Annotated in this window: 42 protein-coding genes; 24 read left to right on the plus strand and 18 right to left on the minus strand. The window is 73.3% G+C overall.

Annotation, left to right across the window (positions count from 1 at the left end):
• Positions 1 to 151 precede the first annotated feature (151 nt).
• Genes nirD through D1825_RS13830 form a run of 5 tightly spaced genes read left to right on the plus strand, consistent with a single transcriptional unit; the run spans position 152 to position 4424 of the window.
• Positions 152 to 541: a nitrite reductase small subunit NirD gene (nirD, locus tag D1825_RS13810; RefSeq protein ID WP_118767991.1), complete on the plus strand. Its 390-nt coding sequence runs from the start codon at positions 152 to 154 to the stop codon at positions 539 to 541.
• Positions 538 to 1803, plus strand: a complete 1266-nt coding sequence (cobA, locus tag D1825_RS13815) for a uroporphyrinogen-III C-methyltransferase (protein ID WP_118767992.1) — start codon at positions 538 to 540, stop codon at positions 1801 to 1803. The genes nirD and cobA overlap by 4 nt, the downstream gene beginning before the upstream one ends.
• Positions 1800 to 2918, plus strand: a complete 1119-nt coding sequence (locus D1825_RS13820; RefSeq protein ID WP_118767993.1) for a uroporphyrinogen-III synthase — start codon at positions 1800 to 1802, stop codon at positions 2916 to 2918. Before cobA ends, D1825_RS13820 begins: the two co-directional genes overlap by 4 nt.
• Complete coding sequence (locus D1825_RS13825; protein WP_118767994.1) at positions 2915 to 3592, plus strand: sirohydrochlorin chelatase; 678 nt, start codon at positions 2915 to 2917, stop codon at positions 3590 to 3592. The genes D1825_RS13820 and D1825_RS13825 overlap by 4 nt, the downstream gene beginning before the upstream one ends.
• A gap of 58 nt (positions 3593 to 3650) precedes the next feature.
• Positions 3651 to 4424, plus strand: coding sequence for an alpha/beta hydrolase (locus tag D1825_RS13830; protein ID WP_118767995.1), 774 nt, complete (start codon positions 3651 to 3653; stop codon positions 4422 to 4424).
• Between the two features lie 119 nt (positions 4425 to 4543).
• On the opposite strand, the gene D1825_RS13835 is transcribed toward D1825_RS13830, so the two are convergent.
• The 3 genes from D1825_RS13835 to D1825_RS13845 form a co-directional block, all read right to left on the minus strand.
• A complete protein-coding gene (locus tag D1825_RS13835) occupies positions 4544 to 7711 on the minus strand; it encodes a hypothetical protein (protein ID WP_118767996.1) in 3168 nt (1055 codons plus the stop codon).
• A gap of 1 nt (position 7712) precedes the next feature.
• Positions 7713 to 8399, minus strand: coding sequence for a hypothetical protein (locus D1825_RS13840; protein ID WP_118767997.1), 687 nt, complete (start codon positions 8397 to 8399; stop codon positions 7713 to 7715).
• A gap of 232 nt (positions 8400 to 8631) precedes the next feature.
• A complete protein-coding gene (locus tag D1825_RS13845; RefSeq protein WP_118767998.1) occupies positions 8632 to 9207 on the minus strand; it encodes an NYN domain-containing protein in 576 nt (191 codons plus the stop codon).
• An 82-nt stretch (positions 9208 to 9289) separates the two neighbouring features.
• On the opposite strand from D1825_RS13845, the gene D1825_RS13850 reads away from it, so the two are divergent.
• Positions 9290 to 9763, plus strand: coding sequence for a MarR family winged helix-turn-helix transcriptional regulator (locus D1825_RS13850; protein WP_118767999.1), 474 nt, complete (start codon positions 9290 to 9292; stop codon positions 9761 to 9763).
• A 42-nt stretch (positions 9764 to 9805) separates the two neighbouring features.
• Positions 9806 to 10342, plus strand: coding sequence for a flavodoxin domain-containing protein (locus D1825_RS13855; protein ID WP_118768000.1), 537 nt, complete (start codon positions 9806 to 9808; stop codon positions 10340 to 10342).
• Between the two features lie 36 nt (positions 10343 to 10378).
• Here D1825_RS13855 and D1825_RS13860 read toward each other — a convergent pair whose 3' ends face one another.
• Positions 10379 to 11191, minus strand: coding sequence for a serine/threonine-protein kinase (locus D1825_RS13860; protein ID WP_118768001.1), 813 nt, complete (start codon positions 11189 to 11191; stop codon positions 10379 to 10381).
• Between the two features lie 260 nt (positions 11192 to 11451).
• Between D1825_RS13860 and D1825_RS13865 the strand changes: the two genes are divergently transcribed.
• The 9 genes from D1825_RS13865 to D1825_RS13905 all read left to right on the plus strand — a co-directional run bounded on the left by D1825_RS13865 (position 11452) and on the right by D1825_RS13905 (position 23845).
• On the plus strand, positions 11452 to 12480 hold the full coding sequence (locus tag D1825_RS13865) for a LacI family DNA-binding transcriptional regulator (RefSeq protein ID WP_118768025.1): 1029 nt from the start codon (positions 11452 to 11454) through the stop codon (positions 12478 to 12480).
• Between the two features lie 448 nt (positions 12481 to 12928).
• Positions 12929 to 14569 carry a glycoside hydrolase family 13 protein gene (locus D1825_RS13870; protein ID WP_199721601.1) on the plus strand — a complete coding sequence of 547 codons (1641 nt, stop codon included), beginning with the start codon at positions 12929 to 12931 and terminating at the stop codon, positions 14567 to 14569.
• Between the two features lie 151 nt (positions 14570 to 14720).
• Entirely contained in the window at positions 14721 to 16136 is a 1416-nt protein-coding gene (locus D1825_RS13875; protein WP_118768026.1) for an ABC transporter substrate-binding protein, read from the plus strand.
• A gap of 85 nt (positions 16137 to 16221) precedes the next feature.
• A complete protein-coding gene (locus D1825_RS13880) occupies positions 16222 to 17181 on the plus strand; it encodes a carbohydrate ABC transporter permease (protein ID WP_199721602.1) in 960 nt (319 codons plus the stop codon).
• Positions 17182 to 17225: 44 nt separating this feature from the next.
• Positions 17226 to 18179, plus strand: a complete 954-nt coding sequence (locus tag D1825_RS13885) for a carbohydrate ABC transporter permease (protein WP_118768028.1) — start codon at positions 17226 to 17228, stop codon at positions 18177 to 18179.
• A gap of 97 nt (positions 18180 to 18276) precedes the next feature.
• Positions 18277 to 19446 carry a ferrochelatase gene (locus D1825_RS13890; RefSeq protein WP_118768029.1) on the plus strand — a complete coding sequence of 390 codons (1170 nt, stop codon included), beginning with the start codon at positions 18277 to 18279 and terminating at the stop codon, positions 19444 to 19446.
• Positions 19447 to 19459: 13 nt separating this feature from the next.
• Positions 19460 to 20155 (plus strand): hydrogen peroxide-dependent heme synthase, encoded by a 696-nt coding sequence (gene hemQ / locus D1825_RS13895; RefSeq protein WP_118768003.1) that lies wholly within the window; start codon positions 19460 to 19462, stop codon positions 20153 to 20155.
• A gap of 65 nt (positions 20156 to 20220) precedes the next feature.
• A complete protein-coding gene (locus D1825_RS13900; protein ID WP_233549908.1) occupies positions 20221 to 20628 on the plus strand; it encodes an META domain-containing protein in 408 nt (135 codons plus the stop codon).
• Between the two features lie 199 nt (positions 20629 to 20827).
• A complete protein-coding gene (locus tag D1825_RS13905; protein WP_118768005.1) occupies positions 20828 to 23845 on the plus strand; it encodes a glycosyl hydrolase in 3018 nt (1005 codons plus the stop codon).
• 66 nt (positions 23846 to 23911) lie between these two features.
• Here the strand turns inward: D1825_RS13905 and D1825_RS13910 are convergent, their stop codons facing one another.
• Entirely contained in the window at positions 23912 to 25198 is a 1287-nt protein-coding gene (locus D1825_RS13910) for a Glu/Leu/Phe/Val family dehydrogenase (RefSeq protein WP_118768006.1), read from the minus strand.
• A 243-nt stretch (positions 25199 to 25441) separates the two neighbouring features.
• Here D1825_RS13910 and D1825_RS13915 point away from each other — a divergent pair, with 243 nt between their 5' ends.
• Positions 25442 to 28726 carry a bifunctional proline dehydrogenase/L-glutamate gamma-semialdehyde dehydrogenase gene (locus D1825_RS13915; protein WP_118768007.1) on the plus strand — a complete coding sequence of 1095 codons (3285 nt, stop codon included), beginning with the start codon at positions 25442 to 25444 and terminating at the stop codon, positions 28724 to 28726.
• Between the two features lie 9 nt (positions 28727 to 28735).
• On the opposite strand, the gene D1825_RS13920 is transcribed toward D1825_RS13915, so the two are convergent.
• The 5 genes from D1825_RS13920 to D1825_RS13940 form a co-directional block, all read right to left on the minus strand.
• Positions 28736 to 29773 (minus strand): LacI family DNA-binding transcriptional regulator, encoded by a 1038-nt coding sequence (locus tag D1825_RS13920; protein WP_118768008.1) that lies wholly within the window; start codon positions 29771 to 29773, stop codon positions 28736 to 28738.
• A 176-nt stretch (positions 29774 to 29949) separates the two neighbouring features.
• On the minus strand, positions 29950 to 30876 hold the full coding sequence (locus D1825_RS13925; protein WP_118768009.1) for a carbohydrate ABC transporter permease: 927 nt from the start codon (positions 30874 to 30876) through the stop codon (positions 29950 to 29952).
• Entirely contained in the window at positions 30873 to 31883 is a 1011-nt protein-coding gene (locus tag D1825_RS13930) for a carbohydrate ABC transporter permease (RefSeq protein ID WP_118768010.1), read from the minus strand. The genes D1825_RS13925 and D1825_RS13930 overlap by 4 nt, the downstream gene beginning before the upstream one ends.
• Positions 31884 to 31982: 99 nt before the next feature.
• On the minus strand, positions 31983 to 33299 hold the full coding sequence (locus D1825_RS13935) for an ABC transporter substrate-binding protein (RefSeq protein WP_118768011.1): 1317 nt from the start codon (positions 33297 to 33299) through the stop codon (positions 31983 to 31985).
• 277 nt (positions 33300 to 33576) lie between these two features.
• Positions 33577 to 34110, minus strand: coding sequence for a DUF2505 domain-containing protein (locus tag D1825_RS13940; protein ID WP_118768012.1), 534 nt, complete (start codon positions 34108 to 34110; stop codon positions 33577 to 33579).
• A 186-nt stretch (positions 34111 to 34296) separates the two neighbouring features.
• Between D1825_RS13940 and D1825_RS13945 the strand changes: the two genes are divergently transcribed.
• Positions 34297 to 35778, plus strand: a complete 1482-nt coding sequence (locus D1825_RS13945; protein ID WP_118768013.1) for a sensor histidine kinase — start codon at positions 34297 to 34299, stop codon at positions 35776 to 35778.
• Between the two features lie 114 nt (positions 35779 to 35892).
• Here the strand turns inward: D1825_RS13945 and D1825_RS13950 are convergent, their stop codons facing one another.
• Positions 35893 to 36141 (minus strand): WhiB family transcriptional regulator, encoded by a 249-nt coding sequence (locus D1825_RS13950; RefSeq protein ID WP_118768014.1) that lies wholly within the window; start codon positions 36139 to 36141, stop codon positions 35893 to 35895.
• Between the two features lie 247 nt (positions 36142 to 36388).
• Between D1825_RS13950 and D1825_RS13955 the strand changes: the two genes are divergently transcribed.
• Positions 36389 to 36796 (plus strand): hypothetical protein, encoded by a 408-nt coding sequence (locus D1825_RS13955; RefSeq protein WP_118768015.1) that lies wholly within the window; start codon positions 36389 to 36391, stop codon positions 36794 to 36796.
• A 42-nt stretch (positions 36797 to 36838) separates the two neighbouring features.
• Here D1825_RS13955 and D1825_RS13960 read toward each other — a convergent pair whose 3' ends face one another.
• The 5 genes from D1825_RS13960 to D1825_RS13980 all read right to left on the minus strand — a co-directional run bounded on the left by D1825_RS13960 (position 36839) and on the right by D1825_RS13980 (position 45915).
• Positions 36839 to 40366 (minus strand): FtsK/SpoIIIE domain-containing protein, encoded by a 3528-nt coding sequence (locus tag D1825_RS13960; RefSeq protein WP_158580739.1) that lies wholly within the window; start codon positions 40364 to 40366, stop codon positions 36839 to 36841.
• Between the two features lie 171 nt (positions 40367 to 40537).
• Complete coding sequence (locus D1825_RS13965) at positions 40538 to 43045, minus strand: ABC transporter permease (RefSeq protein ID WP_118768017.1); 2508 nt, start codon at positions 43043 to 43045, stop codon at positions 40538 to 40540.
• Positions 43045 to 43833 carry an ABC transporter ATP-binding protein gene (locus tag D1825_RS13970; protein ID WP_118768018.1) on the minus strand — a complete coding sequence of 263 codons (789 nt, stop codon included), beginning with the start codon at positions 43831 to 43833 and terminating at the stop codon, positions 43045 to 43047. Before D1825_RS13970 ends, D1825_RS13965 begins: the two co-directional genes overlap by 1 nt.
• 127 nt (positions 43834 to 43960) lie before the next feature.
• A complete protein-coding gene (locus D1825_RS13975; protein ID WP_118768019.1) occupies positions 43961 to 44674 on the minus strand; it encodes a response regulator in 714 nt (237 codons plus the stop codon).
• A complete protein-coding gene (locus tag D1825_RS13980; protein ID WP_118768020.1) occupies positions 44671 to 45915 on the minus strand; it encodes a sensor histidine kinase in 1245 nt (414 codons plus the stop codon). The genes D1825_RS13975 and D1825_RS13980 overlap by 4 nt, the downstream gene beginning before the upstream one ends.
• A gap of 131 nt (positions 45916 to 46046) precedes the next feature.
• Between D1825_RS13980 and D1825_RS13985 the strand changes: the two genes are divergently transcribed.
• The 3 genes from D1825_RS13985 (at position 46047) to manA (ending at position 49398) form a co-directional block, all read left to right on the plus strand.
• The gene (locus D1825_RS13985) at positions 46047 to 46748 is read left to right on the plus strand and encodes a response regulator transcription factor (protein WP_118768021.1); all 702 of its coding nucleotides are present in this window, start codon (positions 46047 to 46049) and stop codon (positions 46746 to 46748) included.
• Positions 46749 to 46751: 3 nt separating this feature from the next.
• Entirely contained in the window at positions 46752 to 48077 is a 1326-nt protein-coding gene (locus D1825_RS13990; protein WP_118768022.1) for an ATP-binding protein, read from the plus strand.
• A 133-nt stretch (positions 48078 to 48210) separates the two neighbouring features.
• Complete coding sequence (gene manA / locus D1825_RS13995; RefSeq protein ID WP_118768030.1) at positions 48211 to 49398, plus strand: mannose-6-phosphate isomerase, class I; 1188 nt, start codon at positions 48211 to 48213, stop codon at positions 49396 to 49398.
• 68 nt (positions 49399 to 49466) lie between these two features.
• Here the strand turns inward: manA and D1825_RS14000 are convergent, their stop codons facing one another.
• On the minus strand, positions 49467 to 49964 hold the full coding sequence (locus D1825_RS14000) for a GtrA family protein (protein ID WP_233549907.1): 498 nt from the start codon (positions 49962 to 49964) through the stop codon (positions 49467 to 49469).
• Positions 49965 to 50080: 116 nt separating this feature from the next.
• Between D1825_RS14000 and D1825_RS14005 the strand changes: the two genes are divergently transcribed.
• Positions 50081 to 51223 (plus strand): 5-(carboxyamino)imidazole ribonucleotide synthase, encoded by a 1143-nt coding sequence (locus D1825_RS14005; protein WP_118768023.1) that lies wholly within the window; start codon positions 50081 to 50083, stop codon positions 51221 to 51223.
• Between the two features lie 85 nt (positions 51224 to 51308).
• The gene (purE, locus tag D1825_RS14010; protein ID WP_118768024.1) at positions 51309 to 51851 is read left to right on the plus strand and encodes a 5-(carboxyamino)imidazole ribonucleotide mutase; all 543 of its coding nucleotides are present in this window, start codon (positions 51309 to 51311) and stop codon (positions 51849 to 51851) included.
• Positions 51852 to 51858: 7 nt separating this feature from the next.
• On the opposite strand, the gene D1825_RS14015 is transcribed toward purE, so the two are convergent.
• A partial coding sequence (locus D1825_RS14015; RefSeq protein ID WP_325051492.1) for an LCP family protein occupies positions 51859 to 52942 on the minus strand: 1084 nt, incomplete at its 5' end.

A 52942-nucleotide genomic window follows, 5' to 3' on the forward strand; every position in this document is an offset into this window, starting at 1 on the left:
CGTCGTTCGTCAACGCTCCCGACGTCGCCGACCCGTCCCTCGCCTACGTCCCCGAGCGCGGCCAGGCCCGGCCCGCGACGGCCGACGAGCGCGACGCAGCCCTGCGCGGCGAGCCCGTGCTCGTCGCCGGAACCACCTTGGAGGTGCGGTCATGACGATCCTCGACGACACGACGACTGCCGTGTGGACGGCCGTGTGCCGCCTCGAGGACCTCGCGCGCGAGCGCGGCGCCGCGGCGCTGCTGGACGGCGAGCAGGTCGCGGTGTTCCGGCTGGCCGACGACACCGTGCTGGCGATCCAGCAGCACGACCCGTTCAGCGACGCGTACGTGCTGGCCCGGGGCATCGTCGGTTCCCGCTCGGTGGACGGCGAGGAGGTGCCGACGGTCGCCTCGCCCATGCACAAGCAGGTGTTCGACCTGCGCACGGGCCGCTGCCTCGAGCAGGTCGGCAAGACTCCCGCCCGCGGGCTGCCCGCCGACCTGCGCACCTGGCCCGTCCGGGTCGTCGACGGGGTCGTGGAGATCGGGGTGCCGGCATGACGACGATGCTCGGGGTGGACCTGGCGGGGCGACGCGTGGTCGTCGTCGGCGGGGGACCGGTCGCCGCGCGACGCGTGCAGGGCCTGCTGGCCGACGCGGCCGCGGTCGTCGTCGTCGCGCCCGCGGTGTGCGAGCCCCTGCGTGACCTGCACCGCTGGGGCGCGGTGGAGTGGCTGGCCCACGAGGTCACGGACGCCGACCTCGAGGGCGCCTGGCTCGTGCAGACCGCCACGGGGGACCGCGCGACCGATGCAGCGGTGGTGGGCTGGGCGCACGAGCGCCGGATCTTCTGCGTCGACGCCGGTTACGCGGCCGCCGGGTCGGCCCGCACGCCCGCGACGACGCGCAGCGGCGACGTGCTCGTCGGCGTCGTGTCCGCCGGCGCGCCCGACCCGCGCCGCACCACCGTAGTGCGCGACGCCATCGCCGCGCACCTGCGCGAGGGCCACGTCGACCTGCGCTCGCACCGGCCGCGCAGCGCGGCCGACGGCCACGTCGTGCTCGTCGGCGGCGGCCCCGGCGACCTCGGCCTGCTCACGCTCGCGGGACGCCGCGCGCTCGCCTCGGCCGACGTGGTGGTCGTCGACCGCCTCGGACCGGTCGATGTGCTCGACGAGCTCGCCCCGGACGTGGAGATCATCGACGTGGGCAAGACCCCCGGCAACCACCCGGTCCCGCAGCACGAGATCGGCCGCATCCTGGTCGAGCAGGCACAGCGCGGGCGTGCCGTGGTGCGGCTCAAGGGCGGCGACCCGTTCGTCTACGGCCGCGGCGGCGAGGAGGTGCTCGCGTGTCGCGAGGCCGGTGTGCGCGTCGAGGTCATCCCGGGCGTGAGCAGCGCGTTCGCCGCGCCCGCCGCCGCGGGGATCCCGCTCACGCACCGCGGGGTGGTCGGGGCCGTGCACGTGATGAACGGGCACGACGGCTGGTCGTCGGCGGGGCTTGTCGGGCTGCGGGACGCGAGCTGCACGGTCGTGGTGCTCATGGGCGTCGCCGTGCTCGGCGCGCTGGCCGAGGGTGCGCTCGCGTTCGGGGCGGACCCCGCGACGCCCGTCGCGATCGTCGAGAGCGGCACGTTGGAGACGCAGCGGGTGACGCGTGCGACGCTCGCGTCGGTCGTCGGGGTGGCCGCCGCCGCGGGCGTGCGTGCGCCGGCGGTCATCGTCTTGGGAGCGGTCGCCGCGCCCGGGCTGTTGGGGGACGAGGCCGTGATCGCCCAGGTCGCCCCGGGTGCTCACAAGCACGACACAATGACCACGTGAACGAGCCCATCGACCAGACCCTCGCCGGGTGCGTCGTGCTCGTGACCGCCGACAGGCGATCCGCGGAGCTGTCCGCCGCGCTCACCCGTCGCGGCGCGACCGTCCGGCACGCCCCCGCGCTCGGCATGGTCCCGCACATCGACGACGCGACCCTGCTCGCCGGCACGCGCTCGCTGCTCGCCGACCCGCCGGACACGGTCGTGGTCACCACCGGGATCGGCTTCCGCGGCTGGATCGAGGCCGCCGACGCCGCGGGCCTCGCCGAGCCGCTCATCGACATGCTGCGCGGCACCCGCATCGTCGCGCGCGGGCCAAAGGCGCGTGGCGCGATCCAGGCGGCGGGCCTGACGGCCGACTGGGTCGCCGAGTCCGAGACGAGCGCCGAGATCGCGGAGGTGCTGCTCGACGAGGGCGTCGCCGGGGTCGACATCGCCGTGCAGCACCACGGCGCGGGGGCCGACGGACTCGACGAGGCGTTCCATGCCGCCGGCGCGCGGGTGCGCAGCCTCGTCGTCTACCGCTGGGGCCCACCGCCGGACCCGGCCGTCGTCGCCGCCTCCGTGCGCGCTGTGGCCGCGGGCGAGGTCGACGCGGTCGCCTTCACGTCCGCGCCCGGAGCGGCGGCGTGGCTCGCTGCGGCCGACGACGAGGGCGTGACCGAGGCGATCGTGCGCCGGTGCTCGGCCGGCGGCGTGATCATGGCCGCGGTCGGCCCGGTTACGGCCAAGCCGCTCGTCGAGCGCGGGATCGAGCCCCTCGTGCCGGACCGCGGCCGCCTCGGCGCGCTCGTGCGGCTGATCATCGGCCACTACGGCGAGCTGCAGGCGCTCGACACGATCGCCGGCCCGCTGCAGGTCCACCGCGGTGCCGCGGTCCTCGACGGTCACGTGCTCGCGCTGAGCCCGAGCGGTCTCGAGGTGCTGCGCGTCCTCGCGGCCGCGCGCGGCTCGGTCGTCCTGCGCGACCGTGTGCTCGACGTCCTGCCGGGCGACTCGCGCGACCCGCACGCGGCCGAGGTGGCGATCGCGCGGCTGCGCGAGGCGACCGGCAGCCGAGCGCTGATCCGCACCGTGGTCAAGCGCGGGTACCGGCTCGAGCTGGCGGCGCAGTCGTGACCGTCCTCGTCGGCTGCTCGCACGGCACCGACAACACGGACGGCCGCGCGGCGATCCGCACGATCCTGGCCGACGTGCGCCGGCTGCGCCCCGAGCTCGACGTGCGCGAGGCGTTCGTCGACGTGCAGATCCCGGAGGTCGCTGCGGTCGTCGCGGACGCCGTCGCGGGCGGCGGGACCGCCGTCGTCGTGCCGCTCCTGCTGTCCGTGGGCTTCCACGTGCGGGTCGACATCGCCGAGGCCGTCGACCGCGAGGGCGCGTCCGCCGCGCCCCCGCTCGGTCCCGACCCGCGGCTCGTCGCGATGCTCGTCGACCGTCTCGAGGCCGTCGGGCTCCAGCCCGACGACGCCGTCGTGCTCGCCGCCGCCGGGTCCACCGACCCCGCCGCGGCGATCGCGGTCGAGGCGGTCGCCGCAGGCCTGGCCGACGCGATCGAGAACCCGGTGACGATCGGCTACGGAGCGGGCGCCTCGCCCACCGTGCCCGCCGCGGTGACCGATGCCCGTGCTGCGCTCAGCCCGGGCGGCCGGGTCGTCGTCGCCGCCTACCTCCTGGCGCCCGGCTACTTCCACGACCGCGTGCTCGAGGCGGGCGCGGACGTGGTCACCGACGCGCTCGCGCCGGACCTGCGCCTCGCCGCGATCGTGCTCGACCGGTTCGACGACGCCCGTTAGCGGCCAGATGCCGGACACGATCTGGCGGAAAGCGCTTTCCCGCGGGTAGGAAGTCCGGATGCACACCGCCACGATTCGTCTCCCGCTCCTCGCCCTCGCTCTCGTCGGGGCACTCGCGGGCTGCACGTCTTCGCCGGATGTCGACGCGTCGGCCGCCTCGCCGTCCGCGAGCTCGTCGACGACCGCGTCCGAGGCCGCGATGCGCAGCGTGAAGGCGCCGGCCTGCCTCCCCTCGGGGACGCAGGCCGTGGCGGTGGCGTCGGGTGAGGTCACGACCGCCGTCGCCGTATCGGGAGGGGGCGAGCACGGGGTCGTCCTCGCGCCTCAGAACGGCGGGGACTGGTGTCAGTGGGCGCGCGAGGCCGAGCACCTGGTCGACGAGGGCTACCGCGTGGCGACCTTCTCCTGGCCCGACACCGGCCGAGAGGCCGGAGAGGCCGCGATGCGGTCCGCGGTCGATGCGCTGCACCAGGCGGGCGCGCCCACGGTCGCGCTCGTCGGTGCCTCCAAGGGCGGGACGTACGTCGCCGCGATGGCCGAGGAGCTCGGCGCCGTCGGCGTCGTCGCCCTGAGCCCGCCGTCGCTGTTCGAGGGCGTCGACGCGCGCTCGGTCAACTCGACGTACACCGGGCCGCTCCTGGTGATCGCAGCCCGCGACGACCGCGGCGTGGCGAGCGCCGACTCCCGGCGGGTCTCGCGCCCGGAGGAGGGGCCCTCGTTCCTGGAGATCCCCCTCGCGGCGCACGGCGTGGCGATGCTCGCCGACACCGACCACGCGGAGCACGTGACCTTCGCGATCGACGACGAGCTCACCCGCGCCTTCGCGGGCTGACGCGCGCTGGTCGCTGCTGTTCAGCGTTGCTCGCGCAGAGCGGCACCAACGTTGAACTTAAGCGATCGGACGACGAAGGGGGCGCGACCCGTAGGTCGCGCCCCCCTCGTCCAGACCGGTCAGACCCAGCGGCGCCGGACGACCGTCGCGATGCCCGCGCCGCCCACGAACAGGACGATCGCGAGGATCAGGCGGCCGAGCGAGCTGGCCCCCTCGCCGTCCGCGCCGGCGATCTCGATCGAGTACGCCGTGGCGCCGACCGCGCCCTCAGGAGCGCCCTCGGCCATGCCCTCGGTCGCGGCGCGCTCGGCGCCGGCCGTCAGCACGGCGTACTGCGCGCCGTAGGACTGCGCCGTCTTCTCGCCCGAGGCGACCACCTGGCTGGTGCCCTCGTCGGACAGCTGCTGCGAGCCGTCGACAAGCTGCGGTGCGCCGTCCGCGGCCTTGGCCGCGCCGTCGGAGAGCTTCGACGAGCCGTCCGCCGCCTTGGCGATGCCGTCGGCCAGCTGGGAGGAGCCGGACGCGGCGGTGTCGAGTCCGTCGGAGAGCTGGGTCGCTCCGGTCGACAACTTCTCGACGCCCACGGCGACCTTGCGGGAACCGGTCGTGGCCTGGAGCATCCCGTCGTACAGGCGACCTGAGCCCTCGGCGGCACCGATCGCGCCGTCGGCCAGCAGACCCGCTCCGTCAGCAGCGTCAGCGGCGCCGTCGGCGAGGTCCGCCGAGCCGTCCGCCGCGTCGTTGATGCCGGAAGACAACGTGGTCGACCCCGCGGCGGCGGTGATCAGGCCGTCCTTGAGGTCGTTGGACCCCTTGGCTGCATCCGAGATGCCGGTCGACAGCGTCGTCGACCCGACAGCTGCGGCGTCGATGCCGCCCTTGAGGTCAGACGAACCCGCGGCGAGCTTCTTCGCACCGTCGGAGAGGGCAGTCGCGCCAGTGGCGGCGGTCGCCAGCCCCCCGGACAGCGTGGCCGACCCCGTTGCGGCGTCGGACACACCGCTCGAGAGCGCGTCGGCGCCGGTGTGGAGGGACTTGGCCCCCGTCGCGAGGGCCGAGAGCCCGGCGGCGAGCGAGTTGCCGCCGGTCGTCAGCTGACCCGACCCCGCCTGCAGGCCGTGGACGCCGCCGCGCAGCGTCTTGTCGGTGGGCGTGTCGCTGGCGCCACCGACCGCGCCCTGGACGCTGGTGACGACGGTGGTCAGGAGCGTCGCGAGACCTTCGTCGGCGCTCTTCAGGCCGCCGGCGACGGACGTGAGCCCAGCCGCGAGAGATCCGAAGCTGCCGTCCGCGTCGGTGAGCCCCATGGCGACGCTGGACACACCGGCGCCGTAGGTGGCCAGCGAGTCGGCGTCCTTCTGGAGGTCGGCGATCGAGGCGCGCAGGGTGGCTGCGTCGTCGGTGTCCAGCGTCTTCGCGAGCGCCTCGAGCGACGCCAGCTCGGCCGAGATGCTGGCGGCCTTGGCGCTCGTGCCCTGTCCCAGGCCCGTCGAGCTCGTCGCCGCACCCGCCACGCCTGCCCGGAGCTTGGCGAGGCCATCGCGCAGCGTGCCCGTCTGGCCCTCCGCGCCGAGCGCCGTCCGGAGCGAGCCGAGGCCGTCGGTCAGCGACTTCGCGCTGGCCGGCACGCCGCCGATCGTCGAGCTGAGCTTGGCGAGCCCGGCGTCGAGCTGGTCGAGCCCGTCGGACACCTGCTCGAGCCCGGCCAGCAGCGCCGGGGCGCCTGCGGTCGCGGAGTTGAGCCCGTCGTCGAGCGACTTGGCACCGGCCGCCAGTGCAGCGGCGCCCGGCTTGACCTTGGTGGTCAGCGCGTCGCTCAGCTGGGCGGCACCGGGAGCGAGCTGAGTGTTGAGGCCGCCGGCCAAGTTCGCAGCGCCCGGCGCGAGCTGGGCGTTGAGGCCGTCGCTCAGCTGGGCCGCACCGGGAGCGAGCTTCTCGTTCAGGCCGGCCGCGAGGGCGGCCGCACCTGGCTTGGCCTTGGCGTTGAGCCCGGCCGCGAGCAGCGCAGCTCCGGGGGACAGCTTGTCGTTGAGGCCGTCGGCGAGGGCGGCCGCGCCGGGCTTGGCCTTGGCGTTGAGACCGGCCGCGAGCAGCGCCGCTCCGGGCGAGAGCTTGTCGTTGAGGCCATCGGCGAGGGTAGCGAGCCCGGGGGCGAGCTTCTCGTTCAGACCCGAGGCGAGGCTGCCGACGCCGGGGGTCAGCTTGTCGTCGAGCGCGTCGGCGAGGGCACCGGCGCCCGGAGCCGCCTGGGCCAGGCCGTCGGCGATCTTGTCCGCTCCGGGCGCGAGCTTGTCGTTGAGACCCGCGGCGAGCTGGGCGGAGCCCGGCTTGGCGTCGTCGTTGAGCCCGTCGGACAGCTGGTCGGCGCCGTCGCTGAGCTGCAGGAGGCCGCCGAGGAGCTGCGCGGCGCCGTCGTGCAGCTTGAGCAGGTTCTCGTCGATCGTGCCGGCGCCCGAGGTGAGCGTGATGCCGCTGTCGGCGCCGGCCTTGTAGGCGGCTGAGCCCTTCTTGAACGACGGGTAGTCGAGCGGCGAGACCGGCATCGACGTGAGCGAGGCCGACGGCACGACGCCGTGGCTGATCTGCGCCGAGTAGCCGAACTCGGCCGTCGCGGTGCCGATCGGCGGGAACAGGGTCATCTGGAACGTCATGCGCGTGCCGCCGCGGCCGTCGCCCGCCATGCCGGCCTCGTCGGAGTGCACGGCGGTGAACGACGAGGGCAGCACGGTGACGAGCTGGCCGATCATCGGGATGACGGTGGTCTCCGTCGAGGTCTTCATGACGCCGTGGCCGTCGTCGTACGTGACCGACTGCTGCTTGGCCGTCTCGTTGGTGACCGTGAAGTGGACCTCGAGCAGGCCGGACTCGCCGACGACCGCGCCCGGCTTCACGGGCTTGCCGTCCAGCGTGTAGGTGATCTTCACCGACAGCGGCAGGGCCTTGCCGTAGTCGCTGACCGAGCGCAGGCGTCGCTCGCCGTCGACGCTGACCTGCGCGACGACGTTGCCGTCGACGACGCGGTAGCCGCCGAAGCCGTCGAGGTTGCGCAGGCCGCTCGTCGAGACGGGGTTGTTGATCGTCGTCGTGCCGTGCCCGCTGAGCGCGAGCTGCTCGTAGATGCGGGCGTCCTTGAGGGAGCCGGTCGCGTCGAGGTGGGCCTGGACGGTCTCGGTGTTGGTCACCGAGACGTCGCCGCTGTCCGCCGCGAGGGCGGGCGCGGCGGAGGTCCCGACGAGCAGGGGGACCGCGGCGAGGGCGGCGGCGGTGGTGAGAGTGGTGCGGCGCACGTCAGGCCTCCGGGCGGGGCTGCAGGGGAAGGTACGGGGCGATGCCGGGCCGACGAGACTCGGCGGGCCGCTCGACGCGCGGCGTCCCGGTCGCGGGCGTCTCGGCGGACATCGCGTTCGCGGTCTCGCGCTCGGCCTGCGGCTCGGCCGCGGGGGCCGTCTCGACGTGACGCGCCTGGGCGCGCTCGAGCTCACGCTCGCGCTCGACCTGCGGGCCGAGCAGCGACGTGGCGACGAAGCCCGCACCGGCGGCGACGAGGATCGAGGTGGCCGTGGCGGCCGACGAGGAGATGAAGGCGGTCGGGTCGGCGGCGTACGTGGTCTCGTACGCACCGGCCATCGCGGCGGCACCGAGCAGCGTCGCCCACAGCGGCAGCTTGCCGCGGGTCGCGGCGCCGACGGCGAGGCACACGAGCAGCACGATCAGGACCGCGATCGCGCGGCCAGCCGTCGCGTCGGGGAACACGGCGGCGCGCAGGGCGTAGCCCAGCCACGCGGCCAGGAAGCCGATGACGAACGCGCCGGCACGCTGCGCGGGGGAGCGGTCCGGCACGAGGCCGAGGGCCCCGCCGAGCGCGCCACCGAGCAGCGCGACGCCCTCGGTGTCGAGCCCGAGGGCGTCGGAGAGAACGACGAGCAACGTCGTCAGGACGGCAAGGACGAGCCCCGCCACGATGTAACGCCTCATGACCACCTCGATGTGGTGAACCTCTGGAACGACCGGTTGACAGGTCCGTCCAGGGCAGGGGTTCGCGCACGCTTCGTCGCCGTTGACGACCGCGCGCGGACCCTGCCCGGGACGAGACCGCGGTCTGTCTACCAGGCGCCCAAACACCTGGGCCATGAGGTACTAGGTAAAACCGGGCGGGTACTAGGTAACTGTTACGCGCCTGTGACCTGCGCCACTCGGGCGCAAGGCGTCAGAGGTAGCGCAGCGGGTCGAACTCCTCGAGCGGGATGATCCGCAGGCGCGGCAGCTGCACGTTGAACGCCTTGACGTCGTACTCGAGGTCGAACGTCTGCAGGCCGCGCGCGGTGAGCGAGGCGAGGGCGCCGCTGGTGAACTCGCGGAACGCGAGGAGCCCCACCCGACGGTCCTCGTCGTCGACGAGCGCCTCGACCTCGGGCGCGAAGTCGCCGTCGTGGCTCGCGAGCAGCACGTCGCCCTCGCGCAGCGCGATCGCCGCGAGCGTGCGCTTGATGCCGATGTCGACGACCTTCTCGTACGACTCGCCGGACAGCGGGATGACCTGGTACTCCATGGCGGTCAGCGCCTGGATGAACTGCATCGGCAGCGAGCCGTTGGAGGCGTTGAGGAAGAACAGCGCCTTGACGGGCTGCGCCCACTCCTGCCGAGCGAACGTCATGATCCGGTCCCAGCGGGGACGCTGGTCCGGCGTCGGCCGGCCGCCGAAGATGCTCGACCCGAGGGTGGCGTCGATGTTCTCGCCGTCGACGATCACGTAGGTGGTGCGGACCGCGTCCTCGGTGCTCATGCCGTCAATGTAGTGGGGCGAGCGGGGAACATCACCGGATGTCGCCCTGTTGGTCCATGCGTACGCATGGAACGGAGGACGGATGACCGACGACGGTCGCAAGGAACCCAGCACGCGCGAGGCCGCGCTCGCCTGGGAGTCGCTGTTCCGCGCGCAGGTGGCGCTCATGCGCCGGTTCCAGCGCGACGACGTGTGGGGACCGCTGACCATCCGCGAGTACGACGTGCTCTTCACGCTGTCGGGCTGCCCCGGCGGCTCGGCACGGCTGCGCGAGCTCGCGGAGAACAGCCTCCTCACCCAGCCGAGCCTGTCCCGCCTGGTCGAGCGGCTCGAGGTCGACGGCTGGGTCACGCGCGGGCCGGTCGAGGGCGACGGGCGCGGCGTCGCGGTGACGCTGACGCCCGCGGGCACCGAGCTGCAGCGCGAGGTCGGCCGCCGCCACGCGCGCTCGATCCGGCACTTCGTCGGCGGAGCGCTCGACGCCGACGAGCTCGCGACGATGAAGGCGCTCACCGACAAGCTGCGTGCGGCCCAGGCGGGCATCCCCGACGCCTGACGGGACCTCCGGCCCACGCGCCTGGCACACCCGCCACGGACGATGGAGACCGAGGACAGGAGGTGTGCGGTGGGAGCGTGGGTGCTGGTGGCCGTGGCGTCGCGCCACGGAGCGACGTTGGAGATCGGGGAGGCGGTCGCGCGCGTGCTGCGGGCGCGGGGCAACGCCGTCGACGTCCGTGCGGTCGAGGACGTCACCGACATCGTGGCCTACGACGCGGTCGTCGTCGGCTCCGCGGTGTACACCGCGCACTGGTTGCCCGCCGCGCGCGAGCTCGTCGCCGAGCACCGCGACGCACTGACGACGCGACCCGTCTGGTTCTTCTCCTCGGGCCTGGCCACGCAGCCGGCCGCCGCGGCGAACTCGCCGCACGAGCTCGCCGCGCTCGCGACCTCGGTCGGCGCGCGGGGGCACCGCAGCTTCCGCGGTCGGCTCGACCGATCGGTGCTGAGCTTCACCGAGCGCGCGATCATCGCCGGCGCGCGCGGCCGGGACGGCGACCACAGGGACTTCCTCGCGATCGAGCGGTGGGCGGGCGAGGTCGCGGACGCACTGGCCGACGAGCGCGCGTCGGTCTGAGCGCGGCCCGTCAGGGCTCAGCCCTGCAGCGCGGGCTCAGCCCCGCAGTGCCCGCAGCTCGGCGGCGACGGCGGTCAGTGGTGGCCGGTCGGCAGCGTCGGCGGCGGTCATCGCGGTGATCAGCCGCACCCAGTCGCGGCCCAGGTCCGCCGGGACGGGCACCGGTCCGAGCAGGCGCGCGAGCGAGCTCGCGAGGGGCGCGCCGGGGTAGGTCCGGGACCCGGTGCGGCACTCGAGCAGCACCAGGCCGAGCGAGTAGACGTCCGAGGCCGGCCCGACGACCTGGCCGAGTGCCTGCTCCGGCGAGTGGTAGGACGCCGTGCCCGACGAGACCGACGGCCCGCGGTTCGCCGGACCCGACCGCGTGCGCGTCGAGGCGATGCCGAAGTCGGCCAGCACGACGGTGAGCACGGGCTGGTCCATGACCACGGGCGCGCCATCGGGCTCGGCGACCAGCACGTTGGAGGGCTTCACGTCGCGGTGCACCACACCGGCGGCGTGCGCGTGGGCGAGCGCGACGGCGAGCTGGTGGCCGACCTCGGCCGTGATCCCCGGGGGCAGGGGGCCACCGGCGATGGTGTCGCGCAGCGTCGTGCCCTCGATGAGCTCCATCGCGAGGTAGGCGACGGGGCCGAGCGTCGGGTCCTGGTCGGCGCCCACGTCGAACAGCGCCACGAGGCCGGGGTGCCGCAGGCCCGCGAGGACCCGCGCCTCCTGGGCGTACTGGCGCACGTCCTGGGGGGAGGCGTCGTCGAGCGTGAAGACCTTGAGCGCGACGGGGCGCCCGAGCCGGAGGTCGATCGCCCGGAAGACCTCGCCCGAGCCGCCGGAGCCGAGCCGGGACGTGATGCGGTAGCGCCGCCCGAGCGTCGTGACGGCGGGCTGGGGGCGGCCCGAGAGCTCGGTGTTCGTGGGATGTCCCGTCGTCCGCGGAGGGCACGCCCTCGCTGTCCTGTCCTACCTCTCGCAACGTAGGCGAGCGACGCGCGGTGCGCACCATGAGAGCGTGATCTCCCCGGGTGGAATTCGACACGGTGAGCAGACGCGCCCGTGAACCGCTTGCAACGATCTGCAAGCAACTTGCAGTCCGGACCCGTAGAGTGACGGTCATGTCACGGCGTCTCGCAGAGGTTGCACGCAAGGTCGGAGTCTCCGAGGCGACGGTCAGCCGGGTGCTGAACGGCAAGCCGGGGGTCTCCGAGCAGACCCGCGAGGCCGTGCTGACGGCGCTCGACGTGCTCGGCTACGAGCGCCCCACCAAGCTGCGCGGCGAGCGCGCGCGCCTCGTCGGGCTCGTGCTGCCCGAGCTGCAGAACCCGATCTTCCCCGCGTTCGCCGAGGTCGTCGGCGGCGCACTGGCGCAGCAGGGCTTCACGCCGGTGCTGTGCACGCAGACCGCCGGGGGAGTCTCCGAGGCCGACTACGTCGAGCTGCTGCTCGGCCAGCAGGTCTCCGGCATCGTGTTCGCGGGCGGCAACTACGCGCAGCGCGACGCCGTGCACGGCCACTACGAGCGCCTGACCGGCAGGAACCTGCCTGTCGTGCTCATCAACGCCTCGATCGAGGACCTGCCGTTCCCGCGCGTCTCGTGCGACGACGAGGTCGCGATCGAGCAGGCCCTCGGGCACCTCGCCTCGCTCGGCCACACGAGCGTGGGCCTGGTCCTCGGGCCCCACGACCACGTGCCGTCCGAGCGCAAGCTGCACGCCGCGAAGCTCGCGTCCGAGCGCCTCGGCATCGACCTCGGCGAGCGCCACGTGGTGCGCTCGGCGTACTCCCTCGAGAGCGGCCAGGCTGCTGCGACGCGCCTGATCAAGGAGGGTGTCACCGGCATCGTGTGCGCGAGCGACCCCCTCGCGCTCGGAGCGATCAGGGCCGCCCGACGCGCCGGCCTGCGCGTGCCGGAGGACATCTCGATCGTCGGGTACGACGACTCCGCCTTCATGAACTGCACCGAGCCGCCGCTGACCACGGTGCGCCAGCCCATCGAGCCGATGGGGCGCGCCGCGATCGACCTGCTGGTCAACCAGATCAACGGCGGGTCCGTGCCCCAGGAGGAGCTGCTCTTCGAGCCCGAGCTCGTGGTGCGCGGCTCGACGGGCCCGGCCCCCGTCCGGGCGCCGGTTCCCGTCCCCTGACCTCGTCGGGCGCACGATGCCCGACCTCGACGACCACCGCCCGGTCGCACGCGCCGCGCGTCGGCGCGCGGCCGGGCCTCGTCGGCCGGGTCCTTGGTGGTGCAGGAACCGCTGTACGCACCGCCGCTTGCCCGACTTCCGCTTGCGTCCGTGTCCCGCACTGCGCAACGGCCTTTGCAGCCCACGTGACCAGCACCCTTGTGTCCTGCGTCACGCCAGCGCCCGACAGGTTCTCATCGAGTTCGATCTGGCCTTCGGTCACGCTTCGATAACTGTCCTGTCATGTTCTTGCGTACTTCTCGTTCGGTCCTTTAGTGTCGTCCACGACAGAGACGTCCTCGGGTGTCGAGCGCCGGTCACGGTGCGCGGCGGATGGGCGGCGGATCTGCCGCAGACATCGACCCACCGGCCACGACGACGTCGTCGGCCCACGAGAGACGAGCTCCCCGTGGCGCACGCCCAGCCCGAGACCGACCCCACGTGGTGGCGCGGCGCCGTGATCTACCAGGTCTACCCGCGCAGCTTCGCCGACGGGAACAGTGACGGCACGGGCGACCTCGCCGGCCTGCGGGCGCGCCTGCCCTACCTGCGCGACCTCGGCGTCGACGCGATCTGGGTGACCCCCTGGTACGTCTCCCCGCTGGCCGACGGCGGCTACGACGTCGCCGACTACCGCGCGATCGACCCGGCGTTCGGCACGCTCGAGGAGGCCGAGTCCGTCGTCGAAGAGGCCCTCGCGCTCGGCATCCGCACGATCATCGACATCGTCCCCAACCACGTCTCCGACCAGCACGCATGGTTCCAGGCGGCCCTCGCCGCCGGCCCGGGCGCCCCGGAGCGCGACCGGTTCTGGTTCCACCCCGGCAAGGGCGAGCACGGCGAGGTCATCCCGACGGGCTGGGTCTCCGACTTCCAGGGCAACACCTGGACGCGCACGACGAACCCCGACGGCACGCCCGGCGAGTGGTACCTGCACCTGTTCGCGCCGCAGCAGCCCGACCTCAACTGGGACCACCCCGAGGTGCGCGCCGAGTTCGAGGACGTGCTCCGGTTCTGGTTCGACCGCGGCGTGGCCGGGATCCGGATCGACTCCGCGGCCCTGCTGATCAAGGACGCGACGCTCCCGGAGTACGCCGAGCACGTCGTCCCCGGGAACCACCCGCACGTGGACCGCGACGAGATCCACGACGTCTACCGCTCGTGGCGCGCGGTCGCCGACTCCTACGAGGGCACGCGCGTGCTCGTCGGCGAGGTCTGGCTGCAGGACCGCGCGCGGTTCGCGCAGTACCTGCGGCCCGACGAGATGCACACGGCCTTCAACTTCGACTTCATGGCCCGCCCCTGGGACGCCAAGCAGCTGCGCGAGTCGATCGACATGACGATCGCGGCGCACGGCCCCGTCGGGGCGCCCGCCACCTGGGTGCTGTCCAACCACGACGTGACCCGTCCCGTGACCCGCTACGGCCGCGAGGACAGCTCGTTCGCGTTCACGGCCAAACGCTTCGGCACGCCGACGGACCTCGAGGCCGGTCGCCGCCGCGCCCGTGCCGCCGCGCTGCTGACCGCCGCCCTGCCCGGCTCGCTCTACCTCTACCAGGGCGACGAGCTCGGGCTGCCCGAGGTCGAGGACCTGCCGCGCGAGCTGCTGCAGGACCCCATGCACTTCCGCTCCGAGGGCGTCGACCCCGGCCGCGACGGGTGCCGCGTGCCCCTGCCGTGGGCGGGGGCGCAGGCGCCGTACGGCTTCAGCCCCGACGGCGCGGAGCCCACGTGGCTGCCGCAGCCCGCGGACTGGGCGGACCTGACCGTGCAGGCGCAGTCGTCGGACGCGACGTCGATGCTGCACCTGTACCGCGACGTGCTGGCCCACCGGCGCGCCGAGCCGTCGCTGGGCGACGGACCCATGACGTGGCTCGACAGCGACGACGACGTCCTCGCCTTCTCCCGGGGTGACGTCGCGTGCGTCGTCAACCTCGGCCACGAGCCGGCCGACCTGCCGGCGCACACCGATCTCCTGCTCGCGAGCGCCCCGCTCGTGGCAGGCAAGCTGCCACGCGACACCGCCGTGTGGCTCCGCACCACCAGCTAGCACGACCCAGAGCACCCGCGCGGTCCGGAGCGTCCCGCAGTAGCCCCGGCCCGAACGGCAGCACGACACGCAAGTCACCGCAGTTCCCCGCACAGAAGTTCCCCATCACGGCCCTGGCACAGGTCAGGACGTACCTCACGAAGGAGTGACGATGAGGTTCAATCGCACCACCGCGCTCGTCATGGCCGGGACGATGTCCCTCGGCCTGCTGGCGGCGTGCAGCAACGACGAGGACCCGAAGGCTGACGACAGCGGAAGCCCGTCCGCCTCTGCCGACCCGAACGCGCCCGTGGAGATCACGGTCGCGGGTCTGCTCCCGACGGCCGACGACGCTGCGAAGCAGCAGCTCGCGGACCGCATCACCGCGTTCCAGGAGAAGTACCCGAACATCACGGTGAAGTCCGAGGACTACGAGTGGAAGAACTCGACGTTCACCACCCAGCTCGCCGGCGGCACGCTGCCGAACGTCTTCGAGATCCCGCTGACGGACGGCAAGACGCTGATCGAGAACGGCCAGCTGGCCGACATCGACCAGTACGTGAAGGCCCTGCCCTACGGCAGCGACTTCAACCCGGCGCTGCTGGCCAACGGCCAGGGCTCGGACGGCAAGATCTACGCCGTCCCCGCCAAGTCGATCTACGCGGTCGCGCTGCACTACAACCGCAAGCTGTTCACGGATGCGGGTCTCGACCCGAACAAGCCGCCGACGACGTGGGACGAGGTTCGTGCCGACGCCAAGGCGATCCACGACAAGACGGGTGTCGCGGGCTACGCCACGATGGCGCTCGACGCGTCGGGTGGCTGGCAGCTCGCTGCCGGCGCCAACTCGCGCGGCGGCCTCATCGAGACCTCGGCCGGCGACGGCAAGTACACCGCCACCCTCACCGACCCCGCGGTCAAGGCCCACCTCGAGTGGCTCAAGGCCCTGCGGTGGGAGGACAACTCGCTGCTCGCCCGCGCCGACCTCGGCTGGGGTGAGATCAACGCCGCGTTCGGCGGTGGCGAGCTCGCGATGTACACGTCGGGCTCCGACGTCTACAACGCGCTGGTCGAGGGCAACGGCGTCACGGCCGACTGGGGTTACGGCCTGACGGCGATCCCCACCGACAACGGTGGCGGCGCGCTGACGGGTGGCACCCTGGCCGCCGTCACGAAGGACTCGACGGACGCCCAGAAGGACGCCGCGGTCAAGTGGATCGACTGGTGGTACCTGTCCAAGCTGCAGGACCAGACGCAGGCGGTCGCGGACGCGAAGACCCGCGCCGAGGCCGACCCGGCGCAGGCCGTCGGCACGCCCGTTCTCCCCATCTTCAGCGAGGAGAACTACAAGGAGTCGCAGGGGTGGATCAAGGACTACATCAACGTCCCCCTCGACGACATGAAGGGCTACACCGACGTCATGTTCACGCAGAAGCTGGTTCCTGAGGCCTCGGCCTCGGTCCAGGACCTGTACAACGCGCTGTTCCCCGTGGTGCAGGCCGTCATCACGGACAAGAACGCCGACGTCGACAAGCTGCTCGACGAGGCGAACAAGACCGGCCAGGCTGCGATCGACGCCGCCGGCTGATCCGGACGGACGGTGCCGGGCAGGGGCGTGAAGCTCCTGCCCGGCACCCCTGCCCGACTCGCACCAGAGGGAAGAGAATCAGCACATGACCACGGACGACGTCGTCCCCGCGGCACCGCCCGCCATCAACCTGCACACGCGCTCGAGGATCCGCCGGACACCCGTGACCTGGGTGCGTCGGGGCGGGCTCAGCGCGCTGCTGTTCGCCATCCCGATCCTGTTCATCTTCGGGGCGTTCTCGTGGTGGCCGATCATCTCGGCCTTCATCATGAGCCTGCAGAAGACCAACCTGACCGACGCCCCCGTGTGGGTCGGGCTCGACAACTTCCGTGCGGTGTTCGCCGACCCGCTGCTGCCGACCGTCATCAAGAACACCGCCTGGTTCGCGGCGCTGGCCCTGATCTTCGGCTACCCGGTGCCGCTCGTCGGCGCGGTGCTCATGAGCGAGCTGCGCAAGCGCAAGGGCCTCTACTCGGTGCTGGCCTACCTGCCCGTGGTCGTCCCGCCCGTGGTCGCGGTGCTGCTCTGGAAGTTCTTCTACGACCCGCGGCCCGAGGGCGTGTTCAACACGGTGCTCGGCTGGGTCGGGCTCGGGCCCTACCCGTGGCTCGCGGACACCACGTGGGCCATGCCGTCGCTCGTCCTCGAGGCGACGTGGGCAGCGGCCGGCGGCACGGTGATCATCTACCTCGCGGCGCTCATCTCGGTCCCCGCCGAGCTGTACGACGCGGCCGAGGTCGACGGTGCCTCCGTCTGGCGCAAGGTCTGGCACGTGACGATGCCGCAGCTGCGCGGCGTCCTGTTCATCACGCTGATCCTGCAGATCATCGGGACGGCGCAGGTCTTCCTCGAACCGTTCCTGTTCACCAACGGCGGTCCGAACCACGCCACCGAGACGGTCATGCTGCGCGTCTACAACCTGGCGTTCGCCAACCTCGGCAACAACTTCGGGCAGGCCACCGCGCTGAGCCTGCTGCTCGCCGCCTTCCTCGCGGTGATGTCGCTCGTGTACTTCCGCATCACGCGTTCCTGGAGCCAGTCGTGACCACCACTGCCGCAAGCACCCCGCCCCCGGCCCTCCCCGGCGCGATGCCGGGCTCCGCGGGCGCCGCCGCACCGAGCGCTGCGCTCGCGGCATCCGTCCGGCGCCGTCGTCGGGCCACGCCGGACAACCCCGACCGTGGCGCTCTCTCGACCGCCGACTGGCGCCGGCCGAGCGTCAAGTACACGTGGCGCGGCATGCACTTCGTGCTGCTGCTGCTCCTGCTGCTGTGGTGCCTCGGCCCGCTGCTGCTGCTCGGCAAGTTCGCGTTCACGCCGACGCAGGACATCCTGACCCACCCCATGTCGATCTTCCCGAACGGGGCGACGACGAAGAACATCGACCAGGCCTGGAACAGGTACCACATCGGCCAGTTCTTCATGAACACCGTGTGGTTCGCCCTCGGCGCGTGGTTCACCCAGATCCTCGTGGCCACCACCGGCGGGTTCGTCCTGTCGGTGCTGCGGCCGCGCTGGGCCAAGGTGCTCAACTGGGCCGTGCTGGCCACGCTCTTCGTGCCGGCCGTGGTGCTCCTGATCCCGCTCTACAAGCTCATCGTGCACCCGCCGATCGGCGACTCCCTGATCAACAACTTCTTCGCGGTGTGGTTGCCGGCCGGCGCGAGCGCGTTCAACGTCGTGCTCGTCGCGCGGTTCTTCGACTCGCTGCCGCGGGAGATCTTCGAGGCGGCGCGCGTCGACGGGGCCGGGCCGTTCCGGCTCTTCTGGCACATCGTGCTGCCCATGAGCAAGCCGATCATCGGCGTGGTCTCCGTGTTCGCGGTGATCGCCTCGTGGAAGGACTTCCTCTGGCCCTTCCTCGTGCTCAAGGACGACAGCGTCAAGCCGCTGTCGGTCTACCTGCAGTCGATGGCCAACGTGGACAAGGGCACGCTCATGGCGGCCCTGGCCATCTCCACGCTGATCCCGATCGCGATGTTCCTGATCTTCCAGCGCATGTTCCTGCGCGGGGCCGGACTGGGTGGAGCCGTCAAGGGCTGACCGTTCACCCAACGCGCGCGCCCGGGTCGATCCCCTTCGGCCCGGGCGCTCGTGCGTCTTGCTGACGCTCTGTCGGGTCAAGATCACGTCGCTCGGGATGAGGGCGCCAGGGGTCGGGTGCGATGATCGATCCGTGCCCCCACACACCCTGACAGCGCCCTACGACGCCCTCATGCTCGCCTCCTTCGGTGGCCCCGACGGCCCCGACGACGTGCTCCCGTTCCTGCGAAACGTCACGGCCGGCAAGGGGATCCCCGACGAGCGGCTCGCCGAGGTCGCCGAGCACTACCACCACTTCGGCGGTGCGAGCCCGATCAACGGCCAGAACCTGGCCCTGCAACGCGCGCTCGTGGCCGAGCTCGAGCGCCGGGGGATCGACCTGCCCGTCGTGTGGGGCAACCGGAACTGGTCGCCGTACACGCGCGACGCCCTGGCCGCGGCGCACGCCGACGGGGCCCGCCGCGTGCTCGCGCTGGTCACCAGCGCGTACTCGTCGTACTCGGGCTGCCGCCAGTACCGCGAGGACTTCTGGTCCTCGCTCGACGCGCTGGCCATGGACCTGGGCGAGGCCGAGCACCCGCTCGTCGTCGACAAGGTCCGCTCCTACTTCAACCACCCCGGCTTCGTCGCGGCCAACGTCGACGCGGTCGTCGAGGCCTACGCGCAGGTGCCCGACGGCGCCCGGGTCGTGTTCGTCACGCACTCCATCCCCGACACCATGGAAGCGGCCTCGGAAGTCAGCGGTGCGACCTACAGCGCGCAGCACCTGTCCGTGGCGGCCGAGGTCGCCGCGCGCGTCGCCGAGCGGGTCGGCCACGCCGTCGAGTGGGACCTCGCGTACTGCTCGCGCTCGGGCCCGCCCAGCCAGCCGTGGCTCGAGCCCGACGTCAACGACCACCTCGAGGAGCTCTCGGCGGCCGGGACCAGCGCCGTGGTGATCTCGCCGATCGGCTTCATCTCCGACCACATGGAGGTCGCGTTCGACCTCGACACCGAGGCGCTCGAGACGGCGGCTCGGCTGGGCCTGACGGCCGTGCGTGCCGACACCGTCGGCGTGCGGACCCAGTTCGTCTCGGGCCTCGTCGACCTGGTCCTCGAGCGCGCTGCGCTCGCGCGGGCCATCGACTCCGGCGAGGCGCTCGCTCCCGCGGCCACCGTCGGCGACCTCCCCGCGTTCCGCAGCGTGTGCGCCCCGGGCTGCTGCCGCCGCCAGGACGGCGTCGCGTCCGGCGTGCCCGCGGCATGCTCCACCGACTCGCGTTCCTGAGAGGATCCCACCCGTGAGCCACCCGAACCCCGAAGCACTCAACGCCACCGTCCGCTACACGATGTGGACCGTGTTCTCCCTCGAGGACGTCCTGCCCGAGGACGACACGGAGCGAGCCCAGCTCATCGCCGAGGCGCTCCGGTCCGTCGAGCGCGACGGGCTCGTCGTGCGTGGCTGGTACGACGTCGCGGGTCTGCGCGCCGACGCCGACCTCATGGTGTGGTGGCACGCCGAGACGATCGAGGAGGTGCAGGGCGCCTACCAGCGCCTGCGCGCGAGCGCGCTGGGCCGTTACCTGCTGCCGGTGTGGTCGGTCGTCGGGCTGCACCGCCCCGCCGAGTTCAACCGCGCGCACGTGCCCGCGTTCCTGGCGGGTGAGCCGGCGGGCGACTACATCTGCGTCTACCCGTTCGTGCGGTCCTACGACTGGTACGTCCTCCCGGAGGACGACCGGCGTCGCATGCTCGTCGAGCACGGTCAGGCCGCCCGGGACTACGCCGACGTGCGGGCCAACACGGTCTCGGCCTTCGCGCTGGGCGACTACGAGTGGATCCTCGCGTTCGAGGCGCCCGAGCTGTACCGGATCGTCGACCTGATGCGCGACCTGCGCGCCACCGACGCGCGCCTGCACGTGCGCGAGGAGGTCCCCTTCTACACCGGGCCCCGCGTCGAGCTCGCGCAGTGGGCGGAGCGCCAGCCCCGCGGCTGACGCTCGGGTGAGATCCCCGCGCCACCCGGCGCCGCGCTGCGGCGGGTGCCAGGATCGGTGACGTGATGAGACTCGTCGGGACCTGGACGGTGACCGCGGTGACGGGAGCGACGGTGCCCGCGGACGACCGGCACCGCCCGTGGCTGACGTTCGACGGCGACGGCCAGGTGTACGGGATGTCCGGCGTGAACCGGGTCCGGGGCACGTGGTCGGTCGAGGGCGACGTGCTGACGTTCGGGCCCCTTGCCTCGACGATGATGGCCGGCCCGCCCGACGCGATGACGCTCGAGCACGCGCTGCACACGTTGTTGGCCGGTCCGCTGACGCTGCACACCGCCGACGGGGCCGCCGCGAGCAGCGCGGACCCGTTGCTCGACCCGTCCGCCGCCGGCGCCGGGCGACCGGCGATCGTCGACCTCCTCGCGAGCGACGGCGCGTTGGTCGAGCTTCGCCGCACGACTCCGAGGAACTGATCCGAGAACGCACCCCATCTGCGCTTGTGCTTCACCCGAAAGGGTGATGGATTGGACCGTGGGAGCGCTCCTAGGGGTCTGTCAGCCGACAGGGACTGGGTCAGACCGGCGCGCCCTCGGGCGGGCGCAACGACGCACCCGCCAGCGCCCGTCGCTGCTGCGCGGTGCCGGACGCGCGACAGGACCGGGGGACTCACCCATGCCATCGCACCTCCACCACTCAGAGCCCGCTGAGCCGTCCGAGCGCCGACGGCGCCGCACGCCCGGGCTCGTGGCCGCGCTCGCCGCTGTGCTCGTCGTCGGCGCTCTCGCGCTGCCGGCCGGCGCCGCCGACCCGGGCTCGGGCGTCAACCCCGTCGGCGGCGGTTCCTACCTCGGGACGCCACCGGGCGCGACGCCGAAGGGCTGCCCCGCGGTGGAGACCGACCCGCGATCGTCGCTGACCGCCGACGCCCCGTCGGGCGCGCTGCCGACGAACGACTGGTGGTCGTCGCTGCTGTTCAAGAAGTGGGAGTGCCGTACGAGCGCGCCGTTGTACGCGCACCCCGTGGCCTACCAGCCGACGCCGGCCGGGCTCGGTCTGTCGACGCCGCGCACCGCCGTGCTGAGCGGCACGTCCGGGGGGATCGGCGAGTTCCACTACCCGTACGCCGAGGACGTCGTCGTCGGCGTGAGCGGGCTCGAGGCGCCCGTGGTCATGGTGGCCGGGTGGAGCGACTGGACCGTGACGCCGGCCTGGGAGGGCAACGGCAAGACCCTGCGCGCGACGATCGGGCACGGCCTGCCGTTCAGCTACTACCACCTGACCGGGGGCGACGCGGTGCTCACTGCGACGCAGGGGCTGACCGTGTGGTGGCGCTCGGGCGGGGCGATCGGCTTCACCGCGAACGGCCACGACTACGCCGCGTTCGCGCCGACCGGAAGCACCTGGAGCACGACCGCGACGCGGGCGACCTCGTCGCTCGCGGGCTCGGGGTTCCTGTCCGTGGTGGCGCTGCCGACGGCCTCGTCGGCCACCGACGCGGCGCGCACGGCCGCCGCGCAGGCCTACCAGCCGTACGCGTTCGCCGAGGTCACGGGCACCAGGGCGACGTACGTGTACGACGAGGCGAACGCCGTGGTCCGCACGACGTACGCGCTGACCACGGTGGCGCGGCAGGGGACCGAGCGGCGCAGCGTCGTCGCCCTCTACCCCCACCAGCAGCAGTACGTGACGGCCACCGGCGGCACCAAGGTGGCCTCGACGTACGTCTCGCCGCGCGGTGCGATGACCGCGTACGCAGGCGTGCAGGCCTTCACGACGAGCACGCCGTTCACCGGTGTGCTGCCCGAGGTGCCGGCTGTGGCGACCGGGTCGGGGTCCGCCAGGACCCAGCTCGTCGGGCTGCTCGAGGCCGCGACAGCAGAGGCGCTGCCCATCCCGTCGACCGACACCTACTGGACCGGCAAGGCGCTCGGCAAGGCGACCCGCCTCGCCGAGATCGCCGACCAGGTCGGCCGCACCGATCTGCGTGACCGGCTCCTGGCGGGCGTCCGCACCGCGCTGACCGACTGGTTCACCGCGACGCCCGGCAAGACCGCGCAGGTGTTCGCGTACGACCGCCGGTGGGGCACGCTGATCGGCTACCCCGCGTCCTACGGGTCCGACGAGGACCTCAACGACCACCACTTCCACTACGGCTACTTCGTCGCGGCAGCAGCGACGCTCGCGCGGTTCGACCCGCAGTGGGCGGTGAAGTACGGCGGCATGGTCAAGCTCCTCGTCCGCGACGCGAACGGCTACGACCGCTCCGACCCGCTCTTCCCGTACCTGCGGGACTTCGACGTGTACGCGGGCCACGACTGGGCCTCGGGGCACGGCGGGTTCGGTGCCGGCAACAACCAGGAGTCGAGCTCGGAGGGCATGAACTACGCCGGCGCGCTGCTCCTGTGGGGCGAGGCGACGGGCGACCAGGCGGCGCGGGACGCGGGTGCCTACCTCTACGCGACCCAGGCGGCGGCGATCCAGGACTACTGGTTCGACGGCGCGAACGCGATCCCGGCCGGGTTCGGGCACTCGACGGTCGGGATGATCTGGGGCGACGGCGGCGCCTACGCCACGTGGTTCAGCGGCGAGCCCGAGATGATCCAGGGCATCAACACGCTGCCCATCACGGGCGCTCACCTGTACCTGGGGCAGCGGCCCGCGGACGTGCGCGCCAACTACGCCGAGCTGGTGACGACCAACGGCGGGGAGCCGAGCGTCTGGCAGGACATCCTGTGGAGCTACCTGGCCCTCGGCGATCCCGCCGCGGCGCTCGCGAAGCTCGACGCCAACCCCGGCTACGCGGTCGAGGAGGGCGAGTCGCGCGCGCACACGCGCCACTGGATCGCCAACCTCGCGGCGCTCGGCACGCTCGACGCGGGCGTGCACGCGGACCACGCGCTGGCTGCCGTGTTCACCCGCGCCGGGGCGCGGACGTACGTGGCGGCCAACGTGACGTCGGCGGCGATCACCGTGACGTTCAGCGACGGCCGCGTGGTGGCCGTGCCGGCGGGCAAGACCGTGGCCGTGGGGGCGCAGACCTGGTCCGGGGGCAGCGCGCCCGGCGGGCCGGGTGGGGGCGGGCCGACGCCCACTCCCACGCCGACTCCCACGCCGACTCCTACGCCGACGCCGACGCCGACACCGACGCCGACACCCACGCCCACGCCCACGCCCACTCCGACGCCGACGCCGACGCCGACGCCGACCGCACCGGCGTCGCTCGCCAGCCTCTACCTGGACCCGTCCGGGACGCTGACGTCGACCGCGCCGTCCGCGGGCCGGATCGCGATCCCGCGCTCGACGGGCCTGGGCGACAACCTCGAGGAGCCGTCCGACGCGAAGGTGTTCACGCTGCGCGGTCTGACAGCCTCGCCGACCGGGCAGCCGACCAGGTTCGACCTCGCGGTCGACGCAGGCATCACGGTCGGCAGCGGAACCCGCGTGTCCATCGCCTACGACCTCACGGGCGACGGCACGTGGGAGCGCACCGAGCTGTACCGCTACTTCGCCACGGACCCGGTGCCCGGCGACGAGCACTACACCGAGTCGGTCGGCCTCGTGCGCTCGTCGGGCGCCCTGGGTGCACTGACGCGCGGCACGGTCCGGGTGGCGGTGTGGAACGCGATCGGCAGCCAGCCGACGAGCCTCGACGCACGAGCCTCGGTGCTGCACCTGCCGCTGACGCGGTGACCGCCTGACCGATCGGCCGGCCCGCGCTGCGGCGGGCCGGCCGATCGTCGTGCGTGGCGAGGTGGGTCAGGGGTAGAGGCCGCGGATCTGGTGGGCCTCGGCGACGCGGCGGACGCCGATGATGAGCGCCGCGTCACGCAGCGTGATCGACTCGCGGCGCGAGACGGTCGAGACCGCGGCGAACGACGCGGCCATGCGCTGCTCGAGCCGCTCGGCGATCTCCTGCTCGGTCCACCAGTACGCCTGGTTGGCCTGCACCCACTCGAAGTACGACACGATCACGCCGCCCGCGTTCGCGAGGATGTCCGGGACGACGACGATGCCGCGCTCGGCCAGGATGCGGTCGCCCTCCGTGGTCGTCGGGCCGTTGGCGCCCTCGACGACCCACCGGGCCTTGACGCGCGCGGCGGCCTCGGCGTCGAGCACGCCCTCGACCGCGGCGGGCACGAGCACGTCGACGTCCAGCGCGAGCAGCTCGGAGTTGCTCACGGGGGAGCCGCCCTCGAACTCGGGCACCCGGCCGCCACGGGCGACGTGCTCGAGCAGAGCGGGCACGTCGAGCCCGTCGGAGGACTGGATGCCGCCGTGCTCGTCGCTGACCGCGACGACCTTGGTGCCGGCGTCGTGCAGGAACCGGGCGGCGTGCGAGCCGACCTTGCCGAAGCCCTGCACCGCCGCCGAGACCTCGTCGAGCTGCACCCCGGCCTCGGCGAGCGCCGCCGCAGCGGCGTGCACGACGCCGCGCGACGTGGCCGTGGCCCGGCCGAGCGAGCCGCCGACGGTCAGCGGCTTGCCGGTCGTGACGGCCGTGACGGTGTAGCCCATGTTGACCGAGTAGGTGTCCATGACCCACGCCATGGTCTGCTCGTTGGTGCCGATGTCGGGCGCCATGATGTCCCGCTCGGGGCCGATGATCGGCATGATCTCGCTCGTGTAGCGACGGGTCACGCGCTCGAGCTCCGTGGTGCTGTAGTTGGCGGGGTCGATCGTCACGCCGCCCTTCGCGCCGCCGTAGGGGACGTCGACGACGGCGCACTTCCACGTCATCCACATCGCCAGCGCGCGGACCTCGTCGACGTCCACGCCGGCCGAGTAGCGCAGCCCACCCTTGCCGGGCCCGCGCGAGATGTTGTGCTGCACGCGGTAGCCGCGGAACAGCTCGATCGAGCCGTCGTCGCGCCGCAGGGGAACGGCGACGTTCATCTCGCGCCGCGGGGTCGCGAGCATCTGGTGCAGCCCCTCGTCGTACCCGAGGATCTCGACGGCGGACGAGAGCTGGGCCTGCGCGGTCTCGAGGGGTGCGGTCGCCGTGCCGGGGGTGGTGGCTGGCGTCGTGCGGTCTTCGTCAGGCATGGGTGTCCTTCCGGGTGGTGCGGCCGACTCGTGAGCGGCTCAGGCGGTGGGCCTCGTCGCCGACCGCCGCCCCCACCTTGCCACCCGGGCGGGGCGGTTGCAGCGAGTAGGGACGCGCCACGCGCGCGCATGTCGCGAGCACGCCCCGCGCCGGGCCACACTGGGCACTGTCCGCGCGCACCCTGCGCGGCCAGTCACGCGACGGCGCGGGCGACCCCCGGTGCTGTCGGACCGAGGAGGACCATGCCCGAGCTCGACGACCTCGTCCCCCGAGCGCTCGCGCTCGCGCACTGGTGGCTCGACGCCACCACGGAGGGGACCGCGGCCGGACCCGCCAAGGAGCGGCGCACCGCCGCGCGGCTCGGCGCGCTCGTCGCGGACCCCGCGGGGCTCGAGCTCGCGGTGCGGTTCGTCGACCGCGTCGCCCGGCCGCGCGACCTGCGGGTCGCGGCGCGCGAGCTCGCGGCGCTCGGCCGGGCAGCGGGCCACGCCTCGTTCCTCGGGCCGGCGGACCGTGCGTTGCTGACCGTCGGCACCCGGGTCGCCCCGCTCGCCCCAAGGATCGTCGTCCCGGCCGCGCGCATCCGGCTGCGGCAGCTCGTCGGCCACCTGATCGCCGACGCCGGGCCTGGGCTCGGCCCGCACCTGGCCCGGATGCGCGCGCAGGGCTACCGGCTCAACCTCAACCTGCTGGGCGAGGCCGTGCTCGGCGAGCAGGAGGCCGCGGGCCGACTGTCCCGGCTCACGGCGCTCGTCGAGCGCGACGACGTGGACTACGTCTCGGTCAAGGTCTCGGCGGTCGCGAGCCAGCTGTCCACGTGGGACACCGAGGGCAGCGCCGCCCGCGTGGCCGAGCGGCTCCGGCCGCTGTACCTGACCGCCTTCGAGCACGGGACCTTCCTCAACCTCGACATGGAGGAGTACCGGGACCTGGGCCTGACGCTGCGCGTGTTCCGCCAGCTCGCCGCGGACCCCGCGCTGCTCGCGGCGCCGATGGGCATCGTGCTGCAGGCCTACCTGCCCGACGCGCTCGCGGCCTACGACGAGCTCGCCGACCTGGCCGACGAGCGCCGCACGGCCGGCGGTGCGCCGCTCAAGGTGCGCCTCGTCAAGGGCGCGAACCTCGCGATGGAGCGCGTCGAGGCCGAGCTGCACGGCTGGGCGCAGGCGCCCTACGGGAGCAAGGCCGACGTGGACGCGGCGTACCTGCGGCTCGTCGAGCGAGCCCTCGACCCCGAGCGCACGCGTGCGCTGCGGGTCGGTGTTGCGAGCCACAACCTGTTCCACGTCGCCGCGGCGCACGTGCTCGCCGGGGCGCGCGGCGTGGGCGACGCGATGGACGTCGAGATGCTGCAGGGCATGGCCCCCGCGCAGGCGCGCGCGGTGCGCGACGACGTGGGCGAGGTGCTGCTCTACACGCCCGTGGTCGCGCGCGACGACTTCGACGTCGCGGTGTCCTACCTGGTGCGGCGCCTGGAGGAGAACGCGGCCGGGGAGAACTTCCTGCACGCGCTGTTCGCGCCGGAGGAGGACGACCGGGCCGACGAGGGCGCCGCGGCGATGGGCGACCAGGAGTCGGCGTTCGTCGCGGCGGTCGCGCTTCGTGCCGCCGTCCCGTCCGCCCCGCGGCGCGACGACCAGCGCCCGGTGCCCGGTCGGGACTTCGCCAACACCCCGGACACCGATCCCGCCGTGCCCGACGCGCGGGCGTGGGCGCGCGGGCTCGTCGTGCGGACCGTGGAACCGCCTGCGGGCGCCGTCACGGTGTCGACCACCGACGAGGTCGACGCGGTCGTCGCGCGCGCCGTCGCCGCGGCCCCGTCGTGGGCGGAGACCTCGCCGAGGATGCGTGGGGAGGCACTGCGCCGGGCCGCCGACGCCCTCGAGGCCGCGCGCGGCGACCTGGTCGCCGTGATGGTCCGCGAGGCCGCCAAGACCGTCGCGGAGTCGGATCCCGAGGTCAGCGAGGCCGTCGACTTCGCGCGGTACTACGCGGACCGCGCCGAGGACCTGGCCGACGGGCGCACGCCCGGCGCGCAGTTCCGGCCGCGCGGCGTGACGGTCGTGACACCGCCGTGGAACTTCCCGGTCGCGATCCCGGTCGGCTCGGTGCTCGCCGCGCTTGCCGCGGGCAGTCCCGTGCTCGTCAAGCCGGCACCGGCCACTCCCGGGTGCGCGCAGGTCGCGATGGCCGCGATCGCGGCCGTGCTGCCGCCCGACGTCCTGACCGTGGTGCTCAGCCCGGAGGGGGACGTCGGCCGCCGACTGGTCACCCACCCCGACGTCGCCCGGGTGCTGCTCACGGGCTCGATCGAGACCGCGCGCGCGTTCGCAGGCTGGCGTCCCGACCTCGACGTGATGGCCGAGACGTCGGGCAAGAACGCGCTGATCGTCACGCCGTCCGCCGACGTCGACCTCGCCGTGGCCGACGCCGTGCGCTCGGCGTTCGGGCACGCGGGGCAGAAGTGCTCCGCCGCGTCGCTGCTCATCCTCGTCGGCTCGACCGGGAGCGACGACCGGCTCCGGCGCCAGCTCGCCGACGCGGTCTCGTCGCTGCGCGTCGGACCCGCCGCGGACCTGGCGACCGGCATGGGGCCGCTCGTCGAGCCGCCGAGCGAGAAGCTGCTGCGCGCGCTGACCACGCTCGACCCGGGGGAGGAGTGGCTCGTGGCTCCCCGCCAGCTCGACGAGACGGGTCTGCTCTGGACGCCCGGGGTCAAGCACGGCGTGCAGCCCGGCTCGTGGTTCCACACGACCGAGTGCTTCGGGCCGGTGCTCGGGGTCATGCGGGCGCGCACGCTCGACGAGGCGATCGCGTGGCAGAACGCCGTCGCGTTCGGGCTCACCGGCGGTCTGCACTCGCTCGACGAGCACGAGATCGAGCACTGGCTCGAGCGCGTCGAGGTCGGGAACGCCTACGTCAACCGCCACATCACCGGGGCGATCGTGCAGCGGCAGCCGTTCGGCGGCTGGAAGGCGTCGGTCGTCGGACCGGGGGCCAAGGCCGGAGGCCCGCACTACGTCGCGCAGCTCGGCACGTGGACGGACGGCCCCGAGGTCCCGACGGACGACGCGGGGTGGCTCGCGTGGGCGCGTGCGGACGACGTGCGCGCGTGGGCGGAGGAGTTCGGCGTCGAGCACGACCCGAGCGGCCTCCTGGTCGAGGCGAACGTGCTGCGCTACCGGCCCGTGCCCGCGCTCGTGGTGCGTGCCCGGGCGGGCGCCGCGCCGCGGGATCTCGACCGCGTGCTGCACGCAGCGGAGGTCGCGGGCGTCCCCGTCACGGTCGCGACCGAGCCCGACGACGTCTTCGCCGGCCGGGTGGCGGGCGGTGAGGTCAGCGGCCGGATCCGCGTCGTGGGCGGGCCGGACGACGCCCTGCGTGCGGCCGTGGCCGGCCGGGCCGGTGAGGTCACCGTCCTGGACGGGCCCGTGCTCGCCTCGGGGGAGCGCGAGCTGCTGACCGTGGTGCGCGAGCAGGCGATCAGCCGGACGCGGCACCGCTTCGGGCACCTGCCGGCGAAGTAGCGCTGCTGGTCAGGCCGAGGCGCGGCGGACGAGCTCGGGCGCGAAGATCAGCGGCTCGAGCGGCATCGGCATCCCCTGCAGCTGCGCCAGGAGGCGCACGCCGGCCGCGCGGGCCATCGCGGCGACGGGCTGCACCACCGTGGTCAGCGGGGGCGTCGTCGACGCGGCGACCCCGATGTTGTCGTAGCCGACGATCGCGATGTCGCCCGGGATCTCCTTGCCGGCCTCGCCCAGCACGCCCATCGCGCCCGCGGCCATGAGGTCGGACGCGATGAAGATGCCGTCGACGTCGGGGTGGCGGGCGAGCAGCTCGCGCGCGGCGGCGGCACCGGAGGCGATGGTGAAGTCGCCGAACACGACGGCGTCCGTCGCCATCCGCGCGTCGGTCAGCGCCGCGCGCCAGCCCACGAGCCGGTCGATGCCGGCGGACATGTCCTCCGGGCCGGCGATCGTGGCGATGCGGCGGCAGCCGCGGTCGATGAGCGCCTGCGTGGCGAGGCGACCGCCGGCCACGTTGTCGGTGTCGACGTAGTTGACGTCGGCCACGTCCGCGGACAGCGGCCGGCCGACGAAGACGTTGGGGACGCGCGAGGTCAGCAGCGCGCTGTCCAGGTCGTCGGCGCGGTGGTGGGAGACGACGACCGCGCCGTCGACGTGACCGTTGCGCAGGTAGCGCAGCGTGCGCTCGGCCTCGCCCGGCCGGGCGATGACCAGCACGACCTGGATGTCGGAGTCGGCGAGCGAGGAGCTCAAGCCGTTGAGGGTGCCGGCGAAGAACGGGTCGGACAGCACGCGCTCGTCGGGCTCGGGAACGACCAGCGCGATCGAGTCGGTGCGCTTGGTGACCAGCGAGCGGGCGGCGCGGTTCGGCGTGTAGCCGAGCTCGGCGACGGCGGCCTCGACCGACGCCTGGGCCTCGGGGGAGACGCGCAGTCCGCCGTTGATGGCGCGCGATGCGGTGGAGCGCGAGACCCCGGCGCGCTCGGCGACCTGCTCGAGCGTCGGCGTGATGGGGGGCGCCTCGTCCTGTCGGAACGTGGTGTTCACCGGGGCATCCCTTCCGTGCTGCGGGTGGGCAGCGGATCCAAGCTGTGGCTTCCCCGCGCATCGGTGCGCGCGGCGGTGCGAGCGGTACGTCTGGTCCTGCGAGTGTGGCGCGGCGACGCGCCCACCGCTCCCGGTGCGGGTCCGCGAGGACCAGCACCGGGAACGGGGTGGTGCGATCAGCCCTTGACCGCGCCCTGCATGATGCCGGCGACCAGCTGGCGTCCTGCGGCGATGAAGAGCACGAGCAGCGGGATCACGGACAGCACGACGCCGGCCATGATCAGCGACATGTCCTTGAAGAACGTCGCCTGCAGCAGCTGGAGTGCCACGGGCAGTGTCGGGTTCGCCGAGCCCAGGATGATGAACGGCCAGAAGTAGTTCGTCCAGGAGGCGACGAACGTGAACAGGCCGAGCATCGTGGCCGCGGGCCGGGCGGCCGGGAGGGCGATGCTCCAGAAGGTGCGGAACATCGACGCGCCGTCCACGCGGGCGGCCTCGATCAGCTCGTACGGCAGGGCCGACTCGAGGTACTGGGTCATCCAGAACACGCCGAACGCCGTGACCAGGCCGGGCACGATGACCGCCTGGAGCTGGCCGATCCACCCGAGCTGCTTCATCACGAGGAACAGCGGCACCACGCCCAGCTGGGTCGGGACGGCCGTCGTCGCGATGACGAACACCAGGAGCGGGCCGCGGCCCTTGAACCGGAGCTTCGCGAACGAGAAGCCGGCGAGCGTGGAGAACAGGACCACCGAGAGCGACGTGACGACCGCGATGATCACCGAGTTGGTGACGGCCTTCCAGAAGCCGATGTCCGACTCGAGGACGCGCTGCACGTTCTCGAAGAAGTGGCTGCCCGGGATCAGCGAGGGAATCGGGTTCCGCGCGATGTCCGACGCGGTCGACGACGCCAGGAGGAAGGCGTAGTAGAGCGGGTAGAACGAGATCGCGATGGTGACGCCGAGCAGCAGGTAGGTCAGCCAGCGGGGCCGACGCTCCGAGCCCGCGTTGAGCCCGGCGCTCCGGTTGCGCTTGCGCGCCGCGCTGCGAGCCGCGCCCTTGCCCGCGAACTGCTCGATGGCAGCAACAGAGGGCGTGCTCATGCGGAGACCTTCTTTCGCTTCTTCTGCTTCGCGCCACCCTCGGACGCGATGCGTCTCGTGATGAGGTAGTTGACGACGCTGATGGCCAGGATGAGCAGGAACAGCAACCAGGCGACTGCTGCCGCTCGGCCGAAGTTCTTGTTGGTCCACCCCAGCTGGTAGATGTAGTTCGTCACCGTGAGGTACTGCTGGTCGGCGCCACCGCGGCCGAACTGGTCGAACATGCGGGGCTCGTCGAAGATCTGCAGACCACCGATGGTCGACGTGATGATCACGAAGATGATCGTCGGTCGCAGCATCGGGATGGTGATCGAGAAGAACTGGCGGACGCGGTTCGCACCGTCGATGAGCGCGGCCTCGTAGAGATCACGCGGGATGGCCTGCATGGCCGCCAGGAAGATCAGGGTGTTGTAGCCCGTCCAGCGGAAGTTGACCATCGACGCGATCGCGATGTGGCTGGGCAGGACCTCGGAGTGCCACCCGATCCCGGTGAAGCCGAGGTTGCGCAGGATCTGGTTGATGATGCCCGACTGGTCGGCGAACATCTGGCCGAAGATCAGCGAGACGGCGACGGGCGCCACGACGTAGGGGACGAGGACACCCATCCGCCAGAACGTCTTGGCGCGCAGGTTGGCGTCCAGCAGCGCGGCGATGACCAGCGCGAGGATGACCTGCGGGATCGAGCTCAGCAGGAAGATGCTGATGGTGTTGCGGACGGACTTCCAGAAGATCGGCGCCTGGAGAACGGTCGAGAAGTTCTCGAAGCCGACGAAGTCGCCCTTGCCCTTGAGCAGGTCCCACTGGTGGACCGAGACGACGCCTGTGTACAGCAGCGGGAACAGGCCCACCACGACGAACAGGATGAAGAAGGGGGAGATGTACAGGTACGGCGAGAGCTTGACGTCCCAGCGCCCGAGCTTCTGCGAGAAGCCGACACGTCGCTGCTGCCGGTCTCTCTCGTCGCTGGCCGTGGGTCCCGGTGCGGCCGGGGTTCGGGTGCTGGTCATGAAGGTCCTTCGAGCGGCGGTTCGGTCGAGCTCGGGCTGGGCTGGCCACCGGGGCCGGGACACAAGGTCCCGGCCCCGGTGGTCCGTTCTAGAAGAGCGTCAGCTCAGGTCCTTGACGGCCTGCTCGAACTTCTTCCACGACGAGGCGGAGTCGTCGGTCTTGTCGACGTCGACACGCGTGTAGGCGTCAGAGAGCGCCTGGTTGATCGGGAAGTAGTGCGAGCCGCGGTACGGCTGCTTCTCGATCGGGGCGAAGCGGTTGGAGAAGATCTGGCCGGTCGGGGCGCCACCGAAGTAGGCGTCCGTCTTGCCGGTGACCGACGGGTCGGTCGTCGCGGCCGTCTGGCTCGGGAAGTTGCCGTACTTGACGAAGACGGCCGCGGCCTGCTTCGGGTCGGTCAGCCAGTCGGCGAGCTGCTTGGCGGCCTCGACGTTCTTGCCGCCCTCGGGAACGAGGAGGAAGGAGCCGCCCCAGTTGCTGGCGCCGCCGGGCAGGGCGTCGGCGACGTCCCACTCGGTCTGGTCAGGCGCGTTGCCGGCGATGATCTGCGTCATCCACGGCGGGCAGAGCATGGTGGCCCACTTGTCGCCCTTGAACGCGTCGGTCCAGTCCTGCGACCACTGGCCGAGGTGAGCGGACTGCCCCAGGACCTTGTCCGAGGTCAGCAGGTCGTAGACCGGCTTCGCCTTGGAGTCGGCACCGAGCACCGTGATCTCGTCCGTGGACGGGTCCTCGAACGGGGCCTCGAGCTGGTTGATCATGCCCTGCGAGAGCGCACCGATCGAGTCGAACCAGGCGGCGCCGGTCTTGGCGTCCATGAACTTCTGGCCCTGCGTGAAGTAGTTGTCCCAGGAGCCCTCGAGCAGCTTGGAGACCTCGGCGCGGTCGGTCGGGAGACCGGCCTTCTTGAACAGGTCCTTGCGGTAGCAGACGGCCTCGGGGCCCGAGTCCGTGCCGTACCCGATGAGCTTGCCGTCCGCGGTCGTGCTCAGCTGCGACTTCCAGGCGGGCCAGCGGTCCTTGACCGTGTCCGAACCCAGGTCGGCGAAGAAGTCGGACGACGCGATGAGCTCGGGCATCCAGTCGGAGTCGGCGGCGACGATGTCGTCGACGACCGTGTTCGTGGCGATCGAGTTCTGCACGGCGGCACGCGCGTTGTCCGACGTGTCAGCCTTGTCGTTGACGATCGTGACGTTCGGGTGCAGCTTCATGTACTCCTCGTACAGGTCCGCGTAGCCGAACTCGTTGAAGGTCGCGACCTTCAGCGTTACCTTCTCGTCGCTCGGCGCCGAGGCGGACGACGAGCCGGACGGCTTGTCGCCGTCGCCGCTGTCCGAGGAACACGCAGAGGCGAGCAGGGCGATGCTCGCGACCCCGGCCGTGACGGCCAGGAACTTGCGGGTGGTCTTGCGCACTATGACTCCCTTGTCGGTCGGACGGCTGCGTCGCCGTACCTGAACGGAGAAGGCCGTCCGTCTGCGATGACGGTCCTCCTACGTGGGTCTGGTGGACCCGGCTTGGAAGCGCTCCCCTCCGCAGTTGCGGGAGCGTTCCCACGCGCTGGGTGAACTGTCGTCCGGGGCCGTGGGAAGTGTCAAGGAGGACCACGCCGTGTCTTGGTGTGGTAGCGATCCCACACCAACGTTTCCGCAGGTCACAGCCTTTCTCACCCGTTCCCACGTTACCGAATCGTTACGGCGCGGTGTCCTTCTCGTCGCCTGTTCGGGGGGCCTCGGCCAGTCGGCGTCGAGCGACGTCCGTGGTCATGGCCACGGCGGAGCGGATCGCGCCGGCGGCGGCCTGCTCGACGGCCGAGCCGAACAGGGGGATCGCTGCCTTGAGGTCCCCGTCGTAGGTCGCCGTGGTGGTACCCGGACCGGCCGGCGCGAGCGTCGTGCGCCCGGTGAGGCGGACCGGGGCGCCGGCGATCTCGACGACGACGGTGCCCACCCGGGTGCCGTCGTGGGACGGTGCCTCCCACGCGTCCACCTGGCGCACGTCGATCCGGCTCCCGACGAATCCCCGCAGGTGTGCGGGGATCTGGTCCGCCGGCAGCGCGCGGCGGCTGGTCACGGTGAAGGCCGCGTCGGGCGAGCCGGTGACGTCGACCTGCTCGTCGGTCGCGCCGGCCGCACGCACGGTCTCGCGGACGAAGTCGGGGTCCGCGAGCAGGCGGGCCGCGGCGTGCGCGTCGGTCGGGATGTCGACGGTCAACGTGAGGCGCACGGGGATCCCCTGGTGGTCGTTCGGGTGAGGCTGCGGACCCGCGGGCGAGCGTGCTGCCGGCGGGTGGACGCCGGGCGCCCGGCTCGAGGCTATCGCCGTGACCTGACACGCGTGCTGCGCGACGGTGCGGGCCGGGAGCCCGTGGGCGCGTTTCGCCGCGTCGCGGGCGCCACCTAACCTGGGTCCGTGCCCACTCTCAGCGACCTGGTCGCTCGTCATGCCACGACGCTCGACGCCGCTGACCTCGAGTGGCTCCACCTGCTCGTCGGCGACTGGCAGGCCGTCTCGGACCTCGCGTTCGCCGACCTGGTCCTGTGGCTGCCGACCGACGCGGGCGACTTCGTCGCGATCGGCCAGGCCCGCCCGTCGACCGGCGCCACCGTGCACTACGACGACGTGGTCGGCTCCTACGCGCCCGAGGGGCAGCGGCCGCAGCTCCAGCGGGCCCTGGAGGAGAAGGTCGCGCAGCGCTCGCGCGAGCCGCGGTGGTTCGGTGCCTACGCGGTGCGCGAGGAGGCCGTGCCCGTCGTCCGCAAGGGCCGCCCCGTCGCGGTGATCGCCCGCCAGACGAACCTCGGCGGCGCCCGGACGCCGAGCCGGCTCGAGCTCAACTACGTCGAGGCGGCCGACGACATCTTCGGGATGATCGCGCGCGGCGAGTTCCCCGCGCCCGACGCGCCGACGGGCCCCCGGCGAGGCGCCCCGCGCGTGGGCGACGGCCTCGTCCGACTCAACTCCGAGGGCGAGGTGCTCTACGCGAGCCCCAACGCCCTGTCCTGCTTCCACCGGCTCGGGGCGCTGGGCGACCTCGTCGGCCGTTCGCTCGTCGAGGTCACCGCGGACCTCATCGAGCAGCAGGCCACGGTCGACGAGTCGATGCCGCTCGTGCTCATGGGCCGCGCCCCCTGGCGCACGGACGTCGAGGCTCGGGGGGTCGCCCTCTCGTTGCGCGCCGTGCCGCTCACCGAGCATGGGCAGCGGATGGGCGCGGTGCTGCTGTGTCGCGACGTCTCCGAGCTGCGCAGGCGCGAGCGCGAGCTCATCACCAAGGACGCGACGATCCGCGAGATCCACCACCGCGTGAAGAACAACCTGCAGACGGTCGCCGCGCTGCTGCGGCTGCAGTCGCGCCGGATGTCGTCACCCGAGGCCCGCGACGCGCTCGCGGAGGCCATGCGGCGCGTGGCGACGATCGCGCTCGTGCACGACACGCTCTCGCAGACCATCGACGAGACGGTGCCGTTCGACGACCTCGTCGGCCGCAGCCTGCGCCTCGCGGCAGATGTCGCGACCGCGAGCACGCACGTGCGGACCACGGTGCACGGCACGTTCGGGTCCGTCCCGGCCGACGACGCCACGGCGCTCGCGCTCGTGCTCACCGAGCTCGTGACCAACGCCGTCGAGCACGGGCTGGACGGGCGCGAGAGCGGGAACGTCGACATCACGGTCGAGCGCGACGGCGACGACCTGCGCGTCGAGGTGGCCGACGACGGTGCCGGCCTGCCAGCAGACCGCGGCGCGGGCTCCGGCCTCGGGACGCAGATCGTGCTCACGCTCGTCACGAACGAGCTGCACGGGACCATCGAGTGGAGCCCGCGGGACGGCGGCGGGACGTCGGTCGTCATCCAGGCGCGACTGCGCTCGGGCCGGGACCTCGCACTGCTGTGACCTGACGCCGCTCCGGCAGCCGGAAGGGTCCGGACACCACGACGGACCGGTCGCGAGGCGATCCGGTCCGTCGGGGAGGTGCGGGGGCGAGCCCGGCCTCGGTGGTGCGAGGAGTCAGCTGGCGCGGCGCTGACGGGCCGTACGGCGCTTGAGCGCGCGGCGCTCGTCCTCGGAGAGGCCGCCCCAGACGCCGGCGTCCTGGCCGGTCTCGATGGCCCACTTGAGGCACGTGTCCACGACGGGGCAGCGACGGCACACGGCCTTCGCCTCGTCGATCTGGAGGAGGGCGGGGCCGGTGTTCCCGATCGGGAAGAACAGCTCCGGGTCCTCGTCGAGACACGATGCGCGGTGGCGCCAATCCATGGTTGCTCTCCTTGGCCGCACGACCGGGCTGCCCGTGGTCAGGGCGCGCGACAAGTCGTGGTAATAGGGGTGGGGGGAAATGCTTCAACAAGACTCACATCCCACGGCTCGTCGCACAAGGGGTTACGAATAGGTTTCGAGTCGATAACGGGTGAGGTATTCGTCACACCTGTGCGGCCGCTGAGTGGCTTCCTGGGCGTTTGTCCAGTTGGCGCGCGTGCAGCGGTGTTCGGCCTACCCTCGTCCGGTGGATGAACGTCGACCCCCGTTGCTGCTCGTCGTGTGCCTCCTCGTGCTCGTCGAGGCTCTCGCCTTCGTCGGACTCGGGGTCGCGTGGCTCGTCGACCTCGTCCGCAACGGGGCCGAGCTCCCCGGCGCGGTCGTCTTCCTCGTGGTGTTCTGCCTCGCCATCGCCACGCTGCTCGGCTTCTGCGCGCGCGGGCTGTGGAACCGCCGCCGGTGGGCGCGGTCGCCCGTCATCACCTGGCAGGTGTTCCTGGTCGTGCTGGCGCTCGGCTGGTTGGGCGTCGAGGTGTCGGTCTGGGGCGTGGCCGTCGTCGTGGTCGCGCTCGTGGTCGGCATCGGGCTCCTGCTGCCGTCGGTCGTGGCGGTCACCGCGCGCACGGCGGCGACCGACGGCACCGACCGGCGCTGACGCCGTCGCGCGCCCGGCTCGTCGGACGCCGCGGGAGCGACGTCAGGGCGCGTCCTGCGCGGAGCGGTAGACCTGCACCGGAACTCCTTGCCTGCCCCGGACGACCACGCCCCGGCCCGCCGGGCTCACGGGATCGGCGAGCCAGCCCGCGCTCGGGCCGACGAGATCCGCCGAGGCAGCGTCGAGCGGGTCGAGGACGACCATCGCCCGCCGCCGCACCAGCGCCGCGAGCGCGCCGCGGTAGGCGCCCGCTGCCGCGTGGCCGTCCGCCGTGGCCACGACCAGCGCGGTGCCGCTCGTCACGAGCTCAGCCATCCGGTCGACCAGGGACGGGTCGTCGCGCTCGAGCTCGTCGAGGTCGTCGACGAGCAGGACCGGAGGCGGCCCGTGAGCCGGTGACCAGGATCGCAGCAGTCGGGGGTCGATGCGCTCCACCCCGGGTGGCCAGGGCCCCGTGCTCGTCGTCAGGGCGTGCGCACCTGCCACGAGCGCGCCGCTGGCGATCACGACGAGAGTGCTCGTGCGGCCGGAGCCCGGCGGGCCGGCGACGAGGAGCCCGCGCCCGAGGTCGACGAGCACCTCTCCCGCGGACTCGCCGCCGATCCCGAGCGGGACCGCCGCCAAAGTCGCCGGACGCCGCGGAGCGCCCGGCGGCCGGGCGACCGCCGGCAGCGGGCGGAGGCGGACGGGGGCCACGGTCGGCTTGCGCGCCTGGTCGGCGGACGGCAGGGCGACCTGGCACAGCGCCGCGCGCTCGCCGTCGAGGTGGACGGCACGGCCTGGGTGTGAGCGGCCGTCCGCCAGTCCACGCGGGACGCCCGCCAGCAGGTCGAGGCCCGCATCCGGCACCGGGAGGACGAGCCGGTCGCGGAAGGCCGCGGCGTGGGCCAGGACGGTGCCGCGCACGTCGCCCGACGCGGCCAGGGCGAGGTGCCGCGCGCTGCCACGCCACGTCGCCGTCAGCAGGTCCGCGCCGGCGCCGCGCTGGATGCGGCTCAACGCGTCGAGCGCGGCGTCGAGGCCGTCGACCAGCAGGACCGGCAGCCCCGTGGTCCCGCCCGTGGCGAGGCGTCCGCGGTCGGTCAGGAGACGCAGGAGATGGGCGACCACGCGAGGCTCGTCGGGCGACGTGACGGTGCCGAGGGTCCCGCCCACGTGCTCGAGGTGGTCGATCGCCCACGGCGGCAGGCCGATCGCGTGCACGGTCCGCCCGGCCAGCAGGGCAGCCGTCCCGACGCGCAGGAGCGTGGTCGTCCGGCCCGAGCGGGGGCCGCCGAGGACCAGGAGGTGGCCCTCGTCGGGCGCCCAGCACGCGACGCCCCGGCGCTGGTCTGCGGGTTCGTCGGTCAGTGCGAGGGGGATGCGGTCCGCGGAGGGCTCGTCCCGGGCGAGGTCGGCGCTCGTGACGGTCGCCGGGAGCGCGGGCAGCCAGGGGACGTCGGGTCGTCGGACCACCCCGCCGGGCGCCGTGGTGACGTCGAGCCCGGCGGCCACGCGGGCGGCCCTGACCCACGCCGCGACGTCGTCGGGCGCTTCTGGCGCGCCTGGTCGCCATCCTGCGCGTGCGTCGGCGAGCCGCACGGCGGGCCGCGTGCCGCGCGCGAGGGCGCGGGCGACCTGCACCCGCTCGAGCCCCGACCCGGCGCGGACGAGCGCGCGACCGGGCGTGCGAGGGTCGATGCGCGCCGCATCGGGGACGTCGATGATGTCGGTGGAGTCCGCGTCGTCGGTCACCCGCAGGGCGATCCGCAGCGAGACGTTGGCCCGCAGGTCGGCGCCGACGGCACCCGCCGGCCGCTGCGTCGCGAGCACGAGGTGGATGCCGAGCGCGCGGCCGACGGCGGCCAGCCGGGCGAACGTCGCCGTGGCGCCCGGCACGTCGTCGACCAGTGCGCGCAGCTCGTCCACCACGACGAGCAGTCGCGGCGGTGTCACGACGTCCGCGGCGTCGAGGTCGTCGAGGTCGCGTGCACCGGCCGCGGCGAGGATGCGCTCGCGGCGACGCACCTCGGCGCGCAGCCCGACCAGCACGCGCTGCGCCGTCGCCGGGTCGAGGTCGCTGACGTGGTCGACGACGTGCGGCAGCCGCGCGACCGGGCCGAGTCCCGTGCCGCCCTTGAAGTCCACGAGCAGCACCGCCAGCCGCTCGGGTGGCTGGTGGAGCGCGCACGACAGGACCAGGGCGACGAGCAGCTCGGACTTGCCGGCGCCCGTGGTGCCACCGACGAGGACGTGCGGTCCGTCCCGAGCCAGGTCGAGGTGGACCGCGGAGCCGCCTGGTCCGCGGCCGACGACGGGCACGAGCGGTCCTGCGCAGGCATGCCACCGGCCAGTCACCGCTGCGGGCACGGGCGGCGGGATGCCCGGGAGGTCACCGAGCGCGACCGCGTCGGGCACGGTCGCAGCGTCACGTCGGTGGTGGGCGATCGCGCGCCGCAGCTGAGCCTCCGCGGCGTCCGTCGTCGGCCCGTCGACGCCGCCACCGGTCGGCAGGACCGCGGAGCACCACGCCGGGACGTCGCGCGGGTCGGCGAGGACCAGCAGGAGCCGGTGCCGGGCTGGGGAGCCGGTTCGCCACCGGGCGGCCCGTGCGAGCTCGTCACGCCCGTCGGCCACGACGAGGGTGTCGGTCGCACCGGGTCCGGGCAGCGCGTTCGTCGTGACCCATCGCGCCCAGCGCCAGTCGTCGGGCGCGGTCGAGAGGACGACGAGACCCACGTCGGCGTGCGATCCGACCGTGCCCAGGGCGACCGAGCGGGCGAGGGCCAACGCCTCCGCGCGTGGACCGACCACGGCGAGTGAGCCGTCCGCGCCCCAGGGACCGCTCCACGCCGTGGGCGGTACCACGGCGTCGACCGCGCACGCGGACCGGGCGACCACGGCTGCGAGGTCACCGGCACCGGGCGGGACAGGGGCGGAGGGACGGCGCCGGAACCGCCGCGCCAGCCGCGGCGCGAGGGTCACGAGCGGGACGGCGAGCGCCGCCACCAGGAACGCGGGCTGGCGGGTCACTGCCGCGAGGGCGCCGGCGCCGACGAGGGGTGCGAGCCACGTGAGTGCTGGCGGGGCGTGGTCGAGCGACCGGTCCACACCCGGGGGCTGTGCGTCGCCGCGGGCGGTGGCGGGCGTCCGGAGCGCGTACCGGGCGGCGCCGTCGACGACGACCCGCCCGAGCCGCCACCGTCGCCCCCGGTGTCCGCGGATGCGCACGCCCCGGCGGCCGGCACGCACGCGCACACCTCCGACCCGCACCTCCCTGCCGAGGTCGAGCCCGACGAGGTCGCCGGCCGCAGGCCCGGCGAGGACGGCGACGTGCCACGGCGCACGCACGGCCAGGACGGCCGGATCGACGAGCCCGGGACCGAGGCGCACGACGGCGCCGAGCACCAGGGGCGCGTGCCCGACCGCGTGCGAGTCGTCGAGCGTGCGGCCGCCGACCGTGAGCTGCTCGACCGCCCAACCCGGCTCGCCGGTCAGCCGGGCGATCTGCGGGCGAAGCACGCCGACCCGTGTGCCGACGTCCGCCTCGACGTCGAGGTCAGCGGCGGGGGAGGACACGGTCAGACGCACCCGACGAGCGTGCCCCGGGCGTGAACGAGCCGACCGGACGGACCTGTCGATCCGGGGAGGTTCCCCCGGTCCACAGGCCGTCCGGTCGGCTCGTGACCACCGGCGCCCCCTCAGACGACGGTGATCGTTCCTGCTCGGCGTCGAGCACCCCCTTCCCGACGCCGAGAGCTCCTACTCGACCCCGAGGGCCGCGACCGGCGACGTGCGCGCCGCGCGCCGCGCCGGCAGGACCGACGCGACCAGCCCGGCGGCCACCGCGACGACCAGCACGATCGCGAGGTCGCGCCACGCGACGGCGAGCCGCAGGTCGCCGAAGGCCCCGAAGATGATCGCGGACCCGGCCCAGCCGTACACGAGGCCGAGCAGCACCCCGAGCAGCGCGCCGACTCCCGCGATGAGCATCCCCTCGACGCCCAGCGAGATCCGCAGCTGGCGCTTGGACAGGCCGATTGCCCGCAGCGTGGCCGACTCGCGACGGCGCTCGAGCACCGACAGCGACAGCGTGTTGGCCACGCCGATGAGCGCGATGAGCACCGCGACCCCGAGCAGGCCGACCACGATCGCGAGCAGCGCGTCGATCGTTTGCTCGTAGCTGCGCCGCTCGGCACCTGCGCTCTGCACCGCGATGTCAGGGTCGACCACCTCGCGGACGTCGTTCAGCACGGTCGCGGGGTCCGCGTCCTTGTCGAAGCGCACCCAGATCGTCGTCGTCACGGAGCTGGGTGCCAGCTCGGCGATCGTGGCCGGCGTGACCAGCGAGGTCTGGCCCAACCCGCGGGCACCGACCACCGTGAGCGAGCGGTCCGACGTCCCCGCGGCCGAAGCCCCTTCGATGGCGTGGAAGGCGTGCGTGCCGGCCCCCTCGCCTTCCAGGGTCCCGGTGACGAGCGTCCCGTCGTCGAGGTGGTCGACGGTGGAGCTGTCACGCAGGATGTCGGCGGCGCGAGCGGGGTCGATCGCCACGACGTCGAAGTAGTAGCCCGCGTCGGACTGGAGCGATGCCGCCCGCAGCTCGATCGCGTCCGCCACGCCGTCGACCGAGCGGACCTGCTGCATGGTCGTCGCCGGCAGCGCGGCGATGCCCTGGCCCTCGATGCCCGTCGTCGAGGTCAGCACCATGTCGACCGGGAACTGCTGGTCGAGGCCGCTGGCCAGCGAGGACCGGGCGCTTGCGGCGCCCGTGCTCATCAGCGACACGAGCGTGACGCCGATCAGGAGCGCTGTGCTGGTCGCGGCAGTGCGGCGCGGGTTGCGCACCGAGTTCGCGACGGCCAGCCGCGTGCTCGAACCCGAGCGGGCGAGCAGCCCACCAACGCGCCCGACGACCCTGGGCACCCAGAACACCGCGCCGACGAGCACGCCGACGAACGACACTGCGCCGGCCATGACCCCCAGTCCCAGACCGAGCATCGGGCTGAGGTGCGCCGCCGCGACGGACAGCAGCAGGCCGAGGAGACCGCCGATCGCCATCACGAGCGACAGGACCAGCCGGACGGTGCCCGCAGTGGAGCGCACCGTCGGAGCGTCCGCGGGGCGGAGGGCGGCGATGGGCGCGACACGGGTCGCGGCGCGGGCGGGCACGAGCGAGGAGGCGACGGTCACGAGCGCGCCGACGACGAGCGGGACCAGGATGGTCACGGCGGAGACGGTGATCGTGGTGGGCAGCCGCCCAGCGCCGGTGTTCGTGCCGTCCAGTGCCCACAGGGTGGCCTGAGCCAGGGTCGCACCGGCGACGACGCCGATCACCGAGGCGCTGATGCCGAGCAGGGACGCCTCGAGCAGGACCGAGGCGCGCAGCTGCGAGCGACGCGCGCCGACGCACCGGAGCAGCGCGAGAGTCCGGGTGCGCTGGGCGACGAGTACCTGGAAGGTGTTGGCGATGACGAGGCCGGCGACGAGCAGAGCGACGGCCCCGAAGCCGAGGACGAGCATCACGACGAAGTTCACGTTGCTGTCGGACAGCTGCCCCATCGCCTGATCGGCAGCGTCCTTCTTGGTGAGGACCTCGCCGCCGGCCGGCAACGTCGAGGCCAGTCGGTCGCGGGTCGCCGTCGGGTCGTCCGTGCGGATCAGGATCGTGTTCGACTCAAGCGGCGCGCCGTTCCAGCGCTCCAGGTCGCCGGCGGTCGCGGAGCCTGCGCCGCCGTACTCGGTCCACGCGCCGGCGGGGTCGTCGACGATCCCCGAGACGGTGACCTGGTCGACCTTCTCCACCGTCGCGCCCGCGGGGACGTAGGTGACCTGGACCGTGTCGCCGACGCCGACGCCGAGACGCTTCGCGGTGGTCTCGGGCAGAGCGATCTCGCCGTTCTTCGCCAGAGCTCCCGACGTGGCGTCGAGCGTGTCGAAAGCCGGGTCGGAAGCCTGGCCGATCATCTTCAGGTACTCACCGCGCTGGTTCCCACCGATCTGGACGTACCCCGTCACGAGCGTCGAGGCCGATGCCACGCCGGACGTCGCGCGCGCGGCGGCGAGCTGTTCTGCGGTCGCACGTGCGTCGACCACGACCAGGTCCGCGTCGCCGAACCGAGCAGTCAGCGCGTTGCGGGTGGTGTCGGAGAACACGTTGCCGGCGATCAGCGTCGCCGTGACGAACGCGGTGCCGATGGCGATCGCGATGCCCGCGGCGGCGAGCCGCCCCAGGCTGCGCCGCATCTGGGCGAGGGTCAGTCGCAGCATCAGGCACCCACGACCGTGTCGAGCGAGCGCAGCGCGTCGAGTCCCGCGAGCACGGACTCGGGCGTCGGGTCGAGGATCTCGCCCGCGATCCGGCCGTCGGCCAGCAGCACCACGCGGTCGGCGTAGGCGGCCGCGGCCGGGTCGTGCGTGACCATGATGACCGTGCGGCCGAGCTCGCGGACCGAGCGGCGCAGGAAGCTGAGCACCTCGGCGCCCGAGCGGGAGTCGAGGTTGCCCGTGGGCTCGTCGGCGAACACGACCTCGGGCTTGGCGATCAGGGCACGGGCGATGGCCACGCGCTGCTGCTGCCCACCGGACAGCTCGCTGGGGCGGTGCGAGAGGCGCGCCGCGAGGCCCAGGGTGTCGACGAGCGTGTCGAACCACTGCTGGTCGACGGACACGCCAGCCAGGTCCAGCGGCAGCAGCACGTTCTGCTCGGCGGTGAACATCGGCAGCAGGTTGAACGACTGGAAGACGAAGCCGACCCGGTCGCGGCGCAGGGCCGTCAGGGCGTCGTCGTCGAGCGTCGTGATGTCGGTCTCGCCCAGCAGGGCACGTCCCGAGCTCGCCTGGTCCAGGCCGGCCAGCAGGTGCATGAGCGTGGACTTGCCGGACCCCGAGGGGCCCATGATCGCGGTGAACGCGCCGGCGGCGAAGTCGACGTCGACGGCGTCCAGGGCGCGCACGGCGGCGGCTCCCGATCCGTAGACCTTGGTCAGGCCGCGGGCGCTGGAGGCGCTCGAGGCGTTCGCTGAGGCTGTCGGGGTGGTGCTCACATCGATGCTCACGTGGGTGCTCGTTCCTTCGTCGTCGGTGATACCTCGACGCTAGGCGGCACCCCGGCGGCGGGGCATCGGGCTGCGGGCTGGTCCTGGGGGAGGACCGGTCATCCCGTGGGACGACCCGGTGCACGACTCAGGGGGTGTCCCCGGGGCGGACGAGGCCGGTCTCGTACGCCGTGACCACGGCCTGGACCCGGTCGCGCGCGCCGAGCTTGGCCAGGATCCGGCCGACGTGCGTCTTGACGGTGGCCTCGGCGACGAACAGGTCCTGGCCGATCTCGGTGTTCGAGCGCCCGCGGGCCATGAGGACCAGGACCTCCCGCTCGCGCTCGGTCAGGTCCGCGACGGCGAGCCGCGCGGGGTCGGTCGCCGCGCCCGGCTCGTCGGGCGGCAGAGCCGTGATCAGGTGCTCGAGCAGGCGCCGCGTGCTCGACGGGGCGATGACCGCGTCGCCGTTGTGGACGGTGCGGATCGCGGCGAGCATCTCCTCGGGCGGGGCGTCCTTGAGCAGGAAGCCGCTCGCGCCGGCCCGGATCGCGGCCAGGACGTACTCGTCGAGATCGAACGTGGTCAGCACGATCACCCGGGGCGCGGGGGAGTCCGGGGTTCCGGCGGCGACGATCTGCGCGGTGGCGGTCAGCCCGTCCATCGTCGGCATGCGTACGTCCATGAGCACGACGTCCACGCGGGTCGCGGCCGGCGGGATCAGCGCGCGGACGGCCTGCGCGCCGTCGCCCGCCTCGACCACGACCGTGAGGTCGGGCTGGGAGTCGATGACCATGCGGAAACCCGCGCGCACGAGCTGCTGGTCGTCCACCACGGCCACGCGGACCTGGTCGTCGCTCACGGGGTCTCCTGCTGGTCGGGACGGTGCGAGCCGTCCGGGGTCGGGATGACGGCACGGACGCGGAACCCGCCGCCGGGGCGCGGTCCCGCGGTGACGCTGCCGCCGAACATCGTCGCGCGCTCGGCCATGCCGCGCAGACCCTGGCCGAGCCCGTCGCTGTCCGCGGCGGCGCCCCGCCCGTCGTCGGTGACCTCGAGCGTGATGCCGTCCGGGCGCCACTGCACCATGACGGTCGTGACCGGCTCGGGGCCGGCGTGCTTGAGCACGTTGGTGAGCGCCTCCTGGGCGATCCGGTAGACGGTGAGCCCGACGCCGGGTGGCAGCGGTCGGGGCGAGCCCATCTTGACCATCGACACCCGCACGCCGCTCGCGCGCACCTGCTCGACGAGCGCCTCGAGGTCGTCGGCGGCCGGCTGCGGCGTGGTGGTGCCCAGCGTCGGGGCGTCGCCGCGCTCCGGACGCGGCTCGTCGCGCAGCACGCCGAGCAGGCGGCGCATGTCGGTCAGGGCGGCGCGGCCCGTCTCGGCGATCGTGCCCAGGGCGCGCGTCGCGGCAGGCGGATCGGCGTCGGCGGCGTACCGGCCGCCGTCGGCCTGGGCGATCATCACGGTCAGGGAGTGGGCCACGATGTCGTGCATCTCGCGCGCGATCCGGGCGCGCTCGGCGGCCGTGGCCAGCCGGGCCTGCTGGTCCCGCTCGGTCTCGAGGCGCTCCGCCCGGTCGACGAGGGCCTCGATGGTCTCGCGCCGCGAGCGGCGCACCAGCCCGAAGGCCCACACGGCCAGCGACAGGATCGCCGCGAAGGCGCCCGCAGCTACGGCGGTCGTGCGGTCCACCGCGGCGTACCGCGCCGCGAGGCCGACGAGCACCATCGAGCCGAACAGGGCTCCACCGATCGCGACGCGGTGCGCCCAGCGCGGCCCGTGCACGGTGACCGAGTACAGCGCGGCGAGGACGACGAGGTCGGCGGGCAGCGCGATCGGCGTCACGAGCACCATCTGCACCAGAGCGATCGTGTAGATCGCGGCGCAGGAGAGGGTGGGGCTGACGCGTCGCCACGCCAGCGGGGCGAGGAGCGCGAACGTGAGCCACAGGCTCGTCGACGGGGTCGACCCGAACGACGTGTAGCCGAACGCGATCGTCGCCGGGACCATGAACAGGAGCAGGGCGAGCGTCCCGACGAGGTCCACGAGGAACCGGTGGCGCTCCTCCCACGCCAGCAGGCGGTCCCAGGTGTTCACCCCCCGAGGGTAGGGGTGGCCCGCGCCCGCGGGCGTCGGCCCGGGGGAGGACTGCCCGGCGTGACGCATCCGACCACGGGTGGGCGTGCCGGTCTGGCGTCAGGGATGCACTCGTGACCTAACATGGGCGAATGACCCTGGTGCTGCTGGCCGAGGACGATCCCGCCATTGCCGAGCCTTTGGCTCGCGCGCTGGGACGTGAAGGTTATGACGTGCGAGTGCAAGGAACTGGTCAAGGAGCGATCGACGGTGCCGCCGCGGCGGATCTCGTCGTCCTCGACCTGGGCCTGCCGGACATGGACGGCCTCGACGTCGCGCGCGCCATCCGCAACCTCGGGCTCACCACTCCCGTGCTCGTGCTGACCGCGCGCGCCGACGAGGTGGACCTCGTCGTCGGGCTCGACGCGGGTGCCGACGACTACGTGACCAAGCCCTTCCGCCTGGCCGAGCTGCTCGCGCGGGTCCGCGCCCTGCTGCGCCGTACGGTCGGCGAGCCGGCCGACGAGGACGAGCTGCACGCGCAGAACGTGCGCGTCGACGTCGCCGCGCACCGCGCGTTCCAGGGTGAGCGCGAGCTGCACCTGACGGCCAAGGAGTTCGAGCTGCTGCGCGTGCTCGTCGGGGCCGCGGGCGCCGTCGTCGCACGCGAGACGCTCATGCGCGAGGTGTGGGACTCCGACCCGACGGGCTCGACCAAGACCCTCGACATGCACGTGTCGTGGCTGCGTCGCAAGCTCGGCGACGACGCCAACGCGCCGCGCTACGTCACGACCGTGCGAGGGATGGGCTTCCGGTTCGAGACCGGCAGCCCGAGCAGTCCCGAGCGAGGCTGACCTTTGCGACGTCGCGTCCTGCAGGCGACCATCGCGGCCGTCACGGTCGCGGTCGTCCTGCTCGGCTTCCCCCTCGCGTTCCTCGGCGCCCAGCTGGTGCGCGAGAACGAGATGCAGACGCTGCAGTCGCGCGCGCAGTCGGCGGCCCGGGCCGTGGACTTCCGCGTCGAGAACAACATCGACCTCACGGACCGCATGTTCGAGCCGTACACGGGCCTGGACGACGAGGAGATCGACGCATCCGTCGTCGTGCGCGCCCCGACCGGCGAGGTCTACCACGCGGGTGACCGGATCACGGGGCGCAGCCTCTCGGTCCAGGCCGACTCGACGGCCGGCTCGACTGTGCTGCTGTACGTGTCGTGGTGGGACGTGTTCTGGCTGAGCGCGCGGGTCATCGCGCTCGTCGTGGCCGCCGCGATCGTCGCGTTCGCCGCGGGCATCGCGATGGCGATCTGGCAGGCCAACCGGCTCACCGCTCCGCTCGTGTACCTGGCCGCGTCGGCCGAGCAGCTCGGCTCCGGGCAGGTGAGACCGCGCGTCGAGCCGTCGGGCGTGGAGGAGATCGACCTCGTCGCGGCCGAGCTCGCGCGCAGCGCCGACCGCATGGCCGGGCGGCTCGCGGCCGAGCGGCAGTTCGCTGCGGACGCGTCCCACCAGCTGCGCACGCCCCTGACGGCGCTGTCGATGCGGCTCGAGGAGATCATGCTCGCCACGGACTCCGAGGAGATCCGCGAGGAGGGCCGCATCTCGCTCGAGCAGGTCGAGCGGCTCGTACGCGTCGTCGACGACCTGCTGATGGCCTCGCGCCGCAGCCAGGGCGGGACGACCGAGGCTGTCGACCTGATCGAGGTCGTCCACCAGCAGGAGGAGGAGTGGGCGCCCACGTTCGAGGTTGCCGGCCGCCGCCTCGCGGTCGAGGTGGACAGCTCCACGCAGGTGCTCGCGACCCCCGGCGCGCTCGCGCAGGTGCTCGCGACGCTGATCGAGAACTCGCTCAAGCACGGAGCCGGCACGACGACGGTCCGCTCCCGGCCCGGTGGGCCCTCGGGGATGATCGTCGTCGAGGTGGCCGACGAGGGTGCGGGCGTGCCCGACGACCTCGCGGGCCGGATCTTCGAGCGCGAGGTCACCTCGGGCGCGGGGACCGGGCTCGGGCTCGCCCTCGCGCGTGACCTGGCGGCGGCCGACGGCGGACGCCTCGAGCTCGCGCAGCGGCGTCCGGCGGTCTTCGCGCTGTTCCTGTCGGGCGTGCCCGCGTCGCTGCGGCCCGACGTCGTGCTGCCGCTGGGCGCGGTCGTCGCCTCGCGCCACGACCGGCGGCGGAGGTAGCCGTGCGCGCGCTGGCCGGGGGTCGACGAGGCACCGAACATCGGCTGAACGACGGCCGAACTCGGGCAGTCTGGGCACATCGGTCCCGTAGCGTGACCGGCACCCGCTCGACCAGGCGACCCGAGGAGTGACGTTGTACCGGCTGACGCCCGCGACCCAGCGCTACGCATGGGGTTCGACGACCGCCATCCAGGACGTGCTGCGCACCGTCCCCGACGGGCTCCCGCTCGCCGAGGCCTGGTTCGGGGCCCACCCGAGCGCACCCGCGCAGATCGTGGACGGCGTGGCGCTCGACGCCTTCATCGCGGCGGACCCGACGTACGCGCTCGGCGAGGGCGTGGCGACGCGGTTCGGCGCCCACCTGCCCTACCTGCTCAAGCTCATCGCCGCCGACGCGCCGCTGTCGCTGCAGGTGCACCCCGACATCGAGCGGGCGCGCGCCGGCTTCGCCGCCGAGGAGGCAGCGGGCATCCCGCTCGGCGCGGCCGAGCGCAACTACAAGGACTGCAACCACAAGCCCGAGCTCGTCTACGCGCTCACGCGGTTCGACGCCATGGTCGGCTTCCGTGCGCCGCGACGCGCCGCGGAACTGCTCACGGGGCTCGACGTCCCGCTCGCGGCGCGGCTGCAGGAGATCCTCGTGGCCGACCCGACGTCGGCGGGTGTGCGGGCCGCGTTCTCCTGGCTGCTCGCGGCCGAGACGCGCCCCAGCGCGGCCGACGTGGACGCGTTCGCCGCGGCGTGCGCGCGCCGGCTCGAGGACGGCTCGCCCTCGCCGCGCACGGACCGGACCGTCATGCGCCTGGCGGCCGCCTACCCCGGAGACCCCGGCGCGGCGACGTCGGTGCTCCTCAACCCCGTGACGCTGCGCCCGGGCGAGGCGCTCTTCGTGCCCGCGGGCGCCGTGCACGCCTACCTGGGCGGGCTCGCGGTCGAGATCATGGCGAACTCCGACAACGTGCTGCGCGCCGGGTTCACGGGCAAGCACATCGACACCGACGAGCTGCTCGCCACGCTCGACACCGTGGCGGCGCCGCCGATCCGCATCGCGCCCGAGCGCGTGTTCACCTCGACCGAGATCTTCTACGCGCCGGTCGACGACTTCGAGCTGTCCGTCACCCGGCTCACCGACGAGGGCACGACCCGCATCCCGGGCCGCGGCCCCCGCGTCATCGTCTGCATCGAGGGCGAGGTCGAGGTCCACGGCGAGTTCGACGGGACGCTCGTCCTCGAGCGCGGCCAGGCGGCGTTCGTCCCGGCAGCCGACGGCCCGTTGACGGCCCGCGGCGACGGCGTCCTGGTCCAGGCCGACGTCCCCTGACCCCCGCCCGCCCGCTCCGGCTGTGTGACCCCACCCGACGAACCGTCCGCGACCGACATGCGGTGGCGCTACGGGCGGTGGCCCGTGAAGACCCAGCGCTTGTAGCCGATGTAGCGCAGCACCGTGCCGATCGCGATGCCGATGACGGTCGAGATGTTGTCCGCCGTCTGCGACACCAGGTCGAGCGTGTAGTGCGAGAACGCGAGCGTGCCGATCGGGATCGCGGCGCAGAGCACGTTGATCACGGCGAACACGAACAGCTCGCGACCGCGCTGCGGGGTGGCGTGCTCAGCGAACGTCCAGTGCCGGTTGCCGAGCCACGAGACGAGCGTCGCGGCGGCGACCGAGATGACCTTCGCGGTGATCGGCTTGCCCTCCAGGACGTGGCCAGGCCCGAACCGCAGCAGGTTGAACAGGCCGAGGTCGACGACGAAGGCCACGCCGCCGACGGACAGGAACCGGGCGATCTCGAGCGCGCGGGCGCGCATCACGACCCAGCTCAGGGCCGCCGGCGGGGGCGGACCGGGGACCGGTGCACCCACGGTGGCCTCGTCGGTCTCGCTCACTGCGGTGCTCCTCGGGTGCTGCTCGGGTGCTGCTGTCGTGCGGTTCCCCGCGAGGATAGCCCCGCATCCTGGTCGCGGACCCAGCTTCTCGTCCGGCTCGACTACGCTCGGCGCCCGTGAGCGCTCCCGTGGTGGCCGTGGTCGGTGGTGGGCAGCTGGCCCGCATGATGGCGCCGGCGGCGACCGCGCTGGGCGTGCACCTGCGCGTGCTGGTGGAGAGCCCCACGTCGTCGGCCGCTCAGGTCGTCGTGGACGCGCCCGTGGGTGCGGCGTCCGACGCCGACGCGGTGGCGGCGCTGACCGTGGGCGCGGACGTCCTGACCTTCGAGCACGAGCACGTGCCGTTCGCGCTGCTCGACCGGCTCGCGGCCGACGGCGTCCCCGTGCACCCCGGCACGCACGCCCTCGTGCACGCGCAGGACAAGATCGTCATGCGCCGTCGCCTCACCGAGCTCGACGCGCCCTGCCCGCGCTGGACGGAGCTCGCCGGACCCGACGACCTGACGGCGTTCCTCGCCGACGCCGGCGAGGCCGTGGTGAAGACCGCCCGCGGCGGGTACGACGGCAAGGGCGTGCGCGTGGTCCGATCGGCCGACGAGGTCGCCGACTGGTTCGCCGCCGCCGCGGACGGGGGAGTGCCGCTGCTCGCGGAGGAGAAGGTGCCGTTCACGCGCGAGCTCGCGGTGCTCGTCGCGCGCCGCCCGTCCGGCGAGGTCCGCACCTGGCCGGTCGTGGAGTCGGTGCAGCGCAACGGCGTCTGCGCCGAGGTCATCGCCCCGGCGCCCGACCTGGACCCCGCGCTCGCGGCTCGCGCCGTGGCCGTCGCGGTCCGGATCGCGAACGGCCTCGACGTCGCCGGGGTGCTCGCTGTCGAGCTGTTCGAGGTCGACGGCGACGTCGTGGTCAACGAGCTCGCGATGCGCCCGCACAACTCGGGCCACTGGACCATCGACGGGGCGGTGACCAGCCAGTTCGAGCAACACCTGCGCGCGGTCCTCGACCTGCCGCTCGGCGACACCTCGGCGCGGTCGACGTGGACCGTGATGGCGAACGTGCTGGGCAGCGCGCTGACCGACCTGACGGACGCGCTCGCGGCCGTGACCGCCGCGGATCCCGCCGCCAAGGTGCAGCTCTACGGCAAGGATGTGCGCCCGGGCCGCAAGCTGGGCCACGTCAACGTGTCGGGCGACGACCTCGCGGACGTGCGCCGACGGGCGGACGCGGCAGCGGCGCTGCTGCGCGGCGAGTCTCCCGCCTGACGGCCGCGTGCCGTCCTGCACGATGGCACGCGATGATGGGCCCCGCGGCACGCGCCGCGGGCACGACGGACGGACGGAGAGCGCGATGGCTGCAGGTGCCCTGGTCGGGATCGTCATGGGGTCGGACTCGGACTGGCCGGTCATGCAGGCCGCGGCCGACGTCCTGGCCGAGTTCGACGTCCCGGTCGAGGTCGACGTCGTCTCCGCGCATCGTCAGCCCGAGAAGATGATCGACTACGGCCGCACCGCCGCCGACCGCGGTCTGCGGGCGATCATCGCCGGAGCCGGGGGAGCGGCGCACCTGCCGGGCATGCTCGCGTCGGTCACGACGCTGCCCGTCGTCGGCGTGCCCGTGCCGCTCGCCTACCTCGACGGCATGGACTCGCTGCTGTCGATCGTGCAGATGCCCGCGGGCGTGCCGGTCGCGACCGTCTCGGTCGGCGGGGCGCGCAACGCCGGCCTGCTCGCGGTGCGCATCCTCGCCTCCGGGACGGACGACGACGCGGCGCGGCTGCGTACGGCGATGGCGGCGTTCCAGGTGGGCCTGCGCGAGCAGGCAGACGCCAAGGGTGAGCGTCTGCGCGCGCAGACCGGCAACGCCCGGCCGGGCATGGGGTTCCAGGCCTAGGAGCAGCCTACGAACCCGGGATCCCGCCGACCTTGCCCGGGTCGAGCTTGCCGTCGCGGATGTCCTCGAAGAACCCGGGCGTCTTCTTCGGGTCGAGCTGCACGGTCGAGCCGACGCCGCCGGGGCGGTAGTCGAGGCTCTTGATCGGCGGCGTGCCGGTGATGCCGCCGTCGCCGTTCGCGGCCTTGAACGCCAGGGCCATCTTGCCCATGTCGATCATGCCCATGTCCTCGTCGACCGTCAGCGCGCCGGTCGCGGCGTCGATGAGGGCGACCTGCCGCGACGGGTGCAGCACGAGCGCCTTCGGGTCGACCTTGCCCATGATCGCGGAGACGAGCTGGCGCTGGCGCTCCGCGCGGCCGATGTCACCCTTGGGGTCGGCCTTGCGCATGCGCGCGAAGGCGAGCGCCTTCTTGCCCTGGACCGTGTGGCAGCCGGCCTTCCACGTGAGCTTCGAGTCCTTGTCGTCCACCGTCTTGCTGTAGCAGAGCCGGACGCCGTCGACCGCGTTGACGACACCTCTGACGCCCGCCATGCCGATCTCGGCGTAGTGGTCGATCGTCAGACCGGACAGGCCCTCGACCGTCTCGACGAGCAGCGGCGCCCCGCCCCACGCGAACGCCGCGTTGAGCTTGGCGGGGCCGTGCCCGGGGATGTCGACGTAGGTGTCGCGTGGGAGCGAGATCAGCGCCGTGGGGCCGCTGTCGGGGACGTGCAGCAGCAAGATCGTGTCCGTGCGGGCGCCGACCGTGCCGTCGTCCTTCACGCCGCCGTCGGCACGGGAGTCGGACCCGGTCAGCAGGTAGGTCGTGCCGTCCGTGCCCTTCGCGCCGGACAGTGCCTCGGTGTGCTGGATCTTGCCGTTCGCCCACATGACCAGGCCGATCGGCCAGGCAAGGAGCGCGATGAGCACGACCGCGACGATCGAGAGGACGATCGCCTTGCGGCCGCGGCGCCGCTTGCTAGGCGGCTCGCCTCCGCCGGTCGCTGCCGGGTCGGTGGGACGCGGCGGGGGGCCGGAGCGCTGCGCGGGGCCGGAGCGCTGCGCGGGGCCGGAGCGCTGCGCGGGGCCGCCCGGGCGGGACGGGGCA

The organism is Cellulomonas rhizosphaerae, from assembly GCF_003470205.1.
Classification (GTDB): domain Bacteria; phylum Actinomycetota; class Actinomycetes; order Actinomycetales; family Cellulomonadaceae; genus Cellulomonas; species Cellulomonas rhizosphaerae.

Excerpts from the sequence above, each read along its gene's own strand:
- nirD (WP_118767991.1), top strand. The coding sequence starts at position 152 with ATGACGATCCTCGACGACACGACGACTGCCGTGTGGACGGCCGTGTGC.
- cobA (WP_118767992.1), top strand. The coding sequence starts at position 538 with ATGACGACGATGCTCGGGGTGGACCTGGCGGGGCGACGCGTGGTCGTC.
- D1825_RS13830 (WP_118767995.1), top strand. The coding sequence starts at position 3,651 with ATGCACACCGCCACGATTCGTCTCCCGCTCCTCGCCCTCGCTCTCGTC.
- D1825_RS13840 (WP_118767997.1), bottom strand. The coding sequence starts at position 8,399 with ATGAGGCGTTACATCGTGGCGGGGCTCGTCCTTGCCGTCCTGACGACG.
- D1825_RS13845 (WP_118767998.1), bottom strand. The coding sequence starts at position 9,207 with ATGAGCACCGAGGACGCGGTCCGCACCACCTACGTGATCGTCGACGGC.
- D1825_RS13850 (WP_118767999.1), top strand. The coding sequence starts at position 9,290 with ATGACCGACGACGGTCGCAAGGAACCCAGCACGCGCGAGGCCGCGCTC.
- D1825_RS13855 (WP_118768000.1), top strand. The coding sequence starts at position 9,806 with ATGGAGACCGAGGACAGGAGGTGTGCGGTGGGAGCGTGGGTGCTGGTG.
- D1825_RS13865 (WP_118768025.1), top strand. The coding sequence starts at position 11,452 with ATGTCACGGCGTCTCGCAGAGGTTGCACGCAAGGTCGGAGTCTCCGAG.
- D1825_RS13875 (WP_118768026.1), top strand. The coding sequence starts at position 14,721 with ATGAGGTTCAATCGCACCACCGCGCTCGTCATGGCCGGGACGATGTCC.
- D1825_RS13880 (WP_199721602.1), top strand. The coding sequence starts at position 16,222 with ATGACCACGGACGACGTCGTCCCCGCGGCACCGCCCGCCATCAACCTG.
- D1825_RS13885 (WP_118768028.1), top strand. The coding sequence starts at position 17,226 with ATGCCGGGCTCCGCGGGCGCCGCCGCACCGAGCGCTGCGCTCGCGGCA.
- D1825_RS13890 (WP_118768029.1), top strand. The coding sequence starts at position 18,277 with ATGAGGGCGCCAGGGGTCGGGTGCGATGATCGATCCGTGCCCCCACAC.
- D1825_RS13900 (WP_233549908.1), top strand. The coding sequence starts at position 20,221 with ATGAGACTCGTCGGGACCTGGACGGTGACCGCGGTGACGGGAGCGACG.
- D1825_RS13905 (WP_118768005.1), top strand. The coding sequence starts at position 20,828 with ATGCCATCGCACCTCCACCACTCAGAGCCCGCTGAGCCGTCCGAGCGC.
- D1825_RS13910 (WP_118768006.1), bottom strand. The coding sequence starts at position 25,198 with ATGCCTGACGAAGACCGCACGACGCCAGCCACCACCCCCGGCACGGCG.
- D1825_RS13915 (WP_118768007.1), top strand. The coding sequence starts at position 25,442 with ATGCCCGAGCTCGACGACCTCGTCCCCCGAGCGCTCGCGCTCGCGCAC.
- D1825_RS13925 (WP_118768009.1), bottom strand. The coding sequence starts at position 30,876 with ATGAGCACGCCCTCTGTTGCTGCCATCGAGCAGTTCGCGGGCAAGGGC.
- D1825_RS13930 (WP_118768010.1), bottom strand. The coding sequence starts at position 31,883 with ATGACCAGCACCCGAACCCCGGCCGCACCGGGACCCACGGCCAGCGAC.
- D1825_RS13950 (WP_118768014.1), bottom strand. The coding sequence starts at position 36,141 with ATGGATTGGCGCCACCGCGCATCGTGTCTCGACGAGGACCCGGAGCTG.
- D1825_RS13965 (WP_118768017.1), bottom strand. The coding sequence starts at position 43,045 with ATGCTGCGACTGACCCTCGCCCAGATGCGGCGCAGCCTGGGGCGGCTC.
- D1825_RS13985 (WP_118768021.1), top strand. The coding sequence starts at position 46,047 with ATGACCCTGGTGCTGCTGGCCGAGGACGATCCCGCCATTGCCGAGCCT.
- purE (WP_118768024.1), top strand. The coding sequence starts at position 51,309 with ATGGCTGCAGGTGCCCTGGTCGGGATCGTCATGGGGTCGGACTCGGAC.